The organism is Streptomyces sp. NPDC048182, from assembly GCF_043202555.1.
GTDB lineage: Bacteria > Actinomycetota > Actinomycetes > Streptomycetales > Streptomycetaceae > Streptomyces.
Map to the genome: position 1 here is coordinate 338484 of NZ_JBIDAQ010000006.1, position 53994 is coordinate 392477.

At 72.3% G+C, this 53994-nt stretch carries 58 protein-coding genes (2 of these 58 running past the window's edge); 28 read left to right on the plus strand and 30 right to left on the minus strand.

Annotation, left to right across the window (positions count from 1 at the left end):
* Positions 1 to 1786, minus strand: the 5' portion of a protein-coding gene (locus ACGFZL_RS14945; protein ID WP_393691713.1) for an FAD-binding and (Fe-S)-binding domain-containing protein. Its footprint begins 1160 nt before the window's first position; the window shows 1786 of its 2946 coding nt (coding positions 1-1786); its start codon is at positions 1784 to 1786; its stop codon lies beyond the left edge, outside the window.
* A gap of 165 nt (positions 1787 to 1951) precedes the next feature.
* On the opposite strand from ACGFZL_RS14945, the gene serC reads away from it, so the two are divergent.
* The gene (gene serC, locus ACGFZL_RS14950; protein WP_355172274.1) at positions 1952 to 3070 is read left to right on the plus strand and encodes a phosphoserine transaminase; all 1119 of its coding nucleotides are present in this window, start codon (positions 1952 to 1954) and stop codon (positions 3068 to 3070) included.
* Between the two features lie 63 nt (positions 3071 to 3133).
* On the opposite strand, the gene ACGFZL_RS14955 is transcribed toward serC, so the two are convergent.
* The 4 genes from ACGFZL_RS14955 to ACGFZL_RS14970 form a co-directional block, all read right to left on the minus strand.
* Positions 3134 to 3472 (minus strand): hypothetical protein, encoded by a 339-nt coding sequence (locus tag ACGFZL_RS14955; RefSeq protein WP_393691715.1) that lies wholly within the window; start codon positions 3470 to 3472, stop codon positions 3134 to 3136.
* A gap of 157 nt (positions 3473 to 3629) precedes the next feature.
* Positions 3630 to 3983, minus strand: coding sequence for a VOC family protein (locus ACGFZL_RS14960; RefSeq protein ID WP_393691717.1), 354 nt, complete (start codon positions 3981 to 3983; stop codon positions 3630 to 3632).
* Positions 3983 to 4162, minus strand: coding sequence for a DUF397 domain-containing protein (locus tag ACGFZL_RS14965; protein ID WP_393691719.1), 180 nt, complete (start codon positions 4160 to 4162; stop codon positions 3983 to 3985). The genes ACGFZL_RS14960 and ACGFZL_RS14965 overlap by 1 nt, the downstream gene beginning before the upstream one ends.
* Positions 4143 to 5027: a helix-turn-helix domain-containing protein gene (locus ACGFZL_RS14970; protein ID WP_393691721.1), complete on the minus strand. Its 885-nt coding sequence runs from the start codon at positions 5025 to 5027 to the stop codon at positions 4143 to 4145. Before ACGFZL_RS14970 ends, ACGFZL_RS14965 begins: the two co-directional genes overlap by 20 nt.
* 137 nt (positions 5028 to 5164) lie before the next feature.
* On the opposite strand from ACGFZL_RS14970, the gene ACGFZL_RS14975 reads away from it, so the two are divergent.
* Complete coding sequence (locus ACGFZL_RS14975) at positions 5165 to 5587, plus strand: ATP-binding protein (RefSeq protein ID WP_393691723.1); 423 nt, start codon at positions 5165 to 5167, stop codon at positions 5585 to 5587.
* 75 nt (positions 5588 to 5662) lie between these two features.
* On the opposite strand, the gene ACGFZL_RS14980 is transcribed toward ACGFZL_RS14975, so the two are convergent.
* Both ACGFZL_RS14980 and ACGFZL_RS14985 read right to left on the minus strand, forming a co-directional pair.
* Positions 5663 to 6511 carry a helix-turn-helix domain-containing protein gene (locus ACGFZL_RS14980; protein WP_393691725.1) on the minus strand — a complete coding sequence of 283 codons (849 nt, stop codon included), beginning with the start codon at positions 6509 to 6511 and terminating at the stop codon, positions 5663 to 5665.
* A gap of 19 nt (positions 6512 to 6530) precedes the next feature.
* Positions 6531 to 7295: a DUF6879 family protein gene (locus ACGFZL_RS14985; protein ID WP_393691727.1), complete on the minus strand. Its 765-nt coding sequence runs from the start codon at positions 7293 to 7295 to the stop codon at positions 6531 to 6533.
* Positions 7296 to 7469: 174 nt separating this feature from the next.
* On the opposite strand from ACGFZL_RS14985, the gene ACGFZL_RS14990 reads away from it, so the two are divergent.
* From ACGFZL_RS14990 to ACGFZL_RS15000, 3 genes are all read left to right on the plus strand, one after another.
* Complete coding sequence (locus ACGFZL_RS14990; protein ID WP_393691729.1) at positions 7470 to 7703, plus strand: DUF397 domain-containing protein; 234 nt, start codon at positions 7470 to 7472, stop codon at positions 7701 to 7703.
* 65 nt (positions 7704 to 7768) lie between these two features.
* Positions 7769 to 8245 carry a hypothetical protein gene (locus tag ACGFZL_RS14995; protein WP_393691731.1) on the plus strand — a complete coding sequence of 159 codons (477 nt, stop codon included), beginning with the start codon at positions 7769 to 7771 and terminating at the stop codon, positions 8243 to 8245.
* A gap of 97 nt (positions 8246 to 8342) precedes the next feature.
* A complete protein-coding gene (locus tag ACGFZL_RS15000; RefSeq protein WP_393691733.1) occupies positions 8343 to 8858 on the plus strand; it encodes an N-acetyltransferase in 516 nt (171 codons plus the stop codon).
* A 61-nt stretch (positions 8859 to 8919) separates the two neighbouring features.
* On the opposite strand, the gene ACGFZL_RS15005 is transcribed toward ACGFZL_RS15000, so the two are convergent.
* Positions 8920 to 9918, minus strand: coding sequence for a WD40 repeat domain-containing protein (locus tag ACGFZL_RS15005; protein WP_393691735.1), 999 nt, complete (start codon positions 9916 to 9918; stop codon positions 8920 to 8922).
* Between the two features lie 90 nt (positions 9919 to 10008).
* Here ACGFZL_RS15005 and ACGFZL_RS15010 point away from each other — a divergent pair, with 90 nt between their 5' ends.
* The 4 genes from ACGFZL_RS15010 to ACGFZL_RS15025 all read left to right on the plus strand — a co-directional run bounded on the left by ACGFZL_RS15010 (position 10009) and on the right by ACGFZL_RS15025 (position 12290).
* Positions 10009 to 10692 (plus strand): GDSL-type esterase/lipase family protein, encoded by a 684-nt coding sequence (locus ACGFZL_RS15010; protein ID WP_393691737.1) that lies wholly within the window; start codon positions 10009 to 10011, stop codon positions 10690 to 10692.
* A 156-nt stretch (positions 10693 to 10848) separates the two neighbouring features.
* Entirely contained in the window at positions 10849 to 10980 is a 132-nt protein-coding gene (locus ACGFZL_RS15015; protein ID WP_355172303.1) for a hypothetical protein, read from the plus strand.
* 4 nt (positions 10981 to 10984) lie between these two features.
* Positions 10985 to 11149, plus strand: coding sequence for a hypothetical protein (locus tag ACGFZL_RS15020; protein ID WP_355172305.1), 165 nt, complete (start codon positions 10985 to 10987; stop codon positions 11147 to 11149).
* 145 nt (positions 11150 to 11294) lie between these two features.
* Entirely contained in the window at positions 11295 to 12290 is a 996-nt protein-coding gene (locus ACGFZL_RS15025; protein WP_355172309.1) for an aldo/keto reductase, read from the plus strand.
* Positions 12291 to 12415: 125 nt separating this feature from the next.
* On the opposite strand, the gene thpR is transcribed toward ACGFZL_RS15025, so the two are convergent.
* A complete protein-coding gene (thpR, locus tag ACGFZL_RS15030) occupies positions 12416 to 12988 on the minus strand; it encodes an RNA 2',3'-cyclic phosphodiesterase (RefSeq protein WP_393691740.1) in 573 nt (190 codons plus the stop codon).
* Between the two features lie 117 nt (positions 12989 to 13105).
* Here thpR and ACGFZL_RS15035 point away from each other — a divergent pair, with 117 nt between their 5' ends.
* Positions 13106 to 13693, plus strand: coding sequence for a Uma2 family endonuclease (locus ACGFZL_RS15035; RefSeq protein ID WP_393691742.1), 588 nt, complete (start codon positions 13106 to 13108; stop codon positions 13691 to 13693).
* 8 nt (positions 13694 to 13701) lie between these two features.
* Here ACGFZL_RS15035 and ACGFZL_RS15040 read toward each other — a convergent pair whose 3' ends face one another.
* The gene (locus tag ACGFZL_RS15040; RefSeq protein ID WP_355172313.1) at positions 13702 to 15072 is read right to left on the minus strand and encodes an MFS transporter; all 1371 of its coding nucleotides are present in this window, start codon (positions 15070 to 15072) and stop codon (positions 13702 to 13704) included.
* 51 nt (positions 15073 to 15123) lie between these two features.
* Complete coding sequence (locus ACGFZL_RS15045) at positions 15124 to 15561, minus strand: MarR family transcriptional regulator (protein WP_355172314.1); 438 nt, start codon at positions 15559 to 15561, stop codon at positions 15124 to 15126.
* A 149-nt stretch (positions 15562 to 15710) separates the two neighbouring features.
* Here ACGFZL_RS15045 and ACGFZL_RS15050 point away from each other — a divergent pair, with 149 nt between their 5' ends.
* Positions 15711 to 15899, plus strand: a complete 189-nt coding sequence (locus tag ACGFZL_RS15050; protein WP_355172316.1) for a ribbon-helix-helix protein, CopG family — start codon at positions 15711 to 15713, stop codon at positions 15897 to 15899.
* A gap of 20 nt (positions 15900 to 15919) precedes the next feature.
* Here ACGFZL_RS15050 and ACGFZL_RS15055 read toward each other — a convergent pair whose 3' ends face one another.
* A complete protein-coding gene (locus ACGFZL_RS15055; RefSeq protein ID WP_393691745.1) occupies positions 15920 to 17359 on the minus strand; it encodes an NCS2 family permease in 1440 nt (479 codons plus the stop codon).
* A gap of 126 nt (positions 17360 to 17485) precedes the next feature.
* Between ACGFZL_RS15055 and ACGFZL_RS15060 the strand changes: the two genes are divergently transcribed.
* Positions 17486 to 17758 carry a DUF2530 domain-containing protein gene (locus ACGFZL_RS15060; RefSeq protein ID WP_393691747.1) on the plus strand — a complete coding sequence of 91 codons (273 nt, stop codon included), beginning with the start codon at positions 17486 to 17488 and terminating at the stop codon, positions 17756 to 17758.
* Positions 17759 to 17780: 22 nt separating this feature from the next.
* Entirely contained in the window at positions 17781 to 20153 is a 2373-nt protein-coding gene (locus ACGFZL_RS15065; protein WP_393691749.1) for an HAD-IC family P-type ATPase, read from the plus strand.
* 44 nt (positions 20154 to 20197) lie between these two features.
* On the opposite strand, the gene ACGFZL_RS15070 is transcribed toward ACGFZL_RS15065, so the two are convergent.
* Both ACGFZL_RS15070 and ACGFZL_RS15075 read right to left on the minus strand, forming a co-directional pair.
* Positions 20198 to 20956: a calcium-binding protein gene (locus tag ACGFZL_RS15070; RefSeq protein ID WP_393691751.1), complete on the minus strand. Its 759-nt coding sequence runs from the start codon at positions 20954 to 20956 to the stop codon at positions 20198 to 20200.
* 172 nt (positions 20957 to 21128) lie between these two features.
* On the minus strand, positions 21129 to 24248 hold the full coding sequence (locus tag ACGFZL_RS15075; protein WP_393691753.1) for a sacsin N-terminal ATP-binding-like domain-containing protein: 3120 nt from the start codon (positions 24246 to 24248) through the stop codon (positions 21129 to 21131).
* 213 nt (positions 24249 to 24461) lie between these two features.
* Here ACGFZL_RS15075 and ACGFZL_RS15080 point away from each other — a divergent pair, with 213 nt between their 5' ends.
* Complete coding sequence (locus tag ACGFZL_RS15080) at positions 24462 to 25358, plus strand: hypothetical protein (RefSeq protein WP_393691755.1); 897 nt, start codon at positions 24462 to 24464, stop codon at positions 25356 to 25358.
* Positions 25359 to 25364: 6 nt separating this feature from the next.
* Here the strand turns inward: ACGFZL_RS15080 and ACGFZL_RS15085 are convergent, their stop codons facing one another.
* Positions 25365 to 26291, minus strand: a complete 927-nt coding sequence (locus ACGFZL_RS15085; RefSeq protein WP_393691757.1) for a DUF3027 domain-containing protein — start codon at positions 26289 to 26291, stop codon at positions 25365 to 25367.
* 334 nt (positions 26292 to 26625) lie between these two features.
* Here ACGFZL_RS15085 and ACGFZL_RS15090 point away from each other — a divergent pair, with 334 nt between their 5' ends.
* From ACGFZL_RS15090 to ACGFZL_RS15105, 4 genes are read left to right on the plus strand one after another with little or no spacing between them, the layout of a single operon-like run.
* Entirely contained in the window at positions 26626 to 28014 is a 1389-nt protein-coding gene (locus ACGFZL_RS15090) for an MFS transporter (RefSeq protein ID WP_393691759.1), read from the plus strand.
* Positions 28015 to 28073: 59 nt separating this feature from the next.
* Entirely contained in the window at positions 28074 to 28589 is a 516-nt protein-coding gene (locus tag ACGFZL_RS15095; RefSeq protein WP_393691761.1) for a DUF2771 domain-containing protein, read from the plus strand.
* Positions 28559 to 29305, plus strand: a complete 747-nt coding sequence (locus tag ACGFZL_RS15100; RefSeq protein WP_393691763.1) for a futalosine hydrolase — start codon at positions 28559 to 28561, stop codon at positions 29303 to 29305. Before ACGFZL_RS15095 ends, ACGFZL_RS15100 begins: the two co-directional genes overlap by 31 nt.
* Positions 29298 to 30143 (plus strand): 1,4-dihydroxy-6-naphthoate synthase, encoded by an 846-nt coding sequence (locus ACGFZL_RS15105; protein WP_355172340.1) that lies wholly within the window; start codon positions 29298 to 29300, stop codon positions 30141 to 30143. The genes ACGFZL_RS15100 and ACGFZL_RS15105 overlap by 8 nt, the downstream gene beginning before the upstream one ends.
* 6 nt (positions 30144 to 30149) lie before the next feature.
* Here ACGFZL_RS15105 and ACGFZL_RS15110 read toward each other — a convergent pair whose 3' ends face one another.
* The 3 genes from ACGFZL_RS15110 to ACGFZL_RS15120 all read right to left on the minus strand — a co-directional run bounded on the left by ACGFZL_RS15110 (position 30150) and on the right by ACGFZL_RS15120 (position 33235).
* On the minus strand, positions 30150 to 30533 hold the full coding sequence (locus ACGFZL_RS15110) for a cold-shock protein (RefSeq protein ID WP_393691765.1): 384 nt from the start codon (positions 30531 to 30533) through the stop codon (positions 30150 to 30152).
* A 166-nt stretch (positions 30534 to 30699) separates the two neighbouring features.
* Positions 30700 to 31101, minus strand: coding sequence for a recombinase family protein (locus ACGFZL_RS15115; RefSeq protein WP_393691767.1), 402 nt, complete (start codon positions 31099 to 31101; stop codon positions 30700 to 30702).
* Between the two features lie 982 nt (positions 31102 to 32083).
* The gene (locus ACGFZL_RS15120; protein WP_393691769.1) at positions 32084 to 33235 is read right to left on the minus strand and encodes a helix-turn-helix domain-containing protein; all 1152 of its coding nucleotides are present in this window, start codon (positions 33233 to 33235) and stop codon (positions 32084 to 32086) included.
* A gap of 123 nt (positions 33236 to 33358) precedes the next feature.
* Between ACGFZL_RS15120 and ACGFZL_RS15125 the strand changes: the two genes are divergently transcribed.
* Entirely contained in the window at positions 33359 to 33745 is a 387-nt protein-coding gene (locus tag ACGFZL_RS15125) for a DUF6415 family natural product biosynthesis protein (RefSeq protein WP_393691771.1), read from the plus strand.
* 97 nt (positions 33746 to 33842) lie between these two features.
* Here ACGFZL_RS15125 and ACGFZL_RS15130 read toward each other — a convergent pair whose 3' ends face one another.
* Positions 33843 to 35459 (minus strand): recombinase family protein, encoded by a 1617-nt coding sequence (locus tag ACGFZL_RS15130; RefSeq protein ID WP_393691773.1) that lies wholly within the window; start codon positions 35457 to 35459, stop codon positions 33843 to 33845.
* Between the two features lie 205 nt (positions 35460 to 35664).
* Between ACGFZL_RS15130 and ACGFZL_RS15135 the strand changes: the two genes are divergently transcribed.
* Positions 35665 to 35907, plus strand: coding sequence for a hypothetical protein (locus ACGFZL_RS15135; RefSeq protein ID WP_393691775.1), 243 nt, complete (start codon positions 35665 to 35667; stop codon positions 35905 to 35907).
* Here the strand turns inward: ACGFZL_RS15135 and ACGFZL_RS15140 are convergent.
* Both ACGFZL_RS15140 and ACGFZL_RS15145 read right to left on the minus strand, forming a co-directional pair.
* Positions 35892 to 36500 carry an HAD family hydrolase gene (locus tag ACGFZL_RS15140; protein WP_393691777.1) on the minus strand — a complete coding sequence of 203 codons (609 nt, stop codon included), beginning with the start codon at positions 36498 to 36500 and terminating at the stop codon, positions 35892 to 35894. The two genes, ACGFZL_RS15135 and ACGFZL_RS15140, sit on opposite strands and share 16 nt — an antisense overlap.
* 142 nt (positions 36501 to 36642) lie before the next feature.
* Positions 36643 to 37680, minus strand: a complete 1038-nt coding sequence (locus tag ACGFZL_RS15145; protein ID WP_393691779.1) for a hypothetical protein — start codon at positions 37678 to 37680, stop codon at positions 36643 to 36645.
* A 65-nt stretch (positions 37681 to 37745) separates the two neighbouring features.
* Between ACGFZL_RS15145 and ACGFZL_RS15150 the strand changes: the two genes are divergently transcribed.
* Together ACGFZL_RS15150 and ACGFZL_RS15155 are read left to right on the plus strand one after the other, a co-directional pair.
* Entirely contained in the window at positions 37746 to 40286 is a 2541-nt protein-coding gene (locus ACGFZL_RS15150; protein WP_393691781.1) for a helicase-associated domain-containing protein, read from the plus strand.
* Between the two features lie 94 nt (positions 40287 to 40380).
* Positions 40381 to 42024: a DNA repair helicase XPB gene (locus ACGFZL_RS15155; protein WP_355172352.1), complete on the plus strand. Its 1644-nt coding sequence runs from the start codon at positions 40381 to 40383 to the stop codon at positions 42022 to 42024.
* Between the two features lie 9 nt (positions 42025 to 42033).
* Here the strand turns inward: ACGFZL_RS15155 and ACGFZL_RS15160 are convergent, their stop codons facing one another.
* The 3 genes from ACGFZL_RS15160 to ACGFZL_RS15170 all read right to left on the minus strand — a co-directional run bounded on the left by ACGFZL_RS15160 (position 42034) and on the right by ACGFZL_RS15170 (position 43092).
* On the minus strand, positions 42034 to 42417 hold the full coding sequence (locus tag ACGFZL_RS15160; protein WP_393691784.1) for a hypothetical protein: 384 nt from the start codon (positions 42415 to 42417) through the stop codon (positions 42034 to 42036).
* An 80-nt stretch (positions 42418 to 42497) separates the two neighbouring features.
* A complete protein-coding gene (locus ACGFZL_RS15165) occupies positions 42498 to 42623 on the minus strand; it encodes a hypothetical protein (protein WP_355172356.1) in 126 nt (41 codons plus the stop codon).
* 136 nt (positions 42624 to 42759) lie between these two features.
* Positions 42760 to 43092, minus strand: coding sequence for a hypothetical protein (locus ACGFZL_RS15170; RefSeq protein ID WP_393691786.1), 333 nt, complete (start codon positions 43090 to 43092; stop codon positions 42760 to 42762).
* Between the two features lie 193 nt (positions 43093 to 43285).
* Here ACGFZL_RS15170 and ACGFZL_RS15175 point away from each other — a divergent pair, with 193 nt between their 5' ends.
* Positions 43286 to 45328: a HelD family protein gene (locus ACGFZL_RS15175; protein WP_393691788.1), complete on the plus strand. Its 2043-nt coding sequence runs from the start codon at positions 43286 to 43288 to the stop codon at positions 45326 to 45328.
* Positions 45329 to 45554: 226 nt separating this feature from the next.
* Here ACGFZL_RS15175 and ACGFZL_RS15180 read toward each other — a convergent pair whose 3' ends face one another.
* Together ACGFZL_RS15180 and ACGFZL_RS15185 are read right to left on the minus strand one after the other, a co-directional pair.
* Positions 45555 to 46247, minus strand: a complete 693-nt coding sequence (locus ACGFZL_RS15180) for a copper homeostasis protein CutC (RefSeq protein ID WP_393691790.1) — start codon at positions 46245 to 46247, stop codon at positions 45555 to 45557.
* 118 nt (positions 46248 to 46365) lie between these two features.
* Positions 46366 to 47052: a maleylpyruvate isomerase family mycothiol-dependent enzyme gene (locus ACGFZL_RS15185; RefSeq protein WP_393691792.1), complete on the minus strand. Its 687-nt coding sequence runs from the start codon at positions 47050 to 47052 to the stop codon at positions 46366 to 46368.
* A 57-nt stretch (positions 47053 to 47109) separates the two neighbouring features.
* Between ACGFZL_RS15185 and ACGFZL_RS15190 the strand changes: the two genes are divergently transcribed.
* Positions 47110 to 47772: a hypothetical protein gene (locus ACGFZL_RS15190; protein WP_393691794.1), complete on the plus strand. Its 663-nt coding sequence runs from the start codon at positions 47110 to 47112 to the stop codon at positions 47770 to 47772.
* Between the two features lie 10 nt (positions 47773 to 47782).
* On the plus strand, positions 47783 to 48853 hold the full coding sequence (locus ACGFZL_RS15195; RefSeq protein WP_393691796.1) for a GNAT family N-acetyltransferase: 1071 nt from the start codon (positions 47783 to 47785) through the stop codon (positions 48851 to 48853).
* On the opposite strand, the gene ACGFZL_RS15200 is transcribed toward ACGFZL_RS15195, so the two are convergent.
* Both ACGFZL_RS15200 and ACGFZL_RS15205 read right to left on the minus strand, forming a co-directional pair.
* Complete coding sequence (locus tag ACGFZL_RS15200; protein WP_355172368.1) at positions 48850 to 49122, minus strand: DUF4031 domain-containing protein; 273 nt, start codon at positions 49120 to 49122, stop codon at positions 48850 to 48852. The two genes, ACGFZL_RS15195 and ACGFZL_RS15200, sit on opposite strands and share 4 nt — an antisense overlap.
* A complete protein-coding gene (locus ACGFZL_RS15205; protein WP_355172370.1) occupies positions 49119 to 49517 on the minus strand; it encodes a hypothetical protein in 399 nt (132 codons plus the stop codon). Before ACGFZL_RS15205 ends, ACGFZL_RS15200 begins: the two co-directional genes overlap by 4 nt.
* A 125-nt stretch (positions 49518 to 49642) precedes the next feature.
* On the opposite strand from ACGFZL_RS15205, the gene ACGFZL_RS15210 reads away from it, so the two are divergent.
* The 3 genes from ACGFZL_RS15210 (at position 49643) to ACGFZL_RS15220 (ending at position 52182) form a co-directional block, all read left to right on the plus strand.
* Positions 49643 to 50494 (plus strand): MurR/RpiR family transcriptional regulator, encoded by an 852-nt coding sequence (locus ACGFZL_RS15210; protein WP_355172668.1) that lies wholly within the window; start codon positions 49643 to 49645, stop codon positions 50492 to 50494.
* 65 nt (positions 50495 to 50559) lie between these two features.
* Entirely contained in the window at positions 50560 to 51507 is a 948-nt protein-coding gene (gene murQ, locus ACGFZL_RS15215; protein WP_393691799.1) for an N-acetylmuramic acid 6-phosphate etherase, read from the plus strand.
* Between the two features lie 111 nt (positions 51508 to 51618).
* Complete coding sequence (locus tag ACGFZL_RS15220) at positions 51619 to 52182, plus strand: hypothetical protein (protein ID WP_393691801.1); 564 nt, start codon at positions 51619 to 51621, stop codon at positions 52180 to 52182.
* A gap of 11 nt (positions 52183 to 52193) precedes the next feature.
* Here ACGFZL_RS15220 and ACGFZL_RS15225 read toward each other — a convergent pair whose 3' ends face one another.
* A complete protein-coding gene (locus tag ACGFZL_RS15225; protein ID WP_393691803.1) occupies positions 52194 to 52655 on the minus strand; it encodes a response regulator in 462 nt (153 codons plus the stop codon).
* A protein-coding gene (locus ACGFZL_RS15230; protein ID WP_393691906.1) for an ATP-binding protein crosses the window boundary here: on the minus strand, positions 52652 to 53994 show its 3' portion. It continues 259 nt past the right edge of the window; the window shows 1343 of its 1602 coding nt (coding positions 260-1602); its start codon lies beyond the right edge, outside the window; its stop codon occupies positions 52652 to 52654. The genes ACGFZL_RS15225 and ACGFZL_RS15230 overlap by 4 nt, the downstream gene beginning before the upstream one ends.

The following is a 53994-nucleotide window of genomic DNA, read 5'->3' on the forward strand; positions in this document are numbered from 1 at the left end:
GGACCTCCGTGGAGCGCCAGCCGCCGGTGACCAGCTCGCCGGCGAGCATCTCGTGCAGCAGCCGGGCCCGCCCGCGCGTGGAGTGGGCCTCCTCGCCGGTCGCCCGGAAGGACGGGCACATGACGGCCGGCCCCGCCGTCGTCGTCGTACGGCACTTGGCCACGCCCACGCAGCGGCGGACGGCGGCGGAGAAGTCGCCGCCGTCGGCCGGGTAGCCGAAGGCCACGTCGACCGGGCGGCTCGGCAGCGGGGCGAAGCGCAGGTTGGTGTCGAGCGGGGCCGGGCGGACCAGCATGCCCGGGTTGAGCAGGTCGTCCGGGTCCCAGAGAGCCTTGGCCCGCTCGAACAGGGCCACCGTCTGCGCGCCGTACATCCGCGGCAGCAGCTCGGCGCGGGCCTGCCCGTCCCCGTGCTCTCCGGAGAGCGAGCCGCCGTGCGCCACGACGAGGTCGGCCAGCTCCTCGGAGAAGCGGCGGAAGCGGGCGACGCCGGGCGCGGTGAGCAGGTCGAAGTCGATGCGAACATGGACGCAGCCGTCCCCGAAGTGCCCGTACGGCGTGCCGCGCAGGGCGTGGGCGGTGAGCAGCGCGCGGAACTCGCGCAGGTAGGGCCCGAGCCGGGCCGGTGGCACCGCGCAGTCCTCCCAGCCGGGCCATGCCTCCGAGCCGTCCGGCATGCGGGTCGCCGTGCCGCTGGCGTCCTCCCTGATCCGCCACAGCGCTCGCTGTTCGGCCGGGTCGGTGACCACGCGGGCATCGAGCGCGTCGGCGGCGCGGGCGATCACCTCGGCGTGCGCGCGTGCCTCGGCCGGCGTCTCGCCGCCGGTCTCCACGAACAGCCAGGCGCCGCCCCTCGGCAGCCCACCCGGGTCGGGCACGAGGTCGGCGGCCATGCCCTCGACGGTGAGCGGGCGGTGCGGCAGCAGACCGGGCGCCGCCTCCGCCGCCGCGGCCTCGTCGGCGTAGCCGAGCACCGCCAGCGCACGCGCCCGCGGTGCCTCGACGAGGCCGACGACCGCCTCCGTCAGCACGCCGAGGGTGCCCTCCGAGCCGCAGAAGGAGCGGGCCACGTCGGCACCGCGCTCGGGCAGCAGCGCGTCGAGGGCGTACCCGGAGATGCGGCGGGGCAGCTCGGGGAAGCCGGTGCGCAGCCGGGCCGGCTCGCCCTCGGCCAGCTCGCGCAGCCCCGCCGGAGCCCCGGCCCACTCCCGCCCTGGCCGCAGCCGCTCCCCGCGCGCGGTGAGCACGCTCAGCTCGCGCACGCTGTCGGCCGTCGTGCCCCACGCCACCGAGTGCGCGCCGCACGAGTTGTTCCCGATCATCCCGCCCAGCGTGCACCGGCTGTGGGTGGAGGGGTCGGGCCCGAAGCGCAGCCCGTGCGGGGCGGCGGCCTCCTGGAGGCGGTCCAGGACGAGGCCCGGCTGGACGACGGCGGTCCGGGCCTCCGGGTCGAGCGCGAGCAGCCCGTCCATGTGCCGGGTGAAGTCCAGCACCACTCCCGTGCCGGTGGCCTGCCCGGCGATGGACGTACCGCCGCCCCGCGCGACGACGGGGGTCCCGCGCGCCCGGCACACCTCCATGACCGCCGCCACGTCGTCGGCGTCGCGCGGCGCGACCACGCCCAGGGGCACGCGGCGGTAGTTCGAGGCGTCCATGGTGACCAGCGCGCGGGAGGTCACGTCGAAGCCGACGTCGCCCCGCACGGCGCGGCGCAGCTCCGCCTCCAGGTCCGTGTCCCGCTGGTCCGTGTCCCGCTGGCCCGTGTCCCGCTTCGAGTGATCCGTCATGGGTCCAGCATGCATCCGATCACGCTCAGTCATCAGAAGTTGTCCACAACCACGGCCGTATCGTCGTACAACCAGACAATGAGGGGGCGTCCACATCCCGCCCGTCTCGTCTCATCCGACGGACACGGTTCCGTCCGCTTTGGCCCACCGACTACGCTCCGACCCGTGGCCGACATCCAGATTCCCGCTGACATCAAGCCCGCCGACGGACGCTTCGGCGCGGGCCCCTCCAAGGTGCGCACCGAGGCGCTGGACGCCCTCGCCGCCACCGGTACCTCCCTCCTGGGCACCTCCCACCGCCAGGCACCCGTCAAGAACCTGGTCGGCAAGGTCCGCGAGGGCATCAGTGAGCTGTTCCGGCTCCCCGAGGGCTACGAGGTGGTGCTCGGCAACGGCGGCTCCACTGCCTTCTGGGACATCGCCACGCACGGCCTGATCGACGCCAAGTCCCAGCACCTCACCTTCGGCGAGTTCTCCTCGAAGTTCGCCAAGGCGGCCCTGCTCGCCCCCTGGCTGGCCGATCCCTCCGTCATCTCCGCCGACCCGGGCACCCACCCGGACGCGGCGGCCGAGGCGGGCGTGGACGTGTACGCCTTCACGCACAACGAGACCTCGACCGGCGTCGCGATGCCGATCAAGCGCGTGCCGGGGGCCGACGAGGACGCGCTCGTGCTGGTCGACGCGACGTCCGGGGCGGGCGGTCTGCCCGTCGACGTCGCCGAGACGGACGTCTACTACTTCGCCCCGCAGAAGTCCTTCGCCTCCGACGGCGGCCTGTGGATCGGCGTCTTCTCGCCGGCCGCCATCGAGCGCGCGGAGCGGATCCACGCGTCCGGCCGCCACGTCCCGGAGTTCTTCTCGCTCCCCACCGCGATCGACAACTCCCGCAAGAACCAGACGTACAACACCCCGGCCCTCGCCACCCTGTTCCTCCTCGGCGAGCAGCTCGACTGGATCAACGGCCAGGGCGGCCTGGACTGGTCGACGGCCCGCACGAAGGACTCCTCGACCCGCCTGTACTCCTGGGCCGACGAGTCGAAGTACGCCACGCCGTTCGTCACCGACCCGGCGAAGCGCTCGCAGGTCATCGGCACGATCGACTTCTCCGACGAGGTCGACGCGTCCGCCGTCGCCAAGGCCCTGCGCGCCAACGGCATCGTGGACACCGAGCCGTACCGCAAGCTGGGCCGCAACCAGCTGCGCGTGGCGATGTTCCCGGCGATCGACCCGGCGGACGTAGAGGCGCTGACGCGGTGCGTGGACCACGTCATCGAGAAGCTGTAGCCGTTTCCCACCCACGGCAACGAGGGGCGCCCGGCAGATCGTCGCCGGGCGCCCCTCGCGTCGTCACCGGCGGACGCACTCCTCGCTCGGGACGGCCGTCCACCGTGCACCGCTCTCGGTGCCCTCGACGACGCGGAAGGAGTAGCAGTTGTCGACGAACTCGTCCGAGGCGCCGAGGAGGGTCGCGGACTCGTACGACACCTTGAACCGGACCACGGCGGTCAGCGTCCGCCCCGACGCCGTGTGAGAGACGAGGGACCCGTGGTGCCGCCGGGCCAGCTCCCTGACGCGCGCCTCGTCCAGACCACCGCCCCGCGCCTCGCCCAGCAGATCGCCCTCGTACGCCTCGGCCAGCTCGGCCGCCTGCCGCAACGCCTCCTTCTCGTGACGTGCGTTGGCCACTTCCTGACGGTGGCTCGTGATCATGAGCACCAGCAAGATGATCACGGGGATGACGAGGACGGCCATGAGCGCCACGACGCAGCCCCACGCCGGCAGCCTGTCGCGTACCACCGCCGTGGTGGACGCGCGGGCCGGTCTTCGTACCCTCACGAGGCGGTCACGCCGGCTGCCACAGCTCGACCCGGTTGCCCTCGGGGTCGGTGACCCAGCCGAAGCGGCCGACGCCGGGCATGTCCTGCGTCTCCTCGGCGACCTCCGCGTCCTTCGCGCGCAGTTGGGTGAGCATCGCGTCCAGGTCGCGGACGCGGAAGTTGAGCATGACCTGCTGGTCGCGGGAGCCGAAGTAGTCGGTGCCGGCTTCGAACGCCGCGAAGACCGTCGGGCCGGGGGCCTGCTCCCAGAGGCCGTTCTCGTCGGCGTCCAGCCCGAGGCAGTCCCGGTACCAGGCGCCGAGGGCGGCGGGGTCGGCGGCCCGGAGGAAGCACCCGCCGAGACCGAGGACGCGCTCCATCAGAACTGCCGCAGGAACTCGCGCCAGCCGTCCCGGGAGACGGTGAGGAGGGGGCCCCGGGCGTCGAGCTTGCTGTCGCGGACGGCTCGGCCGCCGGTTGCCGTGTCGGCGACCTCGACGCAGTTGCCCTCCTGCCCGGAGTACGACGACTTCCAGAAGCTACCTACGACCTCGGTCACGCGAGTCTTCCTTGCTATCTCGCAGTGCGCTGCGAATCAGCCGCGCACTGGCGTCCGGTGCCAGTGCCGCCGATCGTAGTTGGTCGTATGCGTCGGCGTAAGCGGCGAGATCATCCAGGGCTTCCAAGACCGAGGTGCCCCGCAGGTTCTCCATGGTCACGGCCTCGACGGTCGGCTCGGCCTCGAAGCTGAAGGAGGAGAAGGCAGGCGTGGCTCCCGCCACCGCCCCGGCACTGAACGGCAGCACCTGAACGGTCACGTTCTGGCGCTTGGTGATCTCCAGGATCGCGGCGAGCTGCTCCTGGTGGACCTCGATGTCGACCAAGGGGTGCTCCACGACCGCCTCCCAGAGGATGCACGAGTACGAAGCCCCGCCCTCCTGGATCTTGGCCTGCCGACCCGTACGCGCCTTGACCAGCTGCTCGACCCGTTCGGCGGCGACGTACTTCGGGCCTCCCGAGATCACCGCCTCCGCGTAGGAAGGCGTCTGAAGGAGCCCCGGAACAAGGACCGGCTGCCAGTCTCGGATGTACGTCGCGTCGTCCTCCAACGCGATGTGGTCCACGTAGTCCGGCCGCAGATGCGCCGCATGCTCCAGCCACCAGCCCCGGTTCTTGGAGTGCTTGGCCAAGTCCTCCAGCTTGGCCGCCACTTCCGGGTCCTTCACGCCGTACGCGTCCAGCAGCAACCGCACCTCGATCACACGGGCGGTGACATGGCCGCTCTCCAGGCGGCTGACCCTGGCCTGGCTCGACGCGATGACCTCGGCCGCCTGCGGCTGGTCGAACTTGGCGGCCAGCCGGTACTGCCGGAGCGCCGTGCCCAACCGCCTGCTGCGCACCGTCGGGCGTCCACCTGCGGGCATGGGCCCTCCCCTCTCCTGCGGCAAAGATGCCACACCGTCGATGCGCAGTGGGGGCGTATCACTCGTCCGAGTGAACGACTGAATGCATTCACTCGAACCTATTGCAGAATGCGTGGATACGGCCCTACCTTCCGGGCATGCCATCGACCGAGACCTTCCGCATCCCCAAGCACCGACGCCACGTCCCCACCGCCCGCCAACGCGTCCGCAAGGCCCTCGCCGGCTGGGGCGTCGGTGACGAACTCGCCGACAGCGTCACCCTGTTAGCCAACGAACTGGTCACCAACGCCGTGACCCACTGCCGTGTCACCCACGCCCTGGTCGAGGTCCGCCTCACCCTGGACGGGCCCGCGCTGACCCTGGAGGTCGCCGACCCGGACCGGGACCGGCTGCCCCGGCCGCACGACTCCGCGCCGGACGAGGAGGGCGGCCGCGGCCTCGCCCTCGTGGCGGCGCTGGCCGACGGCTGGGGGCACCGGCAGGAGGCGTACGCGAAGTGCGTGTGGGCTCGGTTCCGGGTCACCGAGACGGCGGGGACGCATGTTCCGGCGCGTGCGTGACGACGACGACCTCGCGGCGGAGGTCAGGACCCCGGACCCGTACGTCTGGCGGCTACCCAGTCCGTACGGGGGCCGTCAGACCTTGAGGCTCCTACGCACCCTCGCGATGACCTGCTGGGCCTCCGCGCCGAAGACCGCCGACTCGGCGAAGGTGTCCCAGACGCGGCGGTAGAGGGCAATCGTTTCGGCGTCGTCCAGCCACAGCTCGGCGTGCCAGTCCTCTACAGCTACGAGCCTGTCGTCCAGGATGCAAAAGGCGTTTGCGGGGTTCAGACTCAATTTGGCGTCCAGCGGCACGATTCCCAGACGGACCGTGTCCATACCCACCACCCCTATAAGGCGGTCCAGTTGGGCTGCCAGCACATCCGCTGGACACACTCGGGTCCACAACGCACCCTCCCAAACCAGCAGATTCAGCCGCTTTCCCGGCCGATACAGCCACTCCTGCCGCTTCACTCGAGCCCGTACCGCATCCTCCATGTCTGGCGGGGAGTGCTGGAGGGCGGAGTGCCCCACGAAGATGGCCCGCGCGTAATCAGCGGTCTGAAGGAATCCAGGCACGAGGCTGTTCTCCCACTCATGCACGGTTCTGGATTCGAAGATGACAGCGTTCCAAGAGTCCTGCACAGGACGATGCCCTGCGGCCAACTGACGCCGCCAGGAACGGATCTGGCTCTCGAACCCTCTGAGCCGAGCCCGCAACTCACCGAAGGCGGCGGGATGCCCCGTGGCGTCGGCCCATGCTCTGAGGTCATCGACCGTCGGGGTCTGACGGCCGTTCTCCAGCTTGCTCACCTTCGACTGCGTCCAGCCGAGCCGGTGAGCGAGTTCGGTACCGGTGAGCCTGCCATCAGGGCTTTCGACACGCAGTTCTCTGAGCCTACGACCCAGGTCCTGACGTGCTCTCTGATAATCCGTGCTCACCGGCTATCCGCTCTTGCCCCTACGCGTCGTCGTGCATCTCCGCAGCGAATCGCTCCCGCGGTACGGCGTGATGCCAGGCAGCATCTCGCACCCGGGAGCAACGCACCACCTCCGCGGGCTCGGTGACGAGGTCCACGTGGGTGAGTTGGTCGTCGTCGTCGAAGCGCAGGAACGCGATGAGGCGGCTGTCGAAGAGCCAGAAGTCCTCCGCCGGCAGCCTGAGGCGGTCCGCGTCGGCACGCCAGAGGTTACGGATGTCCTCGCCCAGACCCATGTTCCACGGGGCCATCTCGAAGAGATAGCGCTGACCCGTGGTGGCGGGCCGGTCCATCAGTCGTACTCGTTCGACCCTCTTTCCCGCCGCCACCTGCGAGCGGATCGTGTCGCGCCACCGCCTGGCCTCCGGGACGTCCATCTCAGGGTCGAGACTGCCCTCTTCGATGAACTGCTTCCAGCGCTGCCCGGTCTCGTCGCTCGCGTACCGCTGCCGGGTCTCCAGCCGCCAGGCGGTGTGCTCGAACTTGGCGAACAGGTCGGCGAACTCATCGAGCCCGATGGTTTCCACCTGCCGCGACTTCTCCTTCGGCGACCAGTCGACCAGAAGCTCGCGCGGTACCACAACAGCGACCTCCCCCTCCGAGAGATGCTGAAGCTGTCCCACGTCAGCCGGGTCGGCGAGCGGCGCGCCGTGAACGATCACCTCCCCGCTGTCCACGTCCTCGTGCACCGAAGGACATCCGTTGTAGCCACTCCCCGTTCCGTTGAACCGCAGCCTGCGCGCCATCCGCGACCACCCCTCGGGACTCGACGATGTTGCCGCGCCCAGCATGTCGGTGCCTCTGAGTGAATGTCCATGCATCCTGAGTAGCCGCCGGAGAATATCGGCGAATATTCGCGACCCCGCTCCCTCCCCGCCTCCTACGTTCGTGCTCCCACCCCCGAACGGGAAGGCAGAGCCATGCCGAACGAGAACGAGACCGGCGACCTCTACGCCCTGGACATCACCCGCGCCTCCTTCACCCAGGCCTGCGGCGGCCCCTGCACCGACGGCTGCGTCACCCTCGCCCGCATCGGGGACGACGCCTGGGCCCTCGCCGACAGCAAGCGGCCCGACCTCGCGCCGCTCCGCTTCAGCACCGAGGAGCTGAGCCTCGCCGGGATCGACCCGGCCCGGTTCGGCCTCGCCCGCTAGGAGCGCACCCCTGTCCGGGGGTCAGCCGGCCCCCGGACACGTCGTCGCCGACAAGGACCAGCCCGGTGCACCACCACGCCTACCTCTGGACCGGCCCCAAGCCCCGCTTCGACCAGGACGCCCTACGCCGCCCACCCCACCCCGACCCGCCCCCGCACGGCAGCCGCCCCGAGCTGGTCCAGCGCTACCGCGAGGTCGCCGCCCAGTTCACCACCTCGGACCTGCCGCCGTTGGAGACCGCGTACTGGCTGGTCAAGCCCGGGACTCAGGTACGGGGGACCTGGCGGGCGGGGGAACCCGGCGCCGTCACATGGCTCAGTGGGCAACTTGACCAGCACTCGCCCCGGTTCGTCACCGCACGACAGCGCACCGCCCTCCTCGCCTCCGTCGCCGAACGGCTGCGGTGGGGCGGGGACGTGTCGCTGGGCTTCTACCTGGAGCGGCCCGCGTTCCTCTCCCTCGCCCTGGTCGCCTGCTCCCCCAACCGCGCCCAGCCCAACCTGACTTGCCCTGCCCAGGGCCCGCCGGGTCCCGGTCGGTGACCCCGCCGGGATCGCGTGCGGCGGCACCTGCCCGTCCGTCGCGCCGCGCGGAAACCCCGGGGATGCGGACGCCCTCCCGCTGCTACGGTCGGGCGCCATGAGCTGGCTTCCCGACGACTTCGCCCACCCCGTCCTGGTGCCGCTGCCGGACACTGGCACGGGCACGGCCCACCACCTGCGGCCCATCCGGGAGGCGGACACCCCGCTCGACTACCCGGCCGTCATGGGTTCGCGCGAGCGGCTGTGGAGCATCTACGGCCCCGCCTGGGGCTGGCCCGCGGCCACCATGACCTACGAGGCCGACCAGGCGGACCTGCTGCGGCACGAGCAGGAGATCGCCGCGCACCGGTCCTTCAACTACGCCCTCTTCGACGCGGCGGAGACGACCCTGCTGGGCTGCGTCTACATCGACCCCCCGGAGAAGACCGGCGCCGACGCCGAGGTCTCCTGGTGGGTGGTGGACGAGCTGGTGGGCGACGAGGTCGAGCAGGCCCTCGACGCGCTGGTGCCGCAGTGGATCGCTGCCGACTGGCCCTTCGAGCGGCCCCGCTTCGTCGGCCGCGAGATCTCGTGGCCGGACTGGCTCGCCCTGCCGGACCTCCCCGCCGCCTGAGCGGGCTCCCCCGGCGCGCGACCGAGCCGGTACTCGCCGCCCGCGACCACCGACGGCGCGCTCACCCCCCACGCCGGAACAGCCGCCGCAGCCCGAACACCGCCGCGGTCGCGACCAGCAGGCCGAGGCCCACCTTCAGCGTCGTCCCGCCCGACCCGTCCGACGCCGACGACGACCCCGCCGCCGAGGACGACGAGCCGCCCCCCTTCGCCGGCGCTCCCGGCGCGTCCTGCGCCCGGACCGGGCTGTCCGAGCCCTCCATGCCCATCAGCAGCTTCTTGCCGTCGGCCGTGTACGTGACCGACTCGCCCTGGCCCAGCGGCACGTCGAGGCGGCCCTTGCGCTGGATGCGGCCGCCGTTCCAGTCGTACCAGAGGGCGCCGAGGTAGCCGCGGACCACGAGCTGGGAGCCGTCGGGGGAGAACGCGGCGTCGGTGGCCCACAGGTCGACCGGGGCGGTGGGGCGGAAGACGTTCGTGCCCTTGGGGGACAGCTTCGCGGGGCCCTCGTAGAGATGGCCGCCGTCCTCGTTCTTGTCCACGATGTAGACCCGGCCCGTCTTCGGGTGCACGGCGATCGACTCGGCGTCGCGCGGGCCGTCGGAGTACTTCACGACGTACTGCGTGGCCTTGACCGTCTGGTCCTTCAGCTGCTTCGGCTCCGGCAGGTCGTAGATCCAGACGTACGGCCACGTGCCGCCGAGGTTGTCCCCGATGTCGCCGACGACCAGCCGGTTGCCGGGGCCGACCGCGATGCCCTCCACGTCCCGGGGCGTGCCGATGCCGGACAGGGTGATCCGGGCCAGCGTCTTGCCGGTGCGGCCGTCCACGGCGTAGAGGTACGGGCCGGTGTCCTGGTCGTTGTGGGTCCAGTAGACGCCGGGGTGCAGGCGGGAGGCGGCCAGGCCGCTGGACTCGGTGATGCGCGGGTCACGGATGTAGAAGCCGTCGTCTGAGGAGTCGGAGGAGTTCGAGGAACCTGCGGAGGCCGCCGACGCGGGCGCGGCGAGCGCGCCCATCAGGACGGCCGGGGCGGCGAGCAGGGCGAAGGTGCGGCGCATGCGCCAAGCCTGCCATCACCCTCCGCCGCGCCGTGCGGAGGTGGCCGGGCTCACGTCGCACACCCCGGCAAGATCCTCCATGATGAGCGGATGCTCAGGTTCATGTGCGTCGGGGACTCCATGACGATCGGGAGCGCCGGCGAACACACCTGGCGCCAGCGGCTGTGGCGGCACCTGCGCGCCACCTACGACCGCCCCTTCGCCTTCGTCGGCCCGCGCGAGACGCTGCACGACCCGGCGACGGACGGCCCCGACTCCTACGAGTACGCCGGTGACGCCGCCTTCCCCCGGGCCCACCTGGCCGGCTGGGGCGAGGGCTGGCACCACATGACGCCGCTGATCGGCGGGGCGGTGCGGGAGCACCGGGCGGACGTGCTCCTCGTCTCCCTCGGCCTCATCGACCTCGGCTTCTACACCAACGCGGAGCAGACCCTGGACAACGTCCGCGCCTTCGTCGCCGAGGCCCGCGCGGGGCGGTCCCGGGTGCGGATCGCCGTCATGCCCGTGCTCACCAACATCCGGGTGGACACCGACCCGTCCTTCGCCGAGCAGGCGACCCGCTTCAACGAGCTGCTCGGCAAGTGCCTGGCCGACCTCGACGACCCGGCCGCCCCGCTGCTCCTCGTCCCGCCGCCCGCCTCGTACGACTTCCACCTCCACACCTACGACGGCACCCACCCCAACGCCGCGGGCGAGCAGCTCGTCGCCGACGCCTTCGCGACGGCGCTGTGGGAGGAGTGGGGGCTCGGCGGGCCGGTGGCCGGCCTCACGTGACAACAGCCGTACCGCACCCGCGGGTTCGCCGCGTACCGGCGTGGTGGTGCGGATGAGCCTGGAGAGGCGTCGCCGGTTTCGTCCGGGGGGCGCCGGGCACCTTGACGGGCAGGACGGCCGGTGGGGTGAGCCGGTCGAGGGGCGGGGGAGGCAGCGATGCTGTTGGCGGACGGTCGAGGAAGCTGGATCCCGGACGGCACCGCGGGGTCCGTCGTCGCGATCCTGATCCTGGTGGGGATCGTCGCGATGTTCGGGTACGGGATCTGGAACAAGAAGAGGAAGGGCTGACGCCGTGGTCGTCGGTGTGGTCCTCATCGTCTTCGGCTGTGCGATCGGCGCCCTGGGGCGCGTGACCGCCCGCCACTACGCGAGCACCAAGGGCGCCCAACTGGCCCTGTGGCTCCTCTGCCTCCTGGTGGGCATCGCCGTCGTCGCCGTCGGGTTCACGCGCATGTGATCGCCGGAGCGTACGGCCGTATCGTCCACACACCGAGCCGGAGCAAACTGACGCGGACCCTGGACCGACCGGCGTCGACGGTCGGCGTAAGTCGGCCCCGCCGGTGCTTGCCTGGAGCGCACTCCAAGTCGTTGGCTGGGTGCCCATGGAGTACACGCAGCTCGGACGCACGGGACTCAAGGTCAGCCGGCTCGTCCTCGGGACCATGAACTTCGGCCCCCAGACCGACGAGCCCGACAGTCACGCGATCATGGACGCGGCGCTGGACGCCGGGATCAACCTCTTCGACACGGCCAACGTGTACGGGTGGGGCGCCGACAAGGGCCGCACCGAGGAGATCGTCGGCAACTGGTTCGCGAAGGGCGGCGACCGGCGGGACAAGGTCGTCATCGCCACCAAGATGTACGGGAACATGGGCCCGGAGGGCGAGCCCGCCTGGCCCAACCACGACAAGCTCTCGGCGCTCAACATCCGCCGGGCCGTGGACGCCAGCCTCAAGCGGCTGCGGACCGACCACATCGACCTCTACCAGTTCCACCACATCGACCGGGACACCTCCTTCGAGGAGATCTGGCAGGCGATCGACGTCCTGGTCCAGCAGGGCAAGATCCTCTACGCGGGTTCGTCCAACTTCCCCGGCTACAAGATCGCCCAGGCCAACGAGAGTGCCGCCCGGCGCGGCGGGACCATCGGCCTGGTCAGCGAGCAGTGCCTGTACAACCTGGTCGAGCGGCGCGCCGAGATGGAGGTGATCCCGGCCGCGCAGGAGTACGGGCTCGGGGTCATCCCCTGGTCGCCGCTGCACGGCGGGCTGCTCGGCGGGGTGCTGAAGAAGCAGGCCGAGGGCGGGCGCCGGGCGGGCGGCCGGGCCGCCGACTCGCTCGCCGACCCCGCGCTGCGGGCGAAGATCCAGGCGTACGAGGAACTGCTCGACAAGCACGGCCTGGAGCCCGGCGAGGCGGCGCTGGCCTGGCTGCTCACCCGGCCCGGCGTGACCGGCCCCATCGTCGGCCCGCGCACCGGCGGGCAGCTGGCGTCGGCGGTGCGGGCGGTGGAGCTGGAGCTGAGCGAGGAGCTGCTGACCGGCCTGGACGAGGTCTTCCCGGGCCCGGGCCCGTCGCCGGAGGCGTTCGCCTGGTGACGTCGGCGGCGAAAGACGGTTGACGACGGTTACCGCAGCGCCGCCGCCACCGCCACCACCACGAGCATCAGCACGAGCACACCGGCCATGATCCGGTTCCGGGTCTTCGGGTCCACGCCCCGAGCCTAACCGGACCCGGCCAGCGGGAAGCGGGCGACCGCCTCGTAACGGGGCTGCTCGCCCGCCGTCCCGCTCCTCGGCAGGTCGCTGCGCACCAGCGCCAGGTCGGCCACCGTCCACGCCGGGCCGGTGAACCCGGCCAGCGCGTCGACGTAGGGCCGCACGTCGTGCGGCTCGCGGCTGCGGGCCAGCGTGAGGTGGGGCGTGTAGCGCCGGTGCTCCCCCATCGCGACGCCCGCCTTGCGCCCGGCCGCCTCCGCCCGGTCGGCGAGCAGGCGCAGGGTGCGCAGCTCCCCCTCCGCCCCGGCCCACAGCGCCCGGCCCCGCCCGAACTGGCCCCCGCCGCGCAGGGCCAGCGAGAAGGCGGGCGTCCGGTGCGCGGCCCGGTCCAGGCGCGCCGACAGCTCCGGTACGACGTCGTCGTCCACCTCGCCGTAGAAGGCGAGCGTGAGGTGCCAGCCGGGCCGCCCCGTCCACCGCAGCCCGTCCGCCCCGGGCAGCCCCCGCACCACGGCCACCTCGGCGGCGAGGGAGGCGGTGACGTCCTCGGGGGGCAGGACGGCGGCGAAGAGTCTCATGGGGTCAGTGTGCCGCCCCCGGGAACGCGTGTACGCCCCCGCGTGACCTGCTCACCGTGCGTATCGTTGTACCGCGCGGCCGCCCCGTCCCACGGGCTGCCGGGGAGGAGCGCCACGGTGACCGTCCTTGACGACAGGATCGAGATGGCCGAGAGCAGCGACAAGCTGTCGCTCGACGCGATGTTCGAGTGGCTCGAGAAGATGCCCGTCCCCGAGGGATACAAGACCGAGATCGTCGGGGGTCACATCTTCATGACGCCGCAGCGGGACACCCACTGGGACATCATCCTGGAGATCATCGAACAGCTGCGCGCCCGGTACCCGCGCAAGCGCGTCAAGTCCGACGTCCGCATGGACTACCCGGGGCACCTGAACGGCTTCGCCTCCGACGTCGTCGCGCTCGCCGACGGCGCTCGGCGGGACGACCGCGGTCGCTGGCACCACGCCGACGTCCATTTCGTCGCCGAGGTGATCTCCCGCAGCACCGCCGCCAACGACTACGGCCCCAAGAAGGACGTCTACGCCGCCGCCGGCGTGCCCGTCTACCTCATCGTCGACCCCTACACCGCCGAGTGGCACCTGCACACCCTCCCCAAGGACGGCACCTACCACGCGAGCGTCAGCTTCGGGTTCGGTGAGGACGTCGACCTGACCGGCACCTCCGTCGGTCTCACCCTGACCACCGGCGACTTCCCCCGCGACTGACCCGCCGCCTACGCCGCCGGGGCCAGCTCCTCCTCCCGCCGCCGGGGCTCCACGCGGACCCGCGGGTGCCCCCCGTGCCAGCCGACCGCGAGGCGCAGGCCGCCCAGGCGGGCCAGGACGATGCCGATGACGACCGCCGAGACGGCCGAGACCGTGCCGCCCGCGGCGAAGCCGACGCGGGCGCCGTAGGTGTCGGTGACCCAGCCGACGATGGGCGCGCCGATGGGCGAGCCGCCCATGAAGACCATCATGTACAGGGACATCACGCGGCCCCGCATGGCCGGGTCCGTCGCCATCTGGACGCTGGTGTTGGCGGTGACGTTCATCGTCATGCTGACGATGCCGATCGGCACCATGAGCAGCGCGAACAGCCACAGCGTGGGCGCCAGGGCCGCGACGACCTCCAGGAGCCCGAAGGCCAGGGCCGCGGCGATGAGCAGCCGCAGCCGGGCCGTGCCGCGCCGGGCGGCGAGCAGGGCGCCGGTGAGGGAGCCGACCGCGACGAGGGTGTTGAAGAGGCTGTACTCGCCCGCGCCGGCCGTGAAGACGTCGTCGGCGAAGGCGGACAGGAAGACCGGGAAGTTGAAGCCGAAGGTGCCGATGAATCCGACCAGGACGATGGTCCAGATCAGCTCCGGGCGTCCGGCGACGTACGCCAGGCCCTCGCGCAGCTGGCCCTTGCCGCGCGGGGTGCGGCGCACCGCGTGCAGCTCGCGGGGGCGCATCAGCAGCAGGCAGCCGAGCGGCGCGACGAAGGACAGGCCGTTGGCGAGGAAGGCGTAGCCGGTGCCCACGCCGGTGATCATCAGGCCGGCGACGGCGGGGCCGACCAGGCGGGCGGACTGGAAGTTGGCGGAGTTCAGGCTGACCGCGTTCTGCAGCTGGTCGCGGCCGACCAGCTCGGAGACGAAGGACTGCCGGGCGGGGTTGTCCACCACGGTGGCCAGGCCCGTCGCGAAGGCGGCGAGGTAGACGTGCCAGACCTGGACGTGCCCGGTCAGGGTGAGGGCGGCCAGTGCAAGCGCGGTCAGCGCCATCGCGGACTGGGTGACCAGGAGGGTGGGGCGCTTGCGCAGGCGGTCGACGAGGACGCCGCCGTAGAGGCCGAAGAGCAGCATCGGCAGGAACTGGAGCGCGGTGGTGATGCCCACGGCGGCCGAGGAGCCGGTGAGGCCGAGGACCAGCCAGTCCTGGGCGATGCGCTGCATCCAGGTGCCGATGTTGGAGACGACCTGGCCCGTGAAGAACAGGCGGTAGTTCCTGACCTTCAGGGAGGAGAACATGGACGCCTTGCGGGGCGCCAGGGGCGGGGAGGGTGCGGATGCGGGGTCGTGGTGGTCAGGTCCGGGGGCGGAAGGTGTTCCGGGTCCCGTACTCAAAAGGTCGCCTCCTCGGACGTACGCAAAGGGTCGCCTCGTCGGACGTGCTGCTTACAGGTGCGCGAGCTTCTCCAGCACGGGGGCGGCGGCGCGCAGTTTCGCCCACTCGTCCTCGTCCAGGCCCTCCACCAGCGTGGCCAGGAACGCGTTCCGCTTGCGGCGGCTCTCCTCGAGCATGACCACGGCCTGCTCGGTGTGCGTCACGACCTTCTGGCGCCGGTCCTCGGGATGCGGCTCCAACCGGACCAGTCCCTTGGCCTCCAGGAGCGCCACGATGCGGGTCATCGACGGCGGCTGGACGTGTTCCTTGCGGGCGAGTTCGCCCGGGGTCGCGCTGCCGCAGTTGGACAGCGTGCCGAGCACCGACATCTCGGTCGGGCTGAGCGACTCGTCGACGCGCTGGTGCTTGAGCCGACGGGACAACCGCATCACGGCGGAGCGCAGGGAGTTCACGGCGGCGGTGTCGTCGCCATGGGTGAGGTCCGGCATGTCCTTAGCTTAGGTCATTAGACTCGCGAAATACCACCCGGGCGGCGCCCTGATGCCCGTGAGGCGCGCCACGGAAACCCGCGCTTCACCCGAACGAGTGAGACGAGCGGGGAAATCCGGTCATCACCCGGTCGGGGGGCGGGACGCTCGTGCGCATGGGGACCAGCGTGCTCAGCCTGCGGATGGACGGGGAGCTGCTCGACCGGCTCCGGGGTCATGCGGCCAAAAGGGGGATGAGCGTCCAGGACTATGTCGTCCGGACGCTCATCCGTGATGATTTCGACGAGCGGTTCCAGTCCGCCGTCGAGGAGACGGAGCGGTTCTACGGCGTGCCGTGACCGTCCCGTCAGGGGTCGGATCAGGTCAGACCCAGGGCCGGCATCAGGTAGTAGAAGGCGAAGACCGCCGACACCACGTACATCGCCACCGGCACCTCCCGGCCCCGCCCGGCCGCCAGGCGCAGCACCGAGAAGGTGATGAAGCCCATGCCGATGCCGTTGGTGATCGAGTAGGTGAACGGCATCATCAGCATCGTCACGAAGGCCGGGATGGCGATGGTGAAGTCCGCCCAGTCGATCTCCCGGACGGAGCCGGCCAGGATCAGGAAGCCCACCGCGATCAGCGCCGGGGTGGCCGCCTGGGACGGGACCATGGTGGCGACCGGCGTGAGGAAGAGCGCCAGCGCGAAGAGCCCGCCGGTGACGAGGTTGGCGAAGCCGGTGCGGGCGCCCTCGCCGACGCCGGCCGTGGACTCCACGAAGCAGGTGGTGGCCGAGGAGGAGCTGGCGCCGCCCGCCGCGACCGCGAGGCCGTCGACCAGCAGGACCTTGTTGATGCCCGGCATCTGGCCCTCGGCGTCGGTCAGCTTCGCCTCGTCGCTGACGCCCATGATCGTGCCCATCGCGTCGAAGAAGCACGAGAGCAGCACGGTGAAGACGAACAGCACGCCGGTGAGCACGCCCACCTTGTCGAAGCCGCCGAACAGGCTGACGTCGCCGACCAGCCCGAAGTCGGGCGAGGAGACCGGGTTGCCCGGCCACTTCGGGGTGGTCAGGCCCCAGGACGGGACGTCCGCGACCAGGTTGATCACGACCGCGAGGACGGTCATCACCACGATGGAGATCAGGATCGCGCCGGGCGTCTTGCGCACGATCAGCGCCAGCGTCAGCAGCACGCCGAGCACGAAGACCAGGACCGGCCAGCCGTGCAGGTGACCGCCGGTGCCGAGCTGGAGCGGGACGGTGGTCTGGGCGGCGTCCGGCATGCGGGTGACGAAGCCGGAGTCGACCAGGCCGACGATCATGACGAACAGGCCGATGCCGATGGAGATGGCCTTGCGCAGGCCGTAGGGCACGGCGTTCATCACGCGCTCGCGCAGCCCGGTGGCGACCAGCAGGATCACCACGAAGCCGGCCAGCACGACCATGCCCATGGCGTCCGGCCAGGACATCCGGGGCGCGAGCTGGAGGGCGACCACGGAGTTCACGCCGAGGCCGGCGGCGAGGGCGATCGGGACGTTGCCGATGACGCCCATGAGCAGCGTCGTGAAGGCCGCCGTCAGGGCGGTGGCGGTGACCAGCTGGCCGTTGTCCAGCTGGTGGCCGTACATGTCCTTCGCGCTGCCCAGGATGATCGGGTTCAGCACGATGATGTAGGCCATCGCGAAGAAGGTGGCGAAACCGCCGCGGATCTCACGGGGCAGCGAGCTGCCGCGCTCGGAGATCTTGAAATAGCGGTCCAGGCCGCTGCGCGGGGGGACGTTCTGCTGGGGGACCCTGGCGTCGGCCGAGGTGGACATGCGAGACCTTGGTGTTTTCTACGAATGAAAATGGTCAGAAGTGAACGCGGTTCAGTATGAACGTATGAGCCCGCGCGCGCTATCTCCGCGCGTAGACCCCCGTGGTGGGGTGCTTAAGCTGTACCCATGGCGAAGTGGACCCCAACGCACGAGGCGCCGGAGCCCCTGGAGGGGCCCGTGGTCGCCACCATCACCGGCGGCACCGTCCTCTGGTTCGTCCTCTTCCTGGCCCAGCTCCCCTTCTACGGCTGGTACGACGACCACGGCCACGCCTGGTGGGTGTGGACCTGCCTCGCGGGCGGCGGCCTCGGCCTGATCGGCGTCTGGTACGTGCGGGGGCGCGACGCGGCGATCAAGCGGGACGCCGAGCACGGCCGGTCGCAGGTAGTGGAGCCGTAGCCCGCCACGTACCGTCGGAGGCATGACGCATCTCGACGTGGACGCCCGGACCGGCGCGGCGGGGGCGGGCGGGCTCTCCGCGGCCGAGGTCGCCGAACGGATGGCGCGCGGACAGGTCAACGACGTGCCGGTGCGCAGCAGCCGGTCGCTGGGCGAGATCGTCCGGGCCAACGTCTTCACCCGCTTCAACGCGATCATCGGCGTGCTCTGGGTGATCATGCTGGTCGTGGCGCCGCTCCAGGACAGCCTGTTCGGCTACGTCATCCTCGCCAACACCGGCATCGGCATCGTGCAGGAGTGGCGGGCGAAGAAGACGCTCGACTCGCTCGCGGTGATCGGCGAGGTCAGGCCCCGGGTGCGGCGGGACGGGACGGCCGCCGAGATCGCCACGTCGGAGATCGTCCTGGACGACGTGCTCGAGTTCGGGCCCGGGGACAAGGCGTTGGTCGACGGGGTGTGCGTCGAGGCGGACGGGCTGGAGATCGACGAGTCGCTGCTGACCGGCGAGGCCGACCCGGTGGTGAAGCGGCCCGGCGACCAGGTGATGTCCGGCAGCTTCGTGGTCGCGGGCGGCGGCGCGTACCGGGCCACCCGGGTGGGCCGCGAGGCGTACGCGGCGCAGCTCGCCGAGGAGGCGTCCCGGTTCACGCTCGTCCAGTCCGAGCTGCGCTCCGGCATCTCCACGATCCTGAAGTACATCACCTGGATGATGGTGCCGACGGCCATCGGGCTGATCGTCAGCCAGCTGACCGTGGAGCGCAACGAGCTGAGGGGCGCCGTCGCCCGGACCGTCGGCGGGATCGTGCCGATGATCCCCGAGGGCCTGGTGCTGCTCACCTCCGTGGCCTTCGCCATCGGCGTGGTGCGGCTCGGCCGCAAGCAGTGCCTCGTGCAGGAGCTGCCGGCCATCGAGGGGCTCGCCCGGGTCGACACCGTCTGCCTGGACAAGACCGGCACCCTCACCGAGGGCGGCATGGACCTCACCGAGCTGCGCCCCCTCGGCGACGCCGACGAGGGCCGCGTACGGGCCGTGCTCGGCGCCCTCGGCGCGGCCGACCCGCGCCCCAACGCCTCCCTCCAGGCCGTCATCGCCGCCTGCCCGGCGCCGGACGGCTGGAAGACCGCCGACGCGCTGCCCTTCTCCTCTGCCCGCAAGTACAGCGGCGCGCGGCTGGCCGAGGGCGACGGCACCGAGGGCACGTGGCTGCTCGGCGCCCCCGACGTGCTGCTCGCCGAGGACGACCCGGCGCTCGCGGAGACCGGCCGCCGCAACGAGGAGGGCCTGCGGGTGCTGCTCCTCGCCCGCACCGACCGCGCCCTGGACGACGCCGAGGTGGCGGAGGGCGCGCACGCCGTCGCGCTGGTCGTCCTGGAGCAGCGGCTGCGGCCCGACGCCGCCGAGACGCTGCGCTACTTCGCCGACCAGGACGTACGGGCCAAGGTCATCTCCGGGGACAACGCGGTGTCCGTCGGCGCGGTGGCCGCCAAGCTGGGGCTGTCCGGCGACACGGTCGACGCGCGCCGGCTGCCCGCCGAGCGGGACGGCATGGGCGAGGCGATGGACGCGGGCACGGTGTTCGGGCGGGTCACGCCGCAGCAGAAGCGGGACATGGTGGGCGCGCTCCAGTCCCGGGGCCACACGGTGGCGATGACCGGCGACGGCGTGAACGACGTCCTCGCCCTGAAGGACGCCGACATCGGCGTGGCGATGGGCTCCGGCTCGGAGGCGACCCGGGCGGTGGCGCAGATCGTGCTGCTGAACAACAGCTTCGCCACGCTGCCGTCGGTGGTGGCCGAGGGGCGCCGGGTGATCGGCAACATCACGCGGGTCGCGACGCTGTTCCTGGTCAAGACGGTCTACTCGGTGCTGCTCGCCATCCTGGTGGCCTGCTCGCAGGTGGAGTACCCGTTCCTGCCCCGGCACCTGACCCTGCTGTCCACCCTGACGATCGGCGTCCCGGCCTTCTTCCTGGCCCTGGCCCCGAACAAGGAGCGGGCCAAGCCGCACTTCGTGCGCCGGGTGATGCGGTACGCGATCCCGGGCGGGGTGGTGGCGGGCGCGGCCACCTTCCTGACCTACCTGCTGGCCCGCCACCACTACACCGGGTCCGGCGCCCTGGACGCGGAGACCAGCGCCGCCACCCTGACGCTGTTCCTGATCTCCATGTGGGTGCTGGCGATCATCGCCCGCCCCTACACCTGGTGGCGGGTCGCCCTGGTGGTGGCGATGGGCGCCGCCTTCATGGTCGTCCTGATCGTGCCCTGGCTCCAGGACTTCTTCGCGCTGAAGCTGGTCGGGGTGACGATGCCGTGGACCGCGGTCGGCGTCGCGGTGGCCGCGGCGGCCGCCCTGGAACTCCTGTGGAGGTGGGTGGACCGCCGCTTCCCCGCGTAAGGGTCGTGCGTCGTGCGTCCTGCGTCGTGCGTCGTGCGAAGGGGTCAGCGCACGTCGACGAAGTCGCCGGTCGAGTTGATCGCCGTGGTGGTCGTGTTGCCGGCGAAGACGTAGCGGAAGTAGCCGTCAGCGCTCGCCTTGACGGTGGTGCTGAGGTTGCCCACCGCGTCGGCCTTGACCGTCTTCAGCGCGCTCCACTTCGTCGCGCCCTTCTTGAGGTACTGGAGCTGCACCGACTGGCTGCCGTAGTTCCCGTACTTGAGGGTCTCCCAGTTGGCGCGGGTCAGCTTGCCGGTGACCTTGATGGTCTTGCCCTTCGCCACCGGCTCCGGCGAGGCGTTGACCGTCAGCGCGGCGGTGCGCTGGAACTTGAAGGAGCCGGCCTTCTCCTTGTAGATGAAGTCGCCGTCCTTCGCGTCCACCCACGCGCCGACGTACCAGGTGCCGGCCGACGCGTTGTCGAGGTAGTCCGTCTTCGGGGCGATCTTCACCGAGGCGGTGCAGGTGGAGGTGGTGGTGCTGGCCTTCTTGCAGGACGGCTTGCCGGTCACCTCCCAGCCGAGTCCCGGACCCCGCAGGTCGAAGGAGTCGGCGCCCTTGATGCCGGAGTTGTCGGTGGCCGTCACGCTGACCACGATGGTCCTGGCGGCGCTGACGCCGATCGGCACCTTGTTGTCGCCGTCGACGACCACCTTGGTGATCTTGGTGTTGCCGTAGCCGCCATCGGCCTGGGCGGCCGGGACGGCGAGGGCGGTCAGGGCCAGGGCGCCGGTGGCGGTCGCCGCCAGGGCTCGCATACGCATGTGTTCCCCACGTGGAGACAAGGTCCCGGCGGTCGCCAACCCCTGCGGGGCCGCACCGCGCCAGGACCTGAACGGTCGTGAGTCTGCTGACTCGCCCCCATTGATCACTGGCGCGGGGCAATGGTTGTACGGGAGGTGAAGGAAAGGTGACCGCGCCTTCACATTCGGCCGGTCAGTCGAACCAGCGGTCCCGGGCCAGTTCCTCCGTGCGGGACTCGTCCTCCAGGAGGGCGGCCACCTCGAAGCGGCGCGGCCACTGGGCGGCGGCCCAGGCCAGGGCGGCGGCGACGCCCTCCAGGGTGGCGGCGTGCGGAACGCCGTCGGAGGTCAGGCGCCAGTCGATCCCGACGCCGTCCACGACGAGTTCGGCGTGCTCGACGTACGCCGCCGGGGTGCGCGGCCCGAGCAGGGCGCGGACCGCGTCGGGGACGGCGTGCTCGGTGCCCTCGGAGTCGACCTCGCCGGTGACGGACTCGCTCAGCCGGCGTACCTGGAACAGCTCCGCCAGCTCGGCGGCGCGCGCCGGGCGGACCGGCAGCAGCGGGACGCCGGAGGTGAAGGGGAGCAGGTCGGGCGAGTCGACCACCACCGCGTCGGCGGCGTCCACCACCTCGACCCGGCCGTCCACCACGGCCCGCACCTCGTCGGGGAGCGTGACCTGCTCGGGGTCGAGGTCGGCCAGGGCGCCGTACAGGGCGTGGAGCTGGGCGGCCGTGACGGGGCGGTCGGGGTCGGCGAGGCGGTCGAGGAGCTCGGCGCCGCCGCCGGGCTCCTCCAGGAGGGCGGCGACGGAGGTGCGCACGCCGAGGGCGCGCAGCACCTGCTCGTCCTCGAAGCCGGTCGCGTCGGCCTCGTCGTACAGGCCGCGCAGCAGCGGGTCGCCACCGGCGGTGCGCAGCCCGGCGGGGCGGCGCCCGCCGAGCACCGGGTGCCCGCGCAGCCACCAGGCGGTGTAGGGGCGGACGGTCTCGTGGGTGCCGTCGGGGAGCAGGACGCGGACCGGCTGCACGAGGGCGTCGCGCAGCGGGGGGCGGGAGAGCAGGGCGAGGGCCTCGGGCCAGTGGTCGTCGTCCACCAGGTCCAGGTCGCGCACGGCCACGATCTCGGTGGCGACCGGCGGGACGGGGCTGTCCGGGAAGCGGTCCAGGATGTCCTCGCTCCACACGTCGACCGCGTCGAGCAGCCCGGCGTCGTCCGGCTCGGCGAAGTCGCTCTCGCGGGGGTCGAGTTCGTCCGGGTCGAGGACCACGTCGGTGGCGCGGACGAGGGCGAAGGTGACGAGGACTCCGCAGGCGGCCAGGGTGTCCTGGCCCCACTTCGCCGCCAGCTCGGCCTCCACGGCGGGGAGTTCGTCCTCGCGCATGACGCGGGCGAACGGGCCGCCGGGGAAGACGAGTTCGCCGGCCGGGGCGAGGTCGCCGTCCTCGTCGGGCAGGGCGAGCGCGCCCAGCCAGGGCTCGTCGCCGGGGTCCAGGGCGGCGTCGCGGACCAGGGTGAGGACGGTGTCGGCCAGTTCGTCGGCGTCCAGGGTGTCCTCCTCCCAGTTGGCGCCGCCGTCGTCGTCCAGGGAGGCGGCGACGGCGGCCCGCACCTGCGGGGTGGTGAGCACGGCGCGGGGGGTGGCCGGGAGGGCGCCGAGCTTCTCCAGGAGGGGGTGCGCGGCGTCGGGGTGGGCGACCTTGAGGCCAAGGCGGGCGAGGACGGCGGTGTCGGCGGTGGCTTCGGCGGCGGGGAGGAGGATCTGGCGGGGGCCGATGGTCGTGCGTCCGTCGGCGAGCGGCACGGGGAGCCCGGACAGCCGGTCGGGGTCGACGCCGGCCAGGCTGTCGTAGAGGCGGCGCCACCAGGCGGGGTCCTTCTCCAGGCCCGCCAGCCGGTCGACGGCGTCGGTCAGCGGGACCCGGCCGACGCCCAGGGTGCGCAGCTCGGGGCGGCGCTCCAGGCCGGCGGGGAGCAGGGTGGGCAGCACCTCGGCGAGGACGAGCACGGTGTCGGCACCGGCGCCCTCGACGACCTCGGCGTCCCGGGGGCGCAGGGAGGCGGGCAGCTCGTCGTCCTCGCCCGGCGGGACGGCCGGCGGCAGGAAGGACGTGCGGGGCAGCCGGTCGAGGACGGCCTGGCGCAGGGCGCCGTCGAGGGCGCCCTTGCCGAGCGGTCCCGGCACCAGGTCGATGACGCCGGGGCCGACGGGGAGCCAGTCGGCGAGGAGACCGGCGTAGGCGTCGGCGGCGCGCTGGACGAGGAAGTCGGTGAGCGGGCCGGGCGCGGCGTGCCGGCGGGTGGTGTCCAGCGGGAACGACGCGATGAGCAGCGCCGGCACGCCGAGGGGCTCGTCGCTGGGAGTGGGCGCGTGCACGACGGGGCTGGTGCGGGGGCGTTCGGGGGCGCCGTCGGCGTCGACGGGGACGGCCCACGTCACCGACCAGTGCGGGCGCAGGCGCTCCTCGACGGGGCGGTCGGCGAGGAGGTCGGGGGTGAGGGGGCCGTGCGCGGCGGCGGTGCGCCAGCGGGTGGTGCCGTCGCGGGAGTCCTCGACGGTGATGACGGGCCCGTCGGTGCGGCGGCGCAGGGTGCGGATGTCCTCCCCCACCTCGACCACGACCTCCTCCAACCCCGGCAGGGCGAGGAGCAGGGCGTCGTCCACGGCGTGCAGCAGGCGCTCGGCGAGGGCGGCGGCGGCCGGGTCGCGCAGCGGCAGGATGACGGCGGTGTCGTACGGGGCTGGGGCGCTGCCCTCGGCGGGGAACGGGAGCCGCAGCAGCGGTACGTGGCCGTCGCGCCGGCGCATCTCCTCGCCGAGCCCGGCGCTGGTCAGGGCGGCGTCGGCGGCGAGGTGGCGGGCCTCGGCGAGCGACCAGCGCACGCCGCCGTGCCGGCCGACCACGGCGGGCTCGTCGGTGACGGCGAGGACGGCGGAGAAGCCCACGCCGTACCTGCCGACGGCCCCGGCGCCGCCGTCCACGCGCTTGGCGGAGGCCCGCAGCGTGGCGAGCGACTCGACGCCGGCCGTGTCCAGGGGGGCGCCGGTGTTGGCGGCGACGAGGACGTCGTCGCGCAGGGTGAGCCGCAGCCTGCCGGGCACGGCCGTGCGGGCGGCGGCGTCGGCGGCGTTCTGGGCCAGCTCGACGACCAGCCGGTCCCGGTACCCGCCGAGGACGAGGTCCTCCTCGGCGTTGGCGTCCTCCCGGAACCGGGCGGGGCTCGCGGCCCAGGCGTCCAGCACGCCGCGGCGGAGGGGGGCGGTGCCGAAGGGGTCGGCGCCCTCGGTCGCCGGCCGCACGAACATGCTCACGGTCATCTCCCTCGTCGGCCTGGGTTGGCGTTCGGTCGAAGGTACCTCCCGGTCAGCGGCGTGACGAACGTCAATCGAGGTGGGGTGGGGTCACTCGGGTGGGTGAATCGCGAGAAGAGAAACGGATCTTCACATTCCCCGGCTGCTTGTGTTCACCCCGAACGGCTGCACACGCCCGTTCGATCCGTCCCTACGTGCACGAAACGGAACCCCATGGTCAGTCCGCCCCACGAGGCGATGCACCGCATCTTCCAGCACGACCCCGGCCTCTTCAGCCGCGTCTCGCAGTACCTCGGCGTCGACTTCCCGACCCCGGTCTCCGCCACCGCCCTGCCCACCGACCTCACCGAGGCCAACCCGGTCGAGCGCCGCCTCGACACCCTGCTCCGCTTCGAGACGGCGGAGGACGGGCCGTTCCTGCTGGCCATCGAGGCGCAGGGCCGCCCGGACCGGGACAAGCCGGCGAGCTGGGCGTACTACTGCGGCTACCTGTGGACGAAGTACCACCTGCCGACGGCCCTCTTGGTCGTCTGCCAGGACCCCCGCACGGCCCGGTGGGCCCAGCAGGCGGTCAGCTGCGGGCCGCCGCAGCTGCCCACCCTCACCCTCCAGCCGATGGTGGCGGGACCGGACAACATGCCGGTGATCACCGACCCGGAGGAGGCCGGGGCCGACCTGGTCCTGGCCAGCCTGGCCGCCATCACGCACGCCGCCGACGAGTCGGTGGGTGCGATACTGAAGGCGCTGTCCTCCGCACTCGGCAAGGTCCCCGAGGACATCGCGGGACCCCTCATCGACTTCACCGCCCAGGGCATGGGCAACCGCCCGGCCCGGTACATCTGGAGGAAACTGGTGGCCGCAGACACGTCCTTCTACACGTCGTACCTCGCCGAGGAGATCCGGGACGAGGGCCGGGCCGAGGGGGAGGCCAAGGGCCTGGCCAAGAGTCTCCTGCTCATCCTGGAGCAGCGCGGGATCGACGTGCCCGACGACGCCCGGCAGCGCATCACCGAGTGCCATGACATGGAGGTGCAGGGCACCTGGCTGACTCGGGCGCTCACGGCCTCCTCACTGGAAGAGGTCTTCGACGGCGACGCCGATAACCGGTAGCCGCCCCTACGAGTGCCCCAGCTCCGCCGTCTCCGCGTCCTGGGCCGCCGGGACCGAGCCCGTGTCCTGGGCCGGGCCCAGGGGGAACGGGTCGACGCGGGTCTCGTCGATGACCGGGGGAGGCGGCTGGGGGGTGGCCGGCATGACCGCGGCCTCCGAGTGGCCGCCGCAGCCGTAGGAGAGGGAGACGACGCGGCCGTCCGCCGGGGAGTACTCGTTGGCGCAGACGCCGAAGGCCTGGCCGAGGGAGCCGCCGATGGGGGTGAGGAAGCCGCAGGTGGCGCAGGAGGCGGGGGCCGCCTGGGCCATGGGGGTGTCGGCGCCGAAGGAGTCGGCCCAGCGGTCGGCGGCCAGGTGGAGCCCGTAGCGGGAGAGGACCCGGGCGCGGCGCAGGCCCAGCTCCTCGGCGAGCGCGGCGATGGTGCCGCGGGCCGGGACGGCGGGCAGCTCGGCGGGCGGGCCGCCGGTGATCTCGGCGTCCTCGGCCTCGACCAGGTCGGCCATCTCGTGGGAGATCGCCGAGTTCGGCGGCGGCTCGTCCTCGCCACTCCAGCCCGGCTCGAGGCGCAGGTCCTCGGCGTCGGTGGGCAGCAGGTCGCCGGGGCCCATGTCGCCGGGGCGCAGCCGCTCGCTCCACGGCACCCACTCGGGGGCCAGGACGGCGTCGGGGCCCGGCAGCAGGACCGCCTCGTCCACCGTGACGATCTTCGCGCGGGAGGCGCGGGCCACCGTCACCGCCCAGCGCCAGCCCCGGTAGCCCAGCTCCTTCGCGGCGAAGTAGTGGGTGACGACCCGGTCGCCCTCGGAGAGCAGCCCGGTGTGCTCACCCACCACGCCGGGCGCGGCGGCCTCCTCCGCGGCGGCGCGGGCGAGGTCGACGGCCTCGGCACACAGGCGGTCGGGGGTGCGGCTTCGCGTGGTCGCTGCGCTCACAGGTATCGCTTCTCTCCATACGCCGTCTCACGAGTGCGCCACTGCCGGCGACGGGGCGGACGGAGCGGACCGGGGGACCGCGTCGACGTCCGCGCCCGATCACGCTCGGGCGCACCTACGCCATCCATTCTGCGGGATGACCGTGAGGCGCGCGGCCGAGAACATTCGTCATGGCGCGCTGTGCACGCTACCTGCTCAGCTCCGCTGGGCCTACACCGACGGGAGTTTCCGGCCCCGCGCGGCCCCCCTCGGCACCGGCGCGTCACCCGCTCCGGGCACCGCCATCCGTGCCGTACGGGCGCTATGACCCGGACTTCCGGGGCACTATGACGGGGTGGCAGCCGCACGGACGGAGTTCAAGAGCGGGAGCCCGGGGCGGGGACCCGGGCGGTTCCGCAGGTTCGGGCGTGCCCTGCGCACGCCGGTGACCGGAACCGCGCGCGGTATCCGCCGGGCGACCCACGCCCACGGCGCCGGCGAGTCCGGCCTCGGCAAGCTGATCGAGCTGCACGGGGTGAACGGCGCCGGGGACGTCATGATCACCGTCGCGCTCGCCTCCACCGTCTTCTTCTCCGTTCCCACCGACGAGGCCCGCGGCCGGGTCGCGCTCTACCTCGCCATCACCATGGCGCCCTTCACCCTCCTCGCCCCGGTCATCGGCCCGATCCTGGACCGCGTCCCGCACGGCCGCCGCGCCGCCATGGCGGTGGCGATGGCGGCCCGGGCGCTGCTCGCGCTCGTGCTGTCCGGGGCGGTGATCACCGGCAGCATCGAGATGTACCCGGCCGCGCTCGGCGTGCTGGTCGCCTCCAAGGCGTACGGGGTGGTCAGGAGTGCGGTGGTGCCGCGGCTGCTGCCGCCCGGATTCTCCCTGGTCAAGGCCAACTCCCGGGTCACCCTGGCCGGCCTGCTCTGCACCGGGATCGCCGCGCCGATCGGCGCCGGCCTCCAGCAGCTCGGCCCGCGCTGGCCGCTCTACGGCGCCTTCCTGATCTTCGTCGCGGGCACGGTGCTGTCCTTCACGCTGCCGCCCAAGGTCGACTCCGCGCGCGGCGAGGACCGCGCCCTGCTCGCCTCCGACGAGCGGCACCTGCACGGCCCCCACCGCCAACCGGTCAAGCGGCCCGGGCTGCGCACGGTCGGGCCCGCGGTGACGCACGCGCTGGCCGCCAACGCCGCCATACGCTGCCTCACCGGCTTCCTGATCTTCTTCCTCGCCTTCCTCCTGCGCGTCCACCCGATGACCGGCCAGAGCGCCGCGGTCTCGCTGGGCATAGTCGGCGTCGCGGCAGGCGCGGGCAACGCGCTCGGCACGGCGGTCGGCGCGTGGCTGCGCTCGCGGGCGCCGGAGATCATCATCGTGACCGTCGTCGCGGTGGTCCTCGGCTCGGCGATCACGGCCGCGGTGTTCTTCGGCGCGGTCCTGGTGGCGGCGCTGGCCGCGGTCGCCGGCTTCGCGCAGGCGCTGGCCAAGCTGTCCCTGGACGCGCTGCTCCAACGCGACGTCCCCGAGCAGGTGCGCACCTCGGCCTTCGCCCGCTCCGAGACGCTGCTCCAGGTGGCCTGGGTGCTCGGCGGCGCCGTCGGCATCGCGCTGCCGCTCAACGGCACCCTCGGCCTCGCGGTGGCCGCCGCGATCGTCGCGGTGGGCTGGGTGACCACGGTCCGGGGGCTGCTCGCCTCGGCCCGGCACGGGAGCGCCGCCCGGCCGCGGGTGGCGTAGGACGCGGCACGCCGTACCCAGGTGGGGAGAGGCATGGACGCGCCAGATAGCCTTCGCCCATGACCACGTTGCCCCGCGGCGCCGCCGCCGCCCGTCACCGCGTCCTGCGGCGCCGCCGCGCCGTCGCCGCCGCCGGCGCCGTGTCCGCCGGACTGCTCCTGGTGTCCGCCTGCGACAAGCCGACACCCAAGTCGACGGTCACGGTCGGCAGCTCCTCGGTCAGCTCCGAGGCCGCCTGCGGCGGAGAGGGCGACACGCTCAAGGTCGCCGACATCCAGAAGTGCCTGAAGGACACCAAGGACCTCAAGACGATCTCCGTCGACCCCGACGAGACCGTCCGCTTCGGCGTCGACCCGGACATCGCCGACAAGCGCTGGACGATCCTGATGAACGGTCAGCAGCTCAGCAACGACACCAAGAACACCTACCGCACGGTGCCGGGCAGCGTGTTCTTCAACGCCCAGTACGGCGCGCAGGGCGACTCCACGATCGTCACGATCAAGGCCGGCGACGGCAAGAAGGAGAGCGAGGCGGCCACCGGGCTGTGGTCGTTCAAGCTGAAGAAGGACGACTGACCACGTCCCCCGCCCGCGTCCTCGTCGTCACCGCGGTCCCCGTCGAACGGGACGCGGTGGCGCGGGCGTTCCCCGGGGAGGCCGGCGAGGTCCGGCTGCCCGGCGCCGTCCTGCACCGCCTGCCCGCCGGTCCCGACCTGCTCGCGGCCGGCGTCGGGCCCGCCCTCGCCGCCGCCTCCACCGCCGCCGCGCTGACCGCCGCGGCCCTGGCCGGCGCCCCCTACCGGCTGGCCGTCTCCACCGGCATCGGCGGCGGCTTCGCGCCCCACGCCCCGGTCGGCTCGCTCGTCGTCGCCGACGAGATCACCGCCGCCGACCTCGGCGCCGAGACCCCCGACGGCTTCCTGCCCGTCACCGAGCTGGGCTTCGGCACCGTCACCCACCGCCCGCCGCCCGGCCTGGTCGCCGACGTCGCCGCCGCCACCGGGGCCCGCGCCGGCACCGTCCTGACCGCCGCCACCGTGACCGGCACCGCCGAGCGCGCCGCCCGCCTGCGGGAGCGGCACCCGCGCGCCCTCGCCGAGGCCATGGAGGGCTTCGGCGTCGCCGAGGCCGCCGCCGCGCAGGGCGTACCGGTCCTGGAGCTGCGCGCGGTCTCCAACCCGGTCGGGCCGCGCGACCGGGCCGCCTGGCGCATCCCGGACGCCCTCGCCGCGCTCACCGGCGCCTTCGGGAAGACGGCACCCGTCCTCACGACTTGGAACACACATGACTGACGCGCTGCGGATCGCCTACTCCCCCTGCCCGAACGACACCTTCGTCTTCGACGCCCTCGCCCACGGCCGCGTCCCCGGCGCCCCCGCCCTGGACGTGACCTTCGCCGACATCGACATCACCAACGGCATGGCCGAGCGCGGCGAGGGCGACGTGCTGAAGGTGTCGTACGCCGTGCTGCCCTACGTCCTCGACACGTACGCCCTGCTGCCCTGCGGCGGGGCGCTCGGCCGGGGCTGCGGGCCGCTGGTGCTGACCCGGGAGGCCGGGGCCGACCTCGCCGCGGCGACGGTCGCGGTGCCGAGCGAGACCTCGACGGCCTACCTGCTGTTCCGGCTCTGGGCGGCGGACACCGTGCCCGGCGGGGTCGGGCGGATCGTGGTGATGCCGTTCCACGAGATCATGCCGGCCGTGCGGGACGGGCGGGTCGACGCGGGCCTGGTGATCCACGAGGCGCGGTTCACGTACCAGGAGTACGGGCTGCACAAGCTGGCCGACATGGGCGAGCACTGGGAGGCGACGACCGGGCTGCCGATCCCGCTGGGCGCGATCATCGCCAAGCGGTCGCTGGGCGCCGAGACCCTGACCCGGCTGGCGGACGACGTGCGCGCCTCGGTGCGGGCCGCCTGGGCGGAGCCCGAGGTGTCCCGGCCGTACGTCATGGCGCACGCCCAGGAGATGGACCCGGGCGTGGCCGACCAGCACATCGGGCTGTACGTGAACGAGTTCACCGCCGGCCTCGGCGAGGACGGGTACGCGGCGGTGCGGGGGCTGCTGACGCGGGCGGCGGCGGAGGGTCTGGTGCCGGCCCTTGGGCCGGGGGCGCTGGACTTCCCGTAGCGGCGCTCACACGTCCAGCTGGTCGGCGACCGCGCGGAGCAGGCCGGCGATCTTCTTGCCGGAGGTCTTGTCCGGGTAGCGGCCCTTCTCCAGCATCGGGGTGATGTTCTCCAGGACGGTGGTGAGGTCCTGGACGATGGAGGCCAGCTCGTCGGGCTTGCGGCGCGCGGCGGCGGCGAGCGACGGGGCCGGCTCCAGGAGGGTCAGGGACAGGGCCTGGTCGCCGCGCTGCCCGGCGACGACCCCGAACTCCACGCGCTGGCCAGGCTTGAGCGCCTCGACTCCGGCGGGCAGGACCGAGGAGTGCACGAAGACGTCGCCGCCGTCGTCGCGGGAGAGGAAGCCGAAGCCCTTCTCGCTGTTGAACCACTTGACCTTGCCAGTCGGCAAAGCACACACCCCCTCGGTCAGTGCCGGACTGGCCGGACGCCTGTTGACTAGCCGTTCGTTCAACCCTACCGGGGGTCTCCCCAGGGGCACACAGCCTTAATCACGCCTGGATACAGCACTGAGCCTCCACCCAGTGAGGGCAGAGGCTCAGAGGCAGTACAGGGGCTCAGGCTTCCTTGGCTTCCGCCTTGATCCGGAAGACAGTGGCACGGCCGATTCCGTGCTTGGCAGCAACCTTCATGACGCTCAGCTCTTCCAGGTCTGCCAGTACCGCAGCACGGTCAATCTCTCTGGGACGCCCCCAGCTCTTCCCGCTGGTCTCACGGGAGGCTGGGGCAGAGGCACGGCGCTCACGCTGGAAGATGAGTTCCATCTCAGCGAAGGTACCGAGCATCAAGAGCGCCATCTCCGTAGCCGGACCAACTACGCGGGTACCAATGGTCATCGCTCCCCCGTTCACCAGGTGAATACCTTCCTCCCGGAATTCAGCGACAAGAGCCAGAACCTTGTGCATCGTCCGGCCGAGTCGGTCAAGGGAAGCCACGTACAGAACGTCACCGGAGCGCAATAGAGCCCTTGATGAGGAGTCCTACAAGCATGGCACGACACAGGTAGAGGTCACTGTGAAAGACGCAATCATGGAGAAAGACAAGAAGGCATGGTGCGGGATTGAGGCAGAGGGATCTGACATTGCCCCACGTCTGGCAGTCTCAGCCAACCGTATGAAACTGGAGATGGACAGACGGAAGATGAAGGTAGCCAGAAAACCGGCTAGGGGTAGTCGGAATACCGGCCAGGAGGTAGACGGAATCCCGGCTACAAACAATAAGAAAGAACTAGATGAAGTAACAAGACGAATGGAACAACCGCTGCACCTGGCGCAGCCAGGGACAGCGAATGATTGCAGGGAGAGTGATTCAGTAGACCAGGGGAAACCCAGGGATAAAGAGATTGAGGTATCCGCTGGTTGAGACTAATATCCGCCTTCGGCGGATTAGGTTCCTCTGGTTTCCCCAACGAGGTATCCCCGTATCCCTTGTCTCTTTGCTTGGATATGTACTATGACCGCCGGCCGCCATAGCCTAATTCCCGCATTTGATAGGAGGATAAGGCTACTGAATATCAATTCCCGGGCAATCCTAGTGATGACTCCTGGTTTTCTGGGTGCTTCACGATACTTGCCGTTTGAGTACAGTTACCCCTCTCGCCTCCGGAAAACACTAAAGCCGATACCTCCGAGTTACAGAGATACCGACCCTAGTCCTTTCTAGTTACTTTTCTGGGTAGTGCATCGTCACATACCTGTTGGTCTTCACTACCATCGTCCCTGCTTTGTAAAGCCGCAGGATGAGGCACTTCACTCCTGACTGATTGGTCGCTGGTTCGATGGATAGCACTTCGACTGCCCTACCGTTCCACAACTTCAGGTGTTCGCCCACTCCCAACTTCTTCGCTGGCTTTCGTGATGGTCTGCTGATGTCGTTCCCTCCCTTCTTTCGAGGTACGTACATCATCTCACCCACCACTGACAAATGAGAGGGAGTCTCCACTTACGGCTCTGTGGCCTTGAGCCCCTGATACGCCTCCCTGAGGTCTGTTCCTTCCGGAAGCTGCCTAGCCTCTACAGCCCTGACGACTTCCAGCGCACGCCAGTGATTGGAGGGGACCACACGGCCGGACAGAATGGCTTTCTGCGCTGAGTGACACGCTTCGTCAAGCCTGTCATCCTTGAGGAGCACTAGGGCAAGATCGATATGCGCTGAAGCCACACGGCGCGGCCACTGGCTCACATCATTACTCGGACTCAGTCTCCTGATCACTTCCCTGGCGTACGGCTCCGCCGATACGTCCCCGAGCCATGCGAGGGTTGTAGCCGTGTAGGAGAGGGCTTTGGCGGGGTCGTAGCGGTAGTGGTGCTCCGGAGTCTCCGGGGTCCCCCTGGAAGCCGATAGAGCCTGTACGCGCTCAATGGCCGAGTAGGTTTCCTTGCCCTGTCCGAGGCGGGCATGTGCTCTGCCCTCTTGGGCGGTTGCCTGGATAACGGCTGAGCCGTTGGCGGGAGCTATCTGCTGAGCCGCGCGGGAGAGGTCAACGGCCTGGATGCAATCCCCATCGGTGAGAACTCTCCAAGCCTCGGTCTCGAAGCACCATGCCTCAATCTCGGAGTGTCCGGCTTCCCTCGCCAGAGTGGCCGCTGTCTCCAGCCGGGCGGTAGCGGCATCGTCCTGCGTCAAGTCGATATGGACTGTGGCTCCCAGGAGGGAGAGCCATCCCCCGACTACCAGCAAGCGCCTGCGCTCGGAGAGGGTCTTCTTACCGTCCAGGAGCTTTACGACGTACGCGGAGTGCTTGCGTACCTGCCTGAGAAGATCTTCCGGCTTGGCTTTCGGGTACGCCATAGCCAGACCGTCAAAGGCATGTTCCAACCGCTCAAGGGTGGCTTTTCCCACGTCACTTGCCTGTACGCGCCGGGCAAGCTCCCATGCGTCCATCTCGTCATCGTGGGAGCTGCCGTCTGCCACGGACAGGGAGAGGCCGAGGTATTCGTTGATGGCTTGGGTCAACTCCGCAGAGGGAGCCTGTTTCCCGTTGAGTACCCGGCTCAGATACGCCACGTCGTAGTGGAGTTCCCTGGCTGCGCCCCTCAGGCTCTTGCCCTGTGCCTTGAGTGCGCCCCGTACCTCAGACCCGAAATCGTTCATGGTGCCGCTCCCGTTGACTGTTGACGCTTCATCGTAGTCAACGCTGGTCAACTGCCCTATGGCGTTGGCGAATCGGTTGTGTGGCCGGACATGAAACCACCCGACCGACTGCTAGGAGTCGACATGGCGAACGGCACCGCCCGTGAGGCGGCTCAGCCGCGCGAGAGCAGCGAACTTCCCGTTGACCTGGAGACGATCAGAAGCGCAGCGCACGACGTACTGACCGATGGACGCAGTCTCACGGACCCCGATGAGGCGGAGACGATCATCCTGCTTCTGCGCGGCATGATCAGGCTTCTCGTCCACGAGGTCCACGAGTTGGCCAGCCGACTCCCCCGGGAGGACAATCACCGCGCACGCGCTTTCGCGTGTATCGCGGAAGCCCGTATGCGACTGCGGCTGAAGACGGAGTATGCGGCGCACGCCGTGCTGGTCTCGCTCGCCCAGAGGCTTGCCCGGACCGTGGGGGCGTTGGCCGACCACTACGAGAGCCTGAAGGCCGCTCCCTGAGCCTTGGAACGTCTTCACGGTCCGGGATAGACCCTGAACCCCTTCCAGGGGCGCAGACGGCCGTACAGAGCCGCGGGGCCTTTTCTATTCCTGCATTCTAATCCTTGGCGAATCCCAATGCCTTCCAGCGGTATTCCTCGGTGGCATTGTGACTAACTACCATTCGCGCCATCTTGGATTTTCCCGGATGCGTAAGGGAAAGCTCCTGCGCCATGGTCTGAATATCCCCTAGGTCCATTACCATTCCCGGACCAGTTCCACTGTCGCCATTCCTCCACGCCCAGATCTTGACGCCATAGGAGCGGAGGAATTCCCTGCGGTCTTCTTGGTCTTTGGCTCCCCAGACATCCCCGTACTTCTTACCCGTGGCCTTGAGTACGGGGTTAGCCCTCTCTTCCTCTTGCCTGGAAAGGAGAGCCACCTTTGCCGACAGACTCTTGTGCATACGCCGGTATGACTCTTCCTGCCCCTCTCCGTCGTACTCTCCTGCCAGGAAGTCAGCTTCCAGTTTTTCCAGGCGTGTCTTAGCCGACTGGAGTTCCCTTGCCTGGCTCGGGCCCACGCCTGCCCTCTCGTACATCTCCCACGTTCCGACGCTCTCACGGATTACCTGGTCAACCGCTGCATCGAGAGCGTCAGCACGTACATAGACGCCTTCCGTGCACGCTCCGCCCTTGAACTTGTTGGAGCAGCGGTAGTACCTGTGTCCCGGCATCTTTGTTCCGTCCTTCCTGGTGTGGCCTGCGCCCAGGAGAGACGTAACGGCGGCTCCGCAATTACCGCAGCGCGCAATACTCGCAAGCAGGCTCTTGGCGCTGACTCGACTTCCGTCCGTGTAGGCTTTGGGAGCCGGTTTGATACGGTCCACCAATTCCGCCCACTCATCCATTGTGGCTAGTGGCTCTTCAGGAAGGATTACCGGCCCCCCCTGATCATCTAGAACGGCCTCACCCCTGTACGTGTAGATACCGGGAACCCAAGAGGAACGGATGAATTTGTTGATGATGGTGGACTGCCATTGAGTTCCCTTGGTCTCCTCCTCCTTCAACTTCCTGAGGTGATCTCCCCACGTGAGTACGCCACGGGAATTGAAGTCACGGGAAATCCTGTGTGTGGACTGTCCCTCCCGGACACGAGAGAAGATCTCTTCTACGTAGGGGTAGAAGTCCTGATCAATCTCCAGAACCTTCCTCCTGCCGCCCTCTACGGCCTTGATCCGGTAGCCGGTAGGCGGAGCACCCGTAAGCCATGAACGGTTCTCTAGACGCTCCTGCACACCGTTGAGGATGCGCGCCTGGATGGTGTCGTACTCAGCCTCAGCGAATACCGCAGTCATACCCGCCATCATCTTTCCCTGAGGGGTGCTCAGGTCGAACCCTTCTTCTACACAGACGATGAACTTCCCGTTCTCCCGCGCCCACTGAACTAGCTCATGAAAGTGCATGGCGCGTCGGGTAAGCCTGTCCATCTTGGCTGCAATGATCACGTCGAACTCATCGGCTCGGGACGTGAGCCAGCGTCCAAGCCTGGGACGCTTGAACGGGGAGATCGAGCCTGAGACGTCCGTGTCCTCTGCCTCGCCCACCAGGAGGCCGGACCGTTGGGGGGCGTTGACGTGGTGTCGGATCACGCTCCGCTGCCACTCGATGGACGTGGAACCGTCCGAGTCGGCAGACAGACGGAGACAGGCGAGGTAGCGCAGACCAGGTGTCATGAGGGGAGGCTAGCGCGGAGTCTGTGCCTAGGTAACCGACTTTGCCTAGCCGGTAGGCACCCTCTGTCCTCGTACTCGTCGGAAACGGCTCTGGATAGCACGCGGGCGGGTCTTCCCGACCCGCCGACCACCAGGCTAGTGGTCTGCGGGCCGGTGACAAGACGTCGCCCGGTCGTTCCTCAGGGCTGGGAACTACCCTGGTCGGGTGCGTGATGAAACCCGAACGAACCCCGCCGCGCCCGGTGACCGGCTGATCCGCGCCGGCGCGCTCGTCTTCTTCGCCGGCGCGGTGGCCACGCTGGTCACCGTGGCCCCGCTGCTGCTCGGTACGACGCCCTTCCCGACCTTCATGTTCGGGCTGAGCATGCTGATGGGGGTGGGGTTCCTGATCGCCGGGGCGGGCGTGCTGCGGTCGGTGGCGGCGGGGCGGCGTCAGGCCGCGCGGTAGGTCTTGAGCCAGGCCGGGAACTCGGTGAGGTCGTTCAGGACGGTGTCCGCGCCGGCCGCTTCGAGTTCCGCGGCGGTGTAGGGGCCGCTGGCCACGGCGACGGAGTAGGCGTCTGCCGCGCGGGCTCCCCTGATGTCGCCGAGGTGGTCGCCGACGTAGATGTCGGCGGCGTGCTCCTTCAGGGCGACGGCCTTCTGCTCGGCCCAGAGGTTGCCGATGACCGCGTCCGGTTCGATGCCGAGGTGGTCCAGGTGGAGCTTGGCGTTCGGCTCGTACTTGGCGGTGACGACGAGGGTGCGGCCGCCGGCGTCCCGCACGGCGGCGACGGCCTCGCGGGCGCCGGGGAGGGCGGTGGTGCCGGTGATGGCGTGGGTGGGGTACATCGTCCGATAGAGGTCGGCGGTCTGCGCGATCCGGTCGGCGGGGAACCAGTTGGCCAGTTCCTCCTCCAGGGGCGGGCCCAGCCTGGTCACCGCGAGGTCGGCGTCGACGTAGGTCCCCGTGTGTTCGGCCAGGGCCAGGTAGCAGGCGCGGATGCCGGGGCGGGAGTCTATGAGGGTCATGTCTAGGTCGAAACCGACGGTGGGAGCCATGGGGTCCATTGTGGGGTGTTCGGCCTCGCCTTCGGCTTCGGCCCCTTTTCGTTCCCACCCGCACCGCCCGTGCGGCTTTCGTTGTCGGGTGCGGGTGGCCCCGGTGGGGGGTTCTCGCCGTCGGCGGCTGCGGGTCGTCGCCTCAGGCGCGCGGCGTGCGGGAGCGCCAGAGGAGGTAGAGGGCCGTCGCCACGGCCGCCGTCCGCAGGGTCCAGGGCCACGTGTCGGCCAGGGCGTCGTTCAGGTGGCCCTCGGCGATCGGGTCGCCCCAGCGGCCCCGCGCGCGGCCCCAGAGCCAGACCGCACCGCCCGCGGCGACCGTGCCCGGCAGGCCCAGTACCGCCCACTTCGACTGGGCCGGGGTCAGCCGGCGCGAGAAGTAGGCGATCAGCCAGCCGAGACCCAGCGGGACGAGGTTGCCGATGACCGCGCCGGCGATGAGGAGGGCGGCGGCCAGGAGCAGGAGGGGGTTGGTCCAGCGGGACGCCGTCGTCTCCCTGGGGCGGCGCAGGCGCAGGCGCCGCCTCCTGGGCTCGGCCACCTCCACGACCGGCACCGGGTCCGGCTTCGCCGGTGCCGCCTCCTCCGGTGGGCGCGGGGGGCGCAGCAGGTCCGGGATCTCCACGCCGCCCACGAAGCCCGGCACGTGGTCGACGGAGCCGAGCGGGCCGCGTTCCACCCGCCACCAGTCCGGCTGCGCACCGCTCGCGCCGGTACCCAGCTCGTCCGCGTCCGCCAGGTGCGGCGGGGACGGCTCGGTGGCGGGTCCGGCGGCCGAGCGGGGGCGTGGCACGGTCCGGCGCAGGCCCCTGCGGCGCGGCGCCGTCGCCGGGTCGTCGTCCGGGTCCTCCTCGCGCGCAGGCGGGGCGGGCCGGCGCGGGCCCCTGCGGCCCGTTGCCGTGCGGGGCTCCTCCGCCGGAGGCGCGGGCACCGGCGCCGCCTGGGGCGACGCGCCCCCGCCCGCCGCCTCCACCACGTCGGCCGGCGTGCCCAGGCTGTCCAGGATGCGGCGGACACCCGCCGGTGTGTCGGCGGAGCCGTCGGCGCGGTGGCGGTCGATCTCCTGGCGCAGGCCCGCCACCAGCCGCATCCGCGTCGCCGAAGGCAACTGGCGCTGGTGGGCCACGTCTCCGACGCGGCTCAGATACTCGTAGACGACCTGGTCGCTCTCGATGCCCACGAACCCCTCCGGGGCGGGTGTCAGGTGATACCCCGTCGGATGAAGGTACCGCTACCGTTGGCCGGATGAGCACCGAGGAGAAGTCCGCGGCCCCCCGGTCCCTGGCGGAAGCCCTCCGCGCCAGGGACGACCTCGCCCTTGCCGCCCTCCTGCGCAGCCGTCCCGACCTGGTCGCCCCCGTGCCCACCGACCTCACCCAGCTCGCCACCCGGGCCGGCACCCGCGCCTCGGTGGTGCGGGCCCTGGAACGCCTCGACCGGTTCACGCTCCAGGCCGCCGAGGCGCTGGCCGTCGCCGCCGACCCCGCCCCGTACGCCGAGCTGCTCGCGCTCATGGCCGGCGACGCGGGGGACCCGGAGGTCGAGGCCGCCCTGCCCCGCGCCGTCGCCGTACTGCGCGAGCAGGCCCTGGTGTGGGGCGGCGACGACCGGCTGCGGCTGGTGCGCACCGCCCGTGAGCTGCTCGCGCCCTCCCCGCAGCACCCGTCGCCGACCGGCCTCGGGCCCACCGTGCGGGAGGCGGCGGCCGGGATGTCGCCGGGGCGGGTGCAGGGGATCCTCGGGGAGACCGGGCTGCCCTCCACCCACGACTCGGTGTCCGCCGTCGCCGCCCTCGCCGGCCTCTTCGCCGACCGGCGGCGGATGGCCGCGCTGCTCGCGCCGCTGCCGGCGGAGTCGCGGGAGGTGCTCGAGCGGCTGGTGTGGGGGCCGCCGTACGGCCAGGTCACCCACGACCCGGCCGCCCATCTGCGCCGCCTCCTCGACCTCGGCCTGCTGCTGCCCACCGCGCCCGGCACGGTCGTGCTGCCCCGCGAGGTCGCCCTGCACCTGCGGGCCGGCCGCGCCCACCGCGCCCCCGAGCCGGTGCCGCCGCCCGTCGAGGCCGCCGCCGCGCACCGGCCGGGGATCGTGGACGCCACCGCCGCCGGGCAGGCCCTCACCGCGCTGGACATCGTCGAGGAGCTGCTGAAGGAGTGGGACGAAGGGGGCCCGGCCGTTCTGCGCGCCGGCGGCCTGAGCGTGCGCGACCTCAAGCGCACCGCCGTCGCCTTGGACGTGCCCGAGCCCGTCGCCGCCTTCTGGGTCGAGCTGGCCTACGCGGCCGGCCTGATCGCCTCCGACGGCGAGGCCGACGAGCGGTACGCGGTGACCCCGGCGACCGACGAGTGGCGGGAGCTGCCCCCGGCCGAGCGCTGGGCGCGGCTGGCCGAGGCGTGGCTGGCGGGGACCCGGACGCCGGGCGTGATCGGCGGCCGGGACCTGAAGGACCGCGCCCTGTCCGCGCTCGGGCCCGGCCTCGACCGCTCGGCCGCGCCCGAGGTGCGGCACCGGGTGCTCGCCCTGCTGGCCGCGCTGCCGGAGGGCGCCGCACCGGACGTCGACTCGGTTCTCGCCCGGCTGCGCTGGGAGCGCCCGCTGCGGGGGCCGCGCCAGGGGCAGGGCGCGGAGGAGGACCTGCGCTCGCGGCTGGCCCGCTGGACGCTGGACGAGGCCGAGCTGCTCGGCATCACCGGGCGCGGGGCCCTCGGCGCCACCGGGCGGGCCCTGATCGGGGCCCCGGACAGACCCCACGCGCCGGACGCCGAGCCGGAGGGACCCGGCGCCAAGCTGCCCGTCCACCACCGCACGCCCCCCGCGTCCGCCCCCCGCTCCCCCGCCGAACGCGCCGCCGCCGCAGCGCACGCCGCCCGCCTGCTCGCCCCGCTGCTCCCCGAGCCCCTCGACCACGTCCTGCTCCAGGCCGACCTCACGGCCGTGGCGCCGGGCCCGCTCCAGCGGCCCCTCGCCGACACGCTGGGGGTGTTGGCGGACGTGGAGTCCAAGGGCGGCGCCACCGTCTACCGGTTCACGCCGGGCTCGGTGCGCCGGGCCCTGGACGCCGGGCAGAGCGCCACCGAGCTGCACGCCTTCCTCGCCCGGCACTCCCGCACGCCGGTGCCGCAGCCGCTGACGTACCTGATCGACGACGTGGCCCGGCGGCACGGGCGGCTGCGGGTCGGCGCCGCCTCGGCGTACGTGCGCTGCGACGACGACGCCACTCTGGACGAGATCCTCGCCGACAAGCGGGCCGCGGGTCTCGGCCTGCGCCGCCTCGCGCCGACCGTGCTCGCGGCGGTCGCCGAGCCGGCCGCGCTCCTGGAGGGGCTGCGCGCGATGGGCTTCGCGCCGGCCGCCGAGTCCGCCGCCGGCGACGTCCTGATCGCCCGCGCCGACGCCCGCCGCACCCCGCCGCGCGCCGCGCCCGAGCCGGTGCCGGACGGCCCGCCGGTCCCGGACGACACCCTGCTGACCGCCGCGATCCGCGCCGTCCGCGCCGGCGACCTGGCCGCCACCACCCCGCGCAAGCCGGCCCCGGGCGCGCCCGGCGAGCTGCCCCGCACCGGCGCCGCCGAGACCCTGGCCACCATGCAGGCCGCCGTCCTCACCGGCGAGTCCCTGTGGATCGGCTACGTCAACGCCGAGGGCACCGCCAGCCAGCGCGTCATCGCCCCGGTCACGGTCGAGGGCGGCTTCGTGACGGCGTACGACCACACCGCGGACGAGGTGCGTACGTACCCCCTGCACCGGATCACGGGCGTCGCCGAGCTGGCGGACGACGGGGCCTGAGCACGGCCCGGCCGGTCGGGGGCGGGATCGGGCACACTGGAGGTTTGGACGTTCGGCCGGCGCACGGTCGGGCGCGTGGGAAAGGGTGCCGTTGGTGAATGGTCCGCTGATCGTCCAGTCCGACAAGACGCTGCTGCTCGAGGTCGACCACGAGCGGGCCGACGACTGCCGCCGGGCCATCGCGCCGTTCGCCGAGCTGGAGCGGGCGCCGGAGCACATCCACACCTACCGGCTGACGCCGCTGGGCCTGTGGAACGCGCGGGCCGCCGGGCACGACGCCGAGCAGGTGGTGGACGCGCTGGTGGAGTACAGCCGCTACCCGGTGCCGCACGCGCTGCTCGTCGACATCGCCGAGACGATGGACCGGTACGGGCGGCTCACCCTCTCCAAGCACCCCGCGCACGGGCTCGTCCTCACCACCACCGACCGGCCGGTCCTCGAGGAGGTGCTGAAGTCGAAGCGGGTCGCGCCGCTGGTCGGCGCCCGCATCGACGCCGACACCGTCGCCGTGCACCCCTCCGAGCGCGGGCAGATCAAGCAGACGCTGCTGAAGCTGGGCTGGCCCGCCGAGGATCTCGCCGGGTACGTGGACGGGGAGGCGCACCCCATCGAGCTGGCCGAGGACGGGTGGGCGCTGCGGCCGTACCAGAAGCAGGCCGTGGAGAACTTCTGGCACGGCGGGAGCGGCGTCGTGGTGCTGCCCTGCGGGGCCGGCAAGACGCTGGTCGGGGCGGGGGCGATGGCCGAGGCCAAGTCGACCACGCTGATCCTCGTCACCAACACCGTCTCCGCCCGGCAGTGGAAGCACGAGCTGGTGAAGCGGACCTCGCTGACCGAGGACGAGATCGGCGAGTACAGCGGCACGCGCAAGGAGATCCGGCCGGTCACCATCGCCACGTACCAGGTGCTGACGACCCGGCGGAAGGGCGTCTACCCGCACCTGGAGCTGTTCGACTCCCGTGACTGGGGTCTGGTCGTCTACGACGAGGTGCACCTGCTGCCCGCGCCGGTCTTCAAGTTCACCGCCGACCTGCAGGCGCGGCGCCGGCTCGGGCTGACCGCGACGCTGGTGCGGGAGGACGGCCGCGAGTCGGACGTGTTCTCGCTGATCGGGCCGAAGCGGTTCGACGCGCCGTGGAAGGAGATCGAGGCGCAGGGGTACATCGCGCCCGCCGACTGCGTGGAGGTCCGCGTCGACCTCACCGAGTCCGAGCGGCTCGCGTACGCCACCGCCGAGGCGGAGGAGAAGTACCGGTTCTGCGCGACGACCGCGACGAAGCGGCGGGTGACGGAGGCGATCGTGCGGCGGTTCGCCGGGCAGCAGATCCTCGTCATCGGCCAGTACATCGACCAGCTGGACGAGCTGGGCGAGCACCTCGGCGCGCCGGTGATCAAGGGCGAGACGACCAACGCGCAGCGCGAGAAGCTCTTCGACGCGTTCCGGGAGGGCGAGATCAGCGTCCTCGTCGTCTCCAAGGTCGCCAACTTCTCCATCGACCTGCCGGAGGCGACGGTCGCGGTGCAGGTGTCGGGGACCTTCGGGTCGCGGCAGGAGGAGGCGCAGCGGCTCGGGCGGGTGCTGCGGCCGAAGGCCGACGGGCACCAGGCGCACTTCTACTCCGTCGTCGCCCGCGACACCCTCGACCAGGACTTCGCCGCCCACCGCCAGCGCTTCCTGGCGGAGCAGGGGTACGCCTACCGGATCATGGACGCCGACGAGCTGCTGAGCAGCGACTGAGCCGGGCGTTCACGGCATCGGCAGGCTGAACACCAGCAGCAGGACCAGCACCGGCGGCAGCAGCGCCAGGGCCGCCAGGCCGGACCGCCAGCCCGACCAGCGGGGCGTCCAGGGCAGCACCCAGGAGGCCAGCCAGGCGCCGAGGGTGACGATGCCGCCGAAGGTCAGCGTCGAGTAGATCACCGTCAGCTGGGTCATCAGGGCGTCGGGGCAGTCGTCGGGGCCGCAGCTGTCGGTCGCCATGGCCGACAGGCCGCCGAACAGCAGCGCCGCCGGGGCCAGGAAGAGCAGCAGGACGGTGGCGACGGTCGGGGCGATCCAGGCGTGCCGGTCCCGGTCGGCCGGGGCGGTCGGGGCCGCGGTGGCTCCGTGACTCCAGTGCTGTGCGCTCATGCGGCCAGTCAACCGGCGCGTCGGGCGCCGGGCACGAGCACGGGTACTCAGCCGGACCGGGTCCCGGTACTCAGCCGGGGTCAGCGGCGCCTGACGCCCGCCTCCTCGCCGTACTCGCCGAGGAGGACGACGTCGAGGGCGGCGCCGGCAAAGGTGCGGACGGCGCGGAGGGCCTCGCCGAGGCGGGAGATGGCTGTCGCGGTCATGTCTCCATGGTGCGAGCCGGGCCGCCGCCGGTCATCGGCCGTTGGTCCCGGCCTGGGCAGGCCGTTCGTACATCTCCGGGGGGACGCATGCCCCTCAAGGGGGAGGGCGGTCACCCCTAGGGGTCCCTGAGGGACGTCACCTGAGGCCCGTCACGAAGCCCGCGTCCGTGCAGTACGCCACCGCTCGGCCCTCCGCCTCCGTGTCGCCGTCGACCGCCATGGCCGTGTCGTCGAGGATGTGGCTGCCGTGCCGGTCGAGCCCCTCCCGGTCGAGGCGCCGGGCGGCGGCGACGGCCAGGTACCCCGAGGCCTTTCCGCCGGCCGAGCCGTCGGCCTTGGTGCTCTGCCAGGAGCCCAGCCTGCCGCAGTAGGTCTCCCGCCACTCCTGCTCCCGCGCGGAGTCGTGCGACGAGCAGCCGGTCAGTGCGAGCAGCGCCGCGGCGCAGGCGAAAGCGGTCGCGTACCGCATGGACGTCCCCCCTGAGGTGTGCCGGAGGCCGACGGTACCGCCCGGCGCCGGCGCGGAATCCATTGGCCCGGGCCCGACCCCCTGCCCTAGAATCGCCGCTTCCCCCGCCTCCCCTCGGAGCGCCGCCGTCCGGACGGAAACCGGACGGCATCCGTGCAGCACCCACTCAGCTGGTCAGACCGGAGGCACCCCCTTGTCCACGACCGTCCCCGCCGACCCCCTGTCCCGTGAGCGCTCCCACCTCGCCGCCTCCCGCTCCGCGCTGCGCGCCATGCGCGAGGACGCCCAGTCGCTCGACATCCGCGACGTCACCGCCAACTGGGTGAACGCCGCCGTCCTCCAGCGGCAGATCGACGAGCGGATCAAGGCGCTGGCCGACCTCAGCGGCACCCCGCTCTTCTTCGGCCGCCTCGACTACCTGCACGCGCCCGGCACGGAGGTGGCGGAGGGCGCGGACGGGGAGCGCTTCTACGTCGGGCGGCGCCATGTGCACGACGCGGACGGCGACCCGATGGTGATCGACTGGCGGGCGCCGGTGTCGCAGCCGTTCTACCGGGCGTCGAAGACCGACCCGCAGGACATCGCGCTGCGCCGGCGCTTCGGCTACACCGGCGGCGACCTCACCGCGTACGAGGACGAGCACCTCTCGGACCCGGCCGAGGCGGCGGTCACCAGCCGGCTGCTCCAGCAGGAGATCGAGCGGCCCCGCGTCGGCCCGATGCGGGACATCGTGGCCACCATCCAGCCCGAGCAGGACGAGATCGTGCGGGCCGGCCTGGCCGGCTCGGTGTGCGTGCAGGGCGGGCCCGGCACCGGGAAGACCGCGGTGGGCCTGCACCGGGTGGCATACCTGCTGTACGCGCACCGCGAGCGGCTGGCCCGCACCGGCACCCTGGTGATCGGGCCGAACCGGTCCTTCCTCAGCTACATCGAGCAGGTGCTGCCCGCCCTCGGCGAGCTGACGGTGCGCCAGGCGACGGTCGAGGACCTCGTCGCGCACGTCGAGGTGCGGGGCGCGGACGAGGCCGCCGCGGCCGTGGTCAAGGGCGACGCCCGGATGGCCGAGGTGCTGCGCCGCGCCCTGTACGCGCACGTCGTCATGCCCACCGAGCCGGTCGTCGTGGTGCGCGGCTCGCGCCGCTGGCGGGTGGCGGCGTACGAGCTGGAGGAGATCGTGGGCCAGCTGCTGGCCCGCGACATCCGCTACGGCGCCGCCCGCGAGGCCCTGCCGCAGCGGATCGCGCACGCGGTGCTCGTCCAGATGGAGCGGGCCGGGGAGGCGCCGGACGACCGGGTGCAGGACGCGGTGGCGCGCAACGCGGCGGTGAAGGCCGCCGTCAAGGCGGTGTGGCCGGCCGTGGAGCCGGCCAAGCTCGTGCTGCGGCTGCTCTCCGACCCCGACCACCTCGCCGAGCACGCCGAGGGCATCCTCACCGCCGACGAGCAGAAGACGGTCCTCTGGGCGAAGCCCGCCCGGACGGTGAAGTCGGCCAGGTGGTCACCGGCCGACGCGGTCCTCGTCGACGAGGCGTCCGACCTGGTCGAGCGCACCCACTCCCTCGGCCACGTCGTCCTGGACGAGGCGCAGGACCTCTCCCCCATGCAGTACCGCGCGGTGGGCCGGCGCTGCACCACCGGCTCCGCGACCGTCCTCGGCGACCTGGCGCAGGGCACCACGCCGTGGGCGACCCGCAGCTGGCCGGAGGCGCTTGGCCACCTGGGCAAGGCGGAGGCCGTGGTGGAGGAGCTGACCGCCGGTTTCCGCGTGCCGACGGACGTCATCGCCTACGCCTCCCGGCTGCTGCCGCACATCGCGCCCGGCCTCGCCCCGGTGGCGTCGGTCCGGGAGAACCCGGGCTTCTTCGACCTGCGCCCGGCGGGCGGCACCGGTGGCACCGTCGCCGCCTGCCGCGAACTGCTGGCCCGGGAGGGCTCGGTGGGCCTCATCGCCGCCGACGCCCGCGTCCCGGAGCTGGCCGGAGCCCTCGCCGAGGCCGGCATCGGCCACCTGGCGCCGGGCGCGGAGACCACGGCGGAGGTCCGCCTCACCCTGGTCCCGGCCTCGCTGGCCAAGGGCCTGGAGTACGACTACGTCGTCCTGGACGAGCCCGGCGCCGTGGTCGACGGCGAGCCCGACGAGCGGACCGGCCTGCGCCGCCTGTACGTCGCCCTGACCCGAGCGGTCTCGGGCCTGATCGTCACCCACACGGCGCCGCTGCCGGCCCAGCTGGGCTGACCGGCGGGGCCGATCCGGGGCCGGCCCAGGCCCCGGTCCGAGGCTCGCCATACGCGCCCCCGGGGCCCTCCCCGCCCCGATCCGCGCCCGCTCAGCCCCGGCTCAGGGCCCTCCCGCGCCACCCCGGGCCCACTCAGCCCCGGTCCAGGACCCACCAGACCGGATCCTGACCCGCTCGGCCCGACCCGGGGTTCGCACGTCAGGGCTCCGCCGGGTCCGGGGCCCGTCAGACGTGGTCCAGCACCCGCCGCCACTCCGCGACGGCGTCCACCGAGACCGGGCCGTCCCAACCGGACGGCCTCGCCGCGCCGCCGATGTGGAAGCCGTCGATGCCGGCCTCGCGCAGCACCGGCACGTGGTCGAGGCGCAGGCCGCCGCCGACGAGGATCTGCTGACCGTACCCCGGCTCACCGCACCGCTCGGCCTCGGCGAGCAGCGTCGGCAGGCCGTCGGAGACGCCGTCGGCCGAGCCGGCGGTCAGGTAGGTGTCCAGGCCCGGGAAGTCGGCGAGGCGCTTGCGGACGGCGGCCCGGTCGGCGGCGCGGTCGATGGCGCGGTGGAAGGTCCAGCGGCAGCCCCGCAGCGCTCCGGCGACCCGCTCCACCGCCACGAGGTCCACGTCGCCGTCGGCGTCGAGGAAGCCGAGCACGAACTCCTCCGCACCGGCCGCCCGCATCTCCCCGGCGGTGTCCACCAGCCGGTCGACCTCCCCGGCGGCGAAGCCGTCGGCCAGCCTGAGCATCACGCGTACGTCGATGTCGACGGCGGCGCGGATCGCGGCGACGGTGGCGACCGTCGGGGTCAGGCCGTCGGCCGCCATGTCGGTGACGAGTTCGAGGCGATCCGCGCCTCCCGCCTGGGCGGCGACCGCGTCCTCGACACCGAGGGCGATCACCTCCAGGACTGCACGCTTGCTCATGGGACCCCATTCTTCGCGCCGGCCACAGGCCCGGCTACAGGTCTAGTCCAATCCAGGTTACGCCGGTGACCCGCCGCCGGGCGCCCTGACCCTCGGAATCGACCGGATCCGCACACGCTCAGTCGCCGAAGATGTTCAGTTCCGCCGCCTCCACCCCGGCCAGCTCCCACTCGGGCCCCGGCTCCACGGGCCGCCCGGCGTAGAGCTTCACCAGCGTCGCCGCGTCGCCGAGGAAGCGGCCCGGGGGACGCTCCCCGGTGGCCTCGCCGAGGCGGAGCGGCTCGTCGGCGTCGTCCAGGTCGGCGTGGAGCGCCACGCGCCCCTGCCTGCGGGTGAGCGCGGCCAGCAGCGCCAGTGCCTCGGGCAGCGACCGCCCGCCGTACGCCCCCGGCTCGCCCAGCGCCTCGCGCACGTCCCCGGCGTGCACCCACTCGCCCAGCGCGATGCCGTCGAGGGGGCCGTCCGCCCGGGCCATCACCGGACCGGCCTCGGTGAGGCCGCGCTCCAGCTCGTCCACGATCTCGGCGCTGCCGCGCTCCGCCCGCTCGGCGATGTCCCGGTCGTTGGCCGCCGGCGAGAAGGCGCCCTCCTCGAACCGGCCCTCCACCACCCGGGTCAGCGCCGCCGCGCAGTGCGCGAGCACGTCCCGCACGCTCCAGCCGGGGCAGGCGGCCACCGGCAGCGCGAAGTCCGCCTCGGGGCGGGCGCGCAGCAGGGGCACCAGCTCGTCCCGTTCGAGCAGCAGCAGCCGGCCGGGCAGCTCGGGGTCGCGTACGTCGTCGTTCAGATCGGCAGGAGTCGTCATGGCGTCCACGCTAGGGCCTCGGCCCCGGCGGCGTGGAGATCGCGCGACAATGACCGCATGGCCGACCTCGACGCCCTGCGCTCCCGCTGGCCGCACGCCCTCCTCCCGGCTCGGGAGGGCGAGGGCCACACGGACCCGGAGCCGTACGCCGACGAGCTGCTGCGCCGCTGGTCGGAGCCGCAGCGCAAGTACCACACGCCGGACCACCTCACCGCCGTCCTCGACCACGTCGACACCCTCGCGGAGTACGCCGCCGACCCGGCCGCCGTGCGGCTCGCCGCCTGGTTCCACGACGCGGTGTACCTGCCCGAGCGGTCCACCAACGAGGAGCGCTCGGCGCGGCTGGCCGAGCGCGCGCTGCCGGAGGCCGGGGTGCCGGCCGCGCGGACCGCCGAGGTGGCGCGCCTGGTGCGGCTGACCACCGGGCACGACCCGGCCGAGGACGACCCCGACGGGCAGGTGCTGTGCGACGCCGACCTCGCGGTCCTCGCCTCACCGCCGGCCGCGTACGCCGCCTACACGGCCGCCGTGCGCGCGGAGTACCACTTCGTGCCGGACGACGCCTTCCGCGCCGGGCGCTCCGCGATCCTGCGCCAACTGCTCGCCCTGCCCCGGCTGTTCCACACCCCGCACGGCCGGCGGGAGTGGGAGGCGACGGCCCGGTACAACCTCACCGGCGAGCTGGAAATGCTGTCGTCGGCGGAGGGGCCCACCGCCTAGCCTGCCCCGCATGGGAGACATGGGCGGGGCACAGGTGACGGAGGCCGTGGCGGGCGCGGTGGCGCTGCTGCGGACGGCGACGGACCGGGACTGGGCGGGGACCCGGGCCGGGCGGCTGGCGTGGAGCTGCCGGGAGACGGCCGAGCACATCGCCAGTGACCTCATCGCCTACGCCGGGCAGCTCGCCGGCCGGGCCACCACCGCCTACGTCCCCTTCGCCCTCACCCTGGACGACGGCACCGACCACGACGGCGTCCTGGACGTCGTCGAGACGACCGGCGCCCTGCTCGCCGCCGCCGTCGCCACCACGCCGCCCGACGTCCGCGCCTTCCACCCGTACCCCTTCCGCAGCGCGGACCGCGTCGGCTTCGCCGCGATGGGCGTCACCGAGGTGGTGCTGCACACCCACGACATCGCCGAGGGCCTCGGCCTCACCTACGAGCCGCCCGCCGGGCTCTGCGCCGAGGTGCTCGGCCGGATCTTCCCGCACGTCCAGCCCGGCACCGACCCCTGGCGCACCCTGCTGTGGGCCACCGGCCGCGCCGACCTGCCGGGGCGGCCCCCCGTCACCGAGTGGCGCTGGCGCAACAACCTGGTCGTCGGGACCGAGCGGCTCACCCTCCAGGGCGTCACACCGGCCGCCGCGGCCGACCTCGCGGCGGGCGGCGACGGCGGCTTCGACTGGCCGGACGGCGGCCCGTACCAGGGCACGCGCGACGCGGCCGGGATGCTGCGCAAGGCGTACGAGGCGGGGGTGCACCGGCCGGAGTGGGGCGTGTTCACGCTGGTGCGCCGCGCCGACGGCCGCGCGATCGGCGGCATCGGCTTCCACGGGGCCCCGGACGAGGACGGCCGGGTGGAGGTCGGCTACGACCTGGTGCCGGCCGCCCGCGGCGCGGGCCACGCCACCGAGGCGCTGCGCGCGCTGGCCGGGTGGGCGCTGCGACGCCCGGAGGTGACCGCCGTGTTCGCCACGACCGAGCCGGACAACCACGCCTCCCAGGCGGTCCTCGCCCGCGCCGGCTTCACCCGGGTCGCGGACGACGCGGAGCTGTTCGCGTACGAACTGCGCGGCCGCTAGGGAGCACCCGCGGCCCGCTTGCGCCGGCGCAGCCCCGCCGCGTGCAGCAGGCGTACCACCTCGCGGCTGGTCACCTCCCGGGCGCCGGCCGCGACCGCGTCGGCGTAGCGGTGGGAGGGGACGTCGTAGTGGTCGCGCTCGAAGGCGCGGCGGGGGACGCCGAGGGCCGCCGCGAAGGCGTGCAGCTCGGCGAGGGAGGCGTCGCTGACCAGGTGCGACCACAGCCGCCCGTGGCCCGGCCAGGTCGGCGGGTCGATGTAGACGCTCACGCGGTGTCCGGGCCGCCGCCGAGGGCCGCGCCGAGGCCGCCGACCGCCGCGACCTGCACGCCCGCCTTGTGGCACACCCAGTGCGGGTCGGGCCCCAACTCCGGCTCGACCTCCAGGGCGTGCGGGTCACCCGAGCCGCACACCGGGCACAGCGGCCAGCGTCCGTACCGCTCCAGGAGCGCGTCCTGCACGTCCTGCGCGACCAGGCCGGCGACGAACTCGGCGCCCTCCGGCCACTGTTCGACCCACCAGCGGCGCTGTGTCACCGAGTCCTCGACCAGCGAGACGATGTCCGCCTCGGCGACGCGGCCCGCCATCAGGTCGGCCAGCACCAGGGCGCGGGCGGCGTGCAGGGACTGCTCCAGGGGGCTCAGGGTGGCGTCGGGCTCGTCCATACCCCCCATTGTGCGCACTCTTGACCGACGGACCGAAGTGAAAGTAACTTTCAAGGGTGCCCGAGAAGCTGAAGGAAACTTTCGCCACCCCGCCGGTGCCCGCCGCCCTCGCGGCCAAGGTGCGGATGCTCGCGCCCTCGATGACCCGCTCCATGCAGCGCGTCGCGGAGGCCGTCGCCGGCGATCCGGCCGGCTGCGCGGCCCTCACCGTCACCGGCCTCGCCGAGCTGACCGGCACCAGCGAGGCGACCGTCGTGCGCACCGCCCGCCTCCTCGGCTACCCCGGCTACCGCGACCTGCGCCTCGCCCTGGCCGGTCTCGCCGCCCAGCAGCAGTCGGGCCGGGCGCCCGCCATCACCACCGACATCGCGGTGGACGACCCGATCGCCGACGTGGTCGCCAAGCTCGCCTACGACGAGCAGCAGACCCTCGCCGACACCGCCGCGAGCCTGGACACCGCCCAGCTGGGCGCCGCCGTGGCCGCCCTCGCCGCCGCCCGGCGCACCGACGTGTACGGCATCGGCGCCTCCGGCCTGGTCGCCCAGGATCTCACCCAGAAGCTGCTGCGGATAGGGCTCATAGCCCACGCGCCCAGCGACCCCCACCTCGCCGTCACCAACGCGGTGCAGCTGCGCACCGGGGACGTCGCCCTCGCCATCACCCACTCCGGATCGACCGGCGACGTCATCGAGCCGCTGCGCACCGCCTTCGAGCGCGGCGCCACCACCGTCGCCATCACCGGCCGCCCGGACAGCCCGGTCACGCAGTACGCGGACCACGTGCTGACCACCTCCACCTCCCGGGAGAGCGAGCTGCGCCCGGCCGCGATGTCGTCGCGCACCAGCCAGCTCCTGGTGGTGGACTGCCTGTTCGTGGGCGTCGCCCAGCGCACCTACGAGACGGCGGCCCCGGCGCTCGCGGCGTCGTACGAGGCGCTGGCCCACCGGCACGGGGCGCGCGGCGGAACGCAGCGCTGACCCGGGCCGTCCTCCTCATCGAGTCATCGAGCACCCGTTCCGCCTTGGGAGAAGAGCCGCACGCCATGACCTCCGCCCCCCGCACCCCCCATTCCGACGCCGACCTGCGATCCCAGCTGGAGACCCTGGCCACCGAGGCGTTCCGGCCCGAGCTGGCCGAGATCGACCGTCTCGACACCGTGGAGATCGCCCGGCTGATGAACGGGGAGGACGCCACCGTGCCCGCCGCCGTCGCCGAGCGGCTGCCCGAGATCGCCGCCGCCGTCGACGCGGTCGCCGCCCGCATGGCCCGCGGCGGCCGGCTCGTCTACGCGGGCGCCGGCACGGCGGGGCGGCTCGGCGTGCTCGACGCCTCGGAGTGCCCGCCCACCTTCAACACCGCCCCCGGGCAGGTCGTCGGCCTCATCGCGGGCGGCCCGCCGGCGATGGTCACCTCCGTGGAGGGCGCCGAGGACTCCGCCGAGCTGGCCCGCGCCGACCTGGACGCGCTGGCGCTGACCGCCGAGGACACGGTGGTCGGCGTCTCCGCGTCGGGGCGCACGCCGTACGCCGTGGGCGCGGTCGCGCACGCGCGGGCGCTGGGGGCGCTCACGGTCGGGCTCGCCTGCAACCCGGGCAGCGCGCTGGCGGCTGCCGCGGAGCATCCGATCGAGGTCGTCGTCGGGCCCGAGCTGGTCACGGGGTCCACGCGGCTGAAGGCGGGGACCGCGCAGAAGCTGGTGCTGAACATGTTGTCGACGATCACGATGATCCGGCTGGGGAAGACGTACGGGAATCTGATGGTCGACGTCCGGGCGTCCAACGAGAAGCTGCGTGCGCGGTCGCGGCGGATCGTGGCGCTGGCCACGGGGGCCGACGACGCGGAGATCGAGCGGGCCCTTGCCGCCACGGACGGTGAGGTCAAGAACGCGGTGCTCGTGCTGTTGGCCGGGGTGGACGGGCCTGCGGCCGCGCGGCTTCTGGCGGAGAGCGGGGGGCATCTGCGGGCTGCGTTGGGTTCGGCGGACGGTTAGGGGTGCGCGCCCCTTGAGGCGTGCGGTCACGTTGGTCGCAGAGGGCGGCGGGTCCGGGGCGGGCGCAGAGCCCGGCGGGTTCCCCCGTGGGCGTGTGCGATTCTGAAAGGTATGAATCACGCCCAGCTGACCGCCCTCGGGCGGGCCCTGCGTCTGCTCGGGGAGCATGGGGAGGCGCTGGCCTCTGACACGCCGGACGGGAAGCTGCATGAGGTGCGGGCCGATCTCAAGCGGGCCGTGGATCTGCTGGAGGAGAGCGTCACCACGGCGGCGCCCACCACGCGTTGCCCCGAGCACCCGAACGGGCCGGTGGACAGCGCCGCCCCCGACCTGTGCCTGCTGTGCGAGACCCGCCGGCGCGCCGCCCGCCGGGCCGAGTACGACGGCGGCCCGGCGCCGGCCCGCCCCGCCGAGCCGGTGCCCTCCCGCTACGGCATGCGCGGCGAACGGCCGCAGCCGCAGCAGCGGTGGCTGCCTGAGGCGTGGAACGGCCGGACCTGGGAGCTGTGCGGCACCCCGCGCCGGGACCGGCGCGAGGCGGAGCTGTACATCGCGGCGCAGGTGCGGGCGCCGCGCGCCGCGATGGCGTACCGGCTGGTGCACGAGTTCACCGACTACGAGGTGCTGCGCACCTGGGGCACCCCGGTGCGCCGGGACACCGAGCCGATGGGCTAGCCCTACGCCCCTTAGATCCCCAGCCCCGGCCGGCGTCCGGGCAGGCGTACCACCTGCACGAAGAAGTCGTCGATCTGCCGGACCGCGGCGATGAACTGGTCCAGGTCGACCGGCTTGGTGACGTACGCGTTGGCGTGCAGCTTGTAGCTGCGCAGGATGTCCTCCTCGGCGGAGGAGGTGGTCAGCACCACCACGGGGATGTCGGTCAGGTCCGCGTCGGACTTGATGCGCTCCAGGACCTGCCGCCCGTCGTACTTGGGCAGGTTGAGGTCGAGCAGGATCAGGTCGGGGCGCGGCGCGCCCTCGTGCTTGCCGCGCCGGTAGAGGAAGTCGAGGGCCTCCTCGCCGTCGCGGACGACGTGCAGCGTGTTGCCGATCTTGTTGTCCTCGAACGCCTCGCGGGTCATCAGCTCGTCGCCGGGGTCGTCCTCGACGAGGAGGACGTCGATCGGGGTCGCGTCGGGAGTCGTCATGTCAGGGCCTTTTCGTCGGTGCGGGAGTCGGTGCCGCCGGCGGTGCCGGGTGAGTCGGATGTCTCGGCGCCCGACGGGAGGGTGAAGCAGAGGCGGGTGCCGCCGGTGTGGGCGGTATCGATCCAGATGCGGCCGCCGTGGTGTTCCACGATCTTCTTGCAGAGTGCCAGACCGATGCCGGTGCCGCCGTACGCGTCCCGGCCGTGCAGCCGCTGGAAGATCACGAAGACCTTCTCGGCGAACTCCTCCGGGATGCCGATGCCGTTGTCCGCGACCGACAGCCGCCAGGCGTCCGGCGTCTCCGGGTCCCGCTCGCAGGTGACGCGGATCAGCGGGGGCCGCTCGGGGTGGCGGAACTTCACGGCGTTGCCGACGAGGTTCTGCAGCAGCATCGTCAGCAGGGTCGGGTCGCCGGTCACCTCGGGCAGCCGCTCGGGCCGCTCGACGCGGGCGCCGGACTCGGTGACGGCGGTGTCCAGGTTGGTCAGCGCCTTGGACAGGGCCTGGTCGAGGTCGACGCCGACGCGGGTGTCGTTGAGGCGGCCGACGCGGGAGAAGGTGAGCAGGTCGTTGATGAGGACCTGCATGCGCTTGGCGCCGTCCACCGCGAAGTCGATGTACTGCCGGCCCCGGTCGTCCAGCTTGTCGCCGTAGCGCTTCTCCAGGAGCTGGCAGAAGGAGGCGACCTTGCGCAGCGGCTCCTGGAGGTCGTGCGAGGCGACGTACGCGAACTGCTCCAGCTCGGCGTTGGAGCGGCGCAGCTCCACCGCCTGGGCGTCCAGGTCGGCGGCCTGCCGGGCGAGGACGTCCTGCTGGCCGTGGGAGGCGTCCAGCTCGGCGACGATCTTCTGCCGCATGTCCTCGACGTCCTCGGCGAGCGCGACCAGGTCGGCCGGGCCCTGGCCGTGGATCTCGTGCTCGAAGTCGCCCTGCGCGACCCGGCGCGAGGACTCGCGCAGCGAGCGCAGCGGGCGGGCCACCAGCATCTGCACCAGCAGGGTGAGGACCAGTCCGGCCAGCAGGAAGACGGTCACCATGCCGGCGAGGGCCAGACTGCGGACCGTGCGGACGTGTTTCATGTGGTCCTTGCCGTCGGCGACGGCCGCGGCGAGGTCCTTGTTCTGGGTGGCCCACACGCCGCGCAGGTCGTCGAAGACCTTCTTGCCGCGCTCGGCGGTGGCCGCGTCCACCGACCGGGGCTGGCCGGGGGTGACGGAGGTCATGAGGGGCTCGGCGTAGGTGCGGCGCCAGTCGGCCCCCGCACGCTGGACCGCCTCCAGGTCCGCGACCAGTTCCGGCCGGTCCCCGATCAGCTCCCGTATCCGGGCGGCGGCGCGGG

Bases quoted from the DNA above. Each gene is read 5' to 3' on its own strand.
- ACGFZL_RS15205 (WP_355172370.1), bottom strand. From the start codon at position 49,517: ATGGACGAGCCCGACGCCACCCTGAGCCCCCTGGAGCAGTCCCTGCAC.
- ACGFZL_RS15055 (WP_393691745.1), bottom strand. From the start codon at position 17,359: ATGTCCACCTCGGCCGACGCCAGGGTCCCCCAGCAGAACGTCCCCCCG.
- thpR (WP_393691740.1), bottom strand. From the start codon at position 12,988: ATGAGACTCTTCGCCGCCGTCCTGCCCCCCGAGGACGTCACCGCCTCC.
- ACGFZL_RS15190 (WP_393691794.1), top strand. From the start codon at position 47,110: ATGGCCGACCTCGACGCCCTGCGCTCCCGCTGGCCGCACGCCCTCCTC.
- ACGFZL_RS15225 (WP_393691803.1), bottom strand. From the start codon at position 52,655: ATGACGACTCCCGACGCGACCCCGATCGACGTCCTCCTCGTCGAGGAC.
- ACGFZL_RS15005 (WP_393691735.1), bottom strand. From the start codon at position 9,918: ATGCGCCGCACCTTCGCCCTGCTCGCCGCCCCGGCCGTCCTGATGGGC.
- ACGFZL_RS15210 (WP_355172668.1), top strand. From the start codon at position 49,643: ATGCTCGCGCCCTCGATGACCCGCTCCATGCAGCGCGTCGCGGAGGCC.
- ACGFZL_RS15185 (WP_393691792.1), bottom strand. From the start codon at position 47,052: ATGACGACTCCTGCCGATCTGAACGACGACGTACGCGACCCCGAGCTG.
- ACGFZL_RS15000 (WP_393691733.1), top strand. From the start codon at position 8,343: ATGAGCTGGCTTCCCGACGACTTCGCCCACCCCGTCCTGGTGCCGCTG.
- ACGFZL_RS15080 (WP_393691755.1), top strand. From the start codon at position 24,462: ATGGTCAGTCCGCCCCACGAGGCGATGCACCGCATCTTCCAGCACGAC.
- ACGFZL_RS15010 (WP_393691737.1), top strand. From the start codon at position 10,009: ATGCTCAGGTTCATGTGCGTCGGGGACTCCATGACGATCGGGAGCGCC.
- ACGFZL_RS14990 (WP_393691729.1), top strand. From the start codon at position 7,470: ATGCCGAACGAGAACGAGACCGGCGACCTCTACGCCCTGGACATCACC.
- ACGFZL_RS15015 (WP_355172303.1), top strand. From the start codon at position 10,849: ATGCTGTTGGCGGACGGTCGAGGAAGCTGGATCCCGGACGGCACCGCG.
- ACGFZL_RS15195 (WP_393691796.1), top strand. From the start codon at position 47,783: ATGGGAGACATGGGCGGGGCACAGGTGACGGAGGCCGTGGCGGGCGCG.
- ACGFZL_RS15060 (WP_393691747.1), top strand. From the start codon at position 17,486: ATGGCGAAGTGGACCCCAACGCACGAGGCGCCGGAGCCCCTGGAGGGG.
- murQ (WP_393691799.1), top strand. From the start codon at position 50,560: ATGACCTCCGCCCCCCGCACCCCCCATTCCGACGCCGACCTGCGATCC.
- ACGFZL_RS15180 (WP_393691790.1), bottom strand. From the start codon at position 46,247: ATGAGCAAGCGTGCAGTCCTGGAGGTGATCGCCCTCGGTGTCGAGGAC.
- ACGFZL_RS15070 (WP_393691751.1), bottom strand. From the start codon at position 20,956: ATGCGTATGCGAGCCCTGGCGGCGACCGCCACCGGCGCCCTGGCCCTG.
- ACGFZL_RS15105 (WP_355172340.1), top strand. From the start codon at position 29,298: ATGACTGACGCGCTGCGGATCGCCTACTCCCCCTGCCCGAACGACACC.
- ACGFZL_RS15130 (WP_393691773.1), bottom strand. From the start codon at position 35,459: ATGACACCTGGTCTGCGCTACCTCGCCTGTCTCCGTCTGTCTGCCGAC.
- ACGFZL_RS15065 (WP_393691749.1), top strand. From the start codon at position 17,781: ATGACGCATCTCGACGTGGACGCCCGGACCGGCGCGGCGGGGGCGGGC.
- ACGFZL_RS14960 (WP_393691717.1), bottom strand. From the start codon at position 3,983: ATGGAGCGCGTCCTCGGTCTCGGCGGGTGCTTCCTCCGGGCCGCCGAC.
- ACGFZL_RS14975 (WP_393691723.1), top strand. From the start codon at position 5,165: ATGCCATCGACCGAGACCTTCCGCATCCCCAAGCACCGACGCCACGTC.
- ACGFZL_RS15095 (WP_393691761.1), top strand. From the start codon at position 28,074: ATGACCACGTTGCCCCGCGGCGCCGCCGCCGCCCGTCACCGCGTCCTG.
- ACGFZL_RS15125 (WP_393691771.1), top strand. From the start codon at position 33,359: ATGGCGAACGGCACCGCCCGTGAGGCGGCTCAGCCGCGCGAGAGCAGC.
- ACGFZL_RS14985 (WP_393691727.1), bottom strand. From the start codon at position 7,295: ATGGCGCGCAGGCTGCGGTTCAACGGAACGGGGAGTGGCTACAACGGA.
- ACGFZL_RS15150 (WP_393691781.1), top strand. From the start codon at position 37,746: ATGAGCACCGAGGAGAAGTCCGCGGCCCCCCGGTCCCTGGCGGAAGCC.
- ACGFZL_RS15165 (WP_355172356.1), bottom strand. From the start codon at position 42,623: ATGACCGCGACAGCCATCTCCCGCCTCGGCGAGGCCCTCCGCGCCGTC.
- ACGFZL_RS15025 (WP_355172309.1), top strand. From the start codon at position 11,295: ATGGAGTACACGCAGCTCGGACGCACGGGACTCAAGGTCAGCCGGCTC.
- ACGFZL_RS14970 (WP_393691721.1), bottom strand. From the start codon at position 5,027: ATGCCCGCAGGTGGACGCCCGACGGTGCGCAGCAGGCGGTTGGGCACG.
- ACGFZL_RS15220 (WP_393691801.1), top strand. From the start codon at position 51,619: ATGAATCACGCCCAGCTGACCGCCCTCGGGCGGGCCCTGCGTCTGCTC.
- ACGFZL_RS15045 (WP_355172314.1), bottom strand. From the start codon at position 15,561: ATGCCGGACCTCACCCATGGCGACGACACCGCCGCCGTGAACTCCCTG.
- ACGFZL_RS15120 (WP_393691769.1), bottom strand. From the start codon at position 33,235: ATGAACGATTTCGGGTCTGAGGTACGGGGCGCACTCAAGGCACAGGGC.
- ACGFZL_RS15170 (WP_393691786.1), bottom strand. From the start codon at position 43,092: ATGCGGTACGCGACCGCTTTCGCCTGCGCCGCGGCGCTGCTCGCACTG.
- ACGFZL_RS15160 (WP_393691784.1), bottom strand. From the start codon at position 42,417: ATGAGCGCACAGCACTGGAGTCACGGAGCCACCGCGGCCCCGACCGCC.
- ACGFZL_RS15140 (WP_393691777.1), bottom strand. From the start codon at position 36,500: ATGGCTCCCACCGTCGGTTTCGACCTAGACATGACCCTCATAGACTCC.